Source organism: Rhodococcus sp. AH-ZY2, assembly GCF_030916465.1.
GTDB classification, from domain to species: Bacteria; Actinomycetota; Actinomycetes; order Mycobacteriales; family Mycobacteriaceae; genus Rhodococcus; species Rhodococcus ruber.
Window position 1 is genome coordinate 5476578 of record NZ_CP126458.1, and the last position, 56899, is coordinate 5533476.

A 56899-nucleotide genomic window follows, 5' to 3' on the forward strand; every position below is an offset into this window, starting at 1 on the left:
CCGAGCTGGGTGGCGAAGCCCCGGTCGCGGATCTCCGCGAGGTGGCGGAGCAGGTCGCTGCGCACGACGATCGTGCGACCGGTGAGGGCGTGGAGGTCCCACCGGGGGAGGACGGCGTCGAGGTCGTTCTTCTCGGCGAGCAGGAGCTTGCCGACGGCGCTCGCATGGAGATACCGCGTGAGGACAGTCTCGTCCGTGCGGGGCGGATATTCGGGGTCGGCGTCGGCGAGGCGGAGCGTCGTGTCGGTGTAGTAGTACAGGTGGACGCCGAAGCGGACGGTCAGCCGAAGCTCGGTCAGCAGGGTGCGGGCGGCCGTGCAGACCGTCGGGACGACGGCCGCGTCGACGAGTACGCCGATCTTGCGCCCCAGAGCGAAGCCGGACAGATCGGGCAGCCGGACCACGTAGCCCTCCCCGGCGAGCAGGTTCAGGAGCCGATAGGTCGTCGCCGGCGGCAGGGACAGGTGCGCTGCGATGTCCTTGGCGGTGACGCCGGGGCCCGCCCGGGCCACCTCCTCGAGGACGCGCAGGGCGCTGATCACGGCCTTCGGCTGACGCCCCGACAGGGTTCCGTCGACGGGGCTCACCGCCGCACCTGCCACGGGCGGTGCCGGCCGAGCAGATCGTCGGCCACGGTCTCGTCGTAAACTCCTATCCGATCCGCGACGCCCGGGTCCCGACGCACCTGCACCGCGAGCAGCACGCCCCCGAGGAGCATCAGGACCGCGTACACGGCGGTCATCGCGCCCGCCACGTAGAGCCTCGACGCGGCAGCCCACACGATCAGCGCCACCAGGCAGGCCGCGGTGAGCACGCCGACGATCAGCGGAATACGGGTCAGCTCGCCGATCCGGTGCAGGAATGCGGGCGTAGCGACACAGACGAGGATGTAGGCGAGGACATACCCGTGCGCCGAGAGGGTCAGCAACCCGATCAGGACGTCCCGGGTCGAGCCCGTCGCGATCAGAAACACCACGGGCACGACCACGACGACAGGCATCGCGACGATCAGGGCGACGTGCGGCGTGCGGAACCGGGCGTGGGCCCGGCCGACGATCGCCGGGGCGACACCCTCCCGGCCCATCGCGAACAGTGTGCGCGACAGCGCGGTGGTGGAACCCATGACGCATGCGAACCACGACGCGGTGATCCCGAGTTCCATCACGACCGCCAGCACCGCCGAGCCACTGCCGGCGGTGTCCGGGAGGGTGAGCACGATCCGCAGGGAGCCGACACCTTCCCTCGCGGACTCGGGCGACTGCATCGCTGCGGCGAACACGTAGAGCGCCGCGAGCACGATCGGCGTCCACCGGATCGCGCGCGGCACGCTGATCAGCGGGTTGTGGGCCTCGCGGGCCACCGTTCCGGCGCTCTCGAAACCGACGAACGAGGTGATCGCCAGCAGCAGCGCGAAACCGATCGCGGAATCCGAACCGGTCCCGCTCGGCGCCGAGGGGGACGCGCCGTCCCGGACGGCCACGACGAACGCGATCACCAGGACGGCCGAGGCGGCGACGATGGCGAATGCCTCGACCCCCAGCATGATCCGGGCGGAGAGCTGGACGCCGCGCACCATCAGCAGCAGTGCGACCACCCCGACGATTCCGGCGAGCACCGCGCTCGTCGGCGCTCCGGCGGACAACCCGACCCGTTCGAGCAACGACGCCAGATAGCTCGCCGCACCCACCGTGCTGGCCATGGCGGCGGCCGCGTAGCCGATCAGCAGCGACCATCCCCCGGCGAAGCCGACGCGGGGACCGAGCCCCTTCACCGTGTAGCTGTACAGGCCGCTGACCGCGACCATGCGGGCGGCGAACTGTCCGATGCAGTAGCCGACGGCCGCCATCAGGACCGCCGCCGTGACGAACACCGGGATCGCGGCGCGCCCGGCTTCGGGGATGACGAGAGCCGGCAGGGTGACCATCACCGCCGAGGGGGCGACGGCCGAGACGGACTGGGCCAGTACCTCGACGAACGTCAGGCGTCCGCGCTCGAGGCCCGCCACCGGCGAAGTCCCTCTGATCTGTGGTGTACCGGACACCTTGCACCTGCTTCCACACTCGCCAGGGGACGTCGAGCGTCGGCCGCCGGACGATCCCGTGGGGTGCACGGTAGCGCAGGCACGCAGCGCGCTGCACCCATCGCACATCAATTTTCGGTCACTCGAATGAGAATGCCGGTCCCGCCGGACGTGCGCTCGAGCGGGGCGGGCGGTGCGCGCACGACCGTCACCTGGGGCGCCGACGAGAAGTCGAACGAGAATCGGGAAACGGTCTGGGCCCCAGCCGAATGAGAATCGGACAGCCCGCAATTTCCATCCGGAATCGGGGGTGACTCGCGCCACATCGTGTGGTTATCGTGGGTTCGGGTCATAGCGCCGGAAGCCGGCGAATCGGAATCGAAACCACTGTGCCCGAGTCTTTTTCATCTTTCCTCAGAGTCGGAGACATCATGACTGCAGTTGCGCAATCCGCCACCGCTCTGCTTCCGGAGGTGGCCGAGTTCCTCTCGTCGCCGAAGCAGATGCTGATCGGCGGCCGGTGGGTGGAGTCGGCGTCGGGCCGGCGGTTCGACACGGTCGATCCCGCGACGGGGCAGGTGCTGACCACGGTGCCGCACGGCAGCGCGGAGGACGTCGACCGCGCCGTGGCCGCCGCCCGCCGGGCGTTCGAGGAGGGGCCGTGGCGGCGCCTGACCCCGGCCGAACGTCAGCGCGTCCTGTGGCGGATCGGCGAGGGCATCCTGGCCCGGGCGGACCAGTTCGCCCAGCTCGAGTCCCTGGACAACGGCAAATCGGTGGTCGTCGCGAAGGCGGTCGACGTCACCTGGGCGGCCGAGATCTTCTTCTACTACGCCGGCTGGGCGACCAAGATCGAGGGACGCACCGTCCCGGTGTCGGTTCCGTGGGCCCCGGGTGCTCGTTTCCACGCGTTCACCAGCCGCGAGCCGGTGGGTGTGTGCGCCCAGATCGTGCCGTGGAACTTCCCGCTGGTGATGGCCGCCTTCAAGCTCGCCCCGGCGCTGGCGTGTGCGAACACTCTGGTGCTCAAGCCCGCGGAGCAGACCCCGCTCACCGCGCTGCTGCTCGCCGAGGTCGCCACCGAGGCCGGGGTGCCCGACGGCGTCGTCAACGTGGTCACCGGCTTCGGGGACGCGGGTGCGGCCCTGTCGGCCCACGACGACGTCGACAAGGTCGCCTTCACCGGCTCGACCGAGGTCGGCAAGAAGATCGTGAGTGCCGCCGCCGGGAACCTGAAGAAGGTCTCGCTCGAACTCGGTGGCAAGAGCCCGCAGGTCGTCTTCTCGGACGCCGACCTCGAGGCCGCGATCCCGGGCGTGGCGAGTGGCTTCCTGTTCAACCACGGGCAGGCGTGCACCGCCGGTACGCGGCTGTTGGTGGAGGACCGAATCTTCGACGAATTCACGCAGGGCGTAGCCGAATTCGCGAAGTCGCAGAAGATCGGTCCGGGACTCGATCCGACGAGTGACATCGGGCCGCTGATCTCGGCGGAACAACTCGGCAAGGTCACCGGCTACATCGACGCCGGACTCGAGGACGGAGCGCGTGCCCTGTCCGGAGGAAAGCGTCACGGCGACAGCGGCTTCTACGTCGAGCCGACGCTGCTGGTCGACGTGCGCAGCGACTTCGGCGTGTACCGGGAGGAGATCTTCGGCCCGGTCGCCGTCGCAGTGCCCTTCAACCGGGAGGAGGGGGTTCGCGCCGCCGCCAACGACACGCCCTACGGTCTCGCGGCGAGCGTCTGGACGCGGGACGTCTCCCGGGCGCACGAGGTCGCCGCCGAGATCAAGGCGGGCACGGTCTGGATCAACTGCCACAACGCGTTCGACACCGCACTGCCCTTCGGGGGCTACAAGCAGTCGGGCTGGGGGCGGGAACTCGGTGAGGGAGCCCTGGCGGAGTACACCCAGACCAAGTCGGTCAACATCGCACTCTGACCGGCCGGGGCGGTGCCCGGCGCCGGATGGGCACCGCCGCCCGTACTGCCGGCCGAACGAGAACCCGGCACCGAGGCGTTCTCGTTTGCCGTCGACGAACCGTGACGCCGCGGTGACTGCACCGACAACGGCCGGGCGCACGCTTCTTCCGGCGCTCGGCACCGAACCGCCGGCACACCCCCTCTCCCGAAAGTCGAAGCACCGATGACCCTCAACGCTCGCGCACACGAACCCCCCACCCACCGGTTGTCCGGCAGCCTCGGTCCCGGCGCCGTCGTCTTCATGGTGGTCGCGGCCGCGGCCCCGCTGACCGTGATCGCCGGCACGGTCCCACTCGGAATCTCCGCCGGAAACGGGGCCGCGTTCCCCGCCTCGTACGTCGTCTGCACGGTGGTCCTGCTCTTCTTCGCCGTCGGCTTCACCGCCATGGCGAAGCACGTGCCCGGGGCGGGGGCGTTCTACACCTTCGTCACCCACGGTCTCGGCCGGCACGCCGGTCTCGGTTCGGCGTTCCTGGCGCTGTTGTCCTACACGGCGGTGCAGGGCGCCGTCTACGGATACATCGGCGCGGCCCTCGACGACTTCGTGACCGCGCACGGCGGCCCCGAGTTGCCCTGGTATCTCTGGGCTCTGATCGTGCTGGTGGCGGTCGCGGTGCTCGGCTACCGCCACATCGACCTGTCCGGCAAGGTCCTCGGGGTCCTGTTGCTTTGCGAGGTCGGCATCGTCCTGGTGATCGATGCGGCGGTGGTCGTCCGGGGCGGCGCGGAAGGTCTGTCCACCGCTGCGCTGCGGCCGTCCGAATTCTTCTCGGGCGCACCGGGAATCGCCCTGATCTTCGCCGTTGCCGGCTACATCGGTTTCGAGGCGACCGCGGTCTTCCGCGACGAGGTGCGTGATCCCGCCCGGACCGTTCCGCGGGCCACCTACCTCGCCCTGGTGGTCATCGGCGGCTTCTATGCGCTGTCGAGCTGGGCGCTGGTCAGCGCGTGGGGTGACGAGGGCGCCGTCGCCCTGGCCACCGAGAACCCCGAGGGCATGATCGTCGACACCGCGACCCGCTACGTGGGAGCGGCGGCCGGTGACGTCGTGCAGGTGCTCCTCGTCACCAGCCTGTTCGCGGCACTGCTGTCCTTCCACAACGTGCTCTCCCGCTACATCTTCTCGCTCGGCAACAGCGCGGCACTGCCGGCGCGATGCGGCCGCTCGCACGAACGTCATGCGTCGCCCTACGTGGCCTCGGTCGTGCAGACGGTCTCGGCGCTGGTCCTCGTCGTGGCCTCCGCCGTCGGCGGGCTCGATCCCGTGACCGAGGTCTTCGCCTGGTTCGCCGGGGTCGCGTCCGTCGGTGTGCTCGCCCTCATGGCGCTGACGTCGATCGCCGTCCTCGTCTTCTTCCGGCGTTCCCGGGCCGACACCCGGCCCTGGCCCACGCTGATCGCGCCGGCGCTGGGCCTGGCCGGGCTGGGCGCCCTGCTCACGATGACGATCGCGAACCTGCCGCTGCTCGTCGGCGGATCGAGCACCCTCGCCGCCGTCATCGCCGTTGTTCTCGCCGGGACGTTCGCGGGCGGAGCGGCCGTGGCCGCTCTCCGCCCCGACGCTGCACGAAACACCCATCCCCACGGCGGCCTCGCGCCCGCCGTCACGACCGAACCCCAGATCGACAAGGAGATCGCACGATGAGCACTGCCACCACGCCGTTCACCGAAGCGGCATCGACACCCGCACCGGACCATCCGCTCAGCCCGCTGACCGCCGACGAGATCACCGCAGTCAAGGAAACGGTGTCGGCGGCGGGACTGGTGACCGAGCACGTCCGGTTCGTCTACGTCGGACTCGAGGAACCCCCCAAGTCGACGGTCCTGGCGTTCCGGCCGGGGGAGCACGTCGAGCGCCGGGCCCGCGTCCTGCTCCTCGACCGCGCAACCGGTGCGGGATCCGACCACGTCGTGTCCGTCACCGAACGCAGGATCCTCGGCACCGTCGCCGTCGACGCCGCCACCGACGGGCACGTCCCGATCCTCGACGAGGAGTTCGAGGACATCGAATCGTTCCTGCTCTCCAGCTTCGACTGGATCGCGGCGATGGCCGCGCGCGGCATCGACCCGCAGAAGGTGCGCGCGGTTCCGCTGTCGGCCGGGGTGTTCGGGCACGAGGACGAGGTGGGGCACCGGATCGTCCGCGTGCTCGCGTTCCATCAGGAGGACGAGGCCGACCTGCCGTGGGCGCATCCGATCGACGGTGTGGTCGCGTACGTCGATCTCACCGAGCAGCGGGTGGTGAAGGTGGTCGACGAGATCACCCTTCCCGTGCCGGCCGAACGCGGCGAATGGGACGCCGCGCCGCACGCGACGCCGGTCCGCACCGACCTCAAGCCGATCGAGATCACGCAGCCCGAGGGGCCGAGCTTCTCGGTCGACGGCAACCGGATCACCTGGGCGGACTGGACGTTCCGGTTCGGGTTCGACGTCCGCGAGGGCCTGACCCTGCACCAGCTGTCGTTCTCCGACGACGGCGTGGAGCGACCGGTGATCTACCGTGCCTCCATCGCCGAGATGGTCGTGCCCTACGCCGACCCGTCGCCGGTGCGGTACTGGCAGAACTACTTCGACCAGGGTGAATACCTCTTCGGCCGCTACACCAACTCGCTGGAACTCGGGTGCGACTGTCTCGGTGAGATCCAGTACTTCGACGTCACCATCGCCGACGAGAAGGGCGACCCCCGGGTGATGAAGAACGCGATCTGCCTCCACGAGGAGGACTACGGCGTTCTGTGGAAGCACACGGACATGTTCAACGGCATGACCGAGACCCGTCGCTCGCGCCGGCTCGTGATCTCGTTCTTCCTCACGATCGGCAACTACGACTACGGCTTCTACTGGTACCTCTACCTGGACGGCACCATCGAGCTCGAGGCCAAGGCCACCGGCATCGTGTTCACCTCCGCCTACCGCGGCGAGGACGGGTTCGCCACCGAGATGGCGCCCGGCCTCGGTGCACCGTTCCACCAGCACCTCTTCTCCGCCCGCCTGGACATGGCGGTCGACGGCAACGTCAACACGGTCGAGGAGGTCGACGCCGTACCCGAACCGATGGGACCGGACAACCCCTGGGGCAATGCGTTCCGCTGCCGCAAGACCACCCTCACCACGGAGGCCGAGGGGCAGCGGCTGGCCGACAACACCAAGGCCCGGGTCTGGCACATCACCAACCCGACCAAGCAGAACCGGCTCGGGCGGAACGTGGGTTACGCGCTGCACCCGGAAGGCCAGCCCGTGCTGCTGGCCGACCCGTCGAGTTCCATCGCCGCCCGCGCCGCGTTCGCCACCAGGCACCTGTGGGTCACGCAGTACGACCCGGCGCAGCGGTATCCCGCCGGCGACTTCGTCAACCAGCATCCGGGACAGGGGGGACTGCCGACATTCGTCGCCGGCAACCGGAACATCGAGGGCGAGGACCTGGTGCTGTGGCACACCTTCGGGCTCACCCATTTCCCGCGCCCGGAGGACTGGCCCGTGATGCCCGTCGACTATGCCGGATTCACGCTGAAGCCGGTCGGGTTCTTCGACCGCAATCCGGCGCTCGACGTCCCGGCCGGCCCGTCGAAGCACTGCTGCACGGACTGACGGCCGTGTCCACCACCGATCCGGCCGCCCGTCGCACCACGTTCCCGTGGTGCGGCCGGGCGGCCGCCGCCCTGGCCGTCGCGTCCGCCGTGCTGCACGTCGGCGCACTCGGGGGGCACGCACCCTCCCCGGCGCCGGCGGTCCTGACGCTCGTCATGACCGCCGGGTGCCTCTACTGCGCGCGCCATCTCTGGCGGCGCGGAAACCAGCGGGACTGGATCCTGGTCACCGTCATGAACGTCGTGATGATCATGCTGCACCTGACCACGATGAGTCCCGCAGGTGCGGGAGGCGGCCACCACGGGCACGCTGTGCCGGTGGTCGCCGGCGGCGCAGCGGACGCATCGATGCCTCCGCTCATGGCGGCCGCACTGGCGGTCGCGGCTGCGGAGATCCTCCTCGCCGTGAGCGTGGTGTTCCACCGCACCCGGGGGCTCGACCCGGCGATCGCGGGGTAGAGCGGGGAACCACAGCGACACCCACCCTGCCTATCCGGATCTGACGGACGAGCAGATCAGAGCCGATCTTGCTGCGGCCGAGGCCGCGATCACGGCACTGACGGGTCGCCCGGCCGTGCCGTTGTTCCGGTTTCCGTTCGGTGCTCGCACCGACGTCGACATCCGCGTCGTCAACGATGCCGGGTATGTGCCGGTGCGCTGGACGGTGGACTCGCTCGGCTGGAAAGGCACCAGCGGTGGTCTCGACGTCGGGGCGGTCACCGAACGGGTCGTCTCCGCAGCCGTGCCCGGCCAGCTCGTCCTGATGCACGTGGGCACGAACCCCGACGACGGCACGACTCTCGATGCCGATGCGCTGCCCGCGATCATCGACGGTCTGCGTACTCGGAGTTACAGTTTCGTGGATCCGGTCGATGTCGTCCGCTGAGCCCACCACGGTGCGTCGCACCCGTGTCTTCGATTTGCGGACTTACGATCGCTGTGCTTACTTATGAACGCGGTCGGGAATCGTTGGGTTGGATCCCATGGGCTGAAGGACGGTTTCGATGATCCTTTCCGCTGTCCGGGTGGCGATCGTCGGCGCGCTGACCATCGGTTCGATGTTCGGTGCCGTGTCGATCGCCCATGCCGACCCGTCCCCGGCTGCCTACTGTGCGCCGACCGTGGTGCTCGCCGTCGACGGCACGAAGGGTCCCGAAACGCCGGACTCGATCGACCCCGACAGCCCCCTCAACTCCTACACCGATCAGTACCGTGACAGTTCCGACTTCGCGGTGCGGCACGTGCGGTACCCGGCGGGCATGGTGGCCGGGGTGTTCGGCTGGGACACGTTCATGGACCAGTCGGTGCAGATCGGCGTGCAGAACCTGTGGGCGGAGATCGGCCGGACCGAGGCCGCCTGCGGGCCGCGCACGCGCTACGAGCTGTACGGCTACTCCCAGGGTGCGATCGTCGTGCGCCGGGTGGCGATGGAGATCGACGCGGTGCCGCCCGTGCACGACGACGGCACCGACCTTCAGGACCGCGTCCGGGTGCACCTGATCGCCGATCCGGCACAGGGCCGGCCCGCCCAGTACGCCGGTCCGCTCGTTCCCGGGATCACCCTTCCGCAGCCGGCCGGCGAGCTGCGGCACATCCCGGTCACCACCGAGTGCCTCGAGGGTGACATGATCTGCGATCCGGAGGGCAACGTCAGCGGATACATTCGCGAGCACGCGACGTATCACCCCTGATGTTCGCCCTCGGCGTCGCGCTGTTCGCGCTCGCCCTCGCCGTGTCCGTCGCCCTGCACGAGGCCGGTCACCTGTGGGTGGCGCGGCGTCTCGGAATGAAGGTGCGCCGCTTCGCAGTCGGTCGCGGCCCGACGGTCTTCTCGTTCCGCCGCGGGGAGACCGAGTACGGCCTCGGCCTGTTCCCGGTCGGGGGGTTCTGCGAGATCGCCGGCACCACCGCCCTCGACGAACTGGCCCCCGGCGAGTACGACCGGGCGTTGTATCGGCAGCGGACGTGGAAGCGCGTGGCCGTGATGTCCGGTGGCGTCTGTATGAATTTCCTGCTTGCCGTGGTGCTCGTCCTCGGGCTTGCGGTCGGGTGGGGTCTGCCGGATCTGCACCCGAGGATCGTGGTCGAGTCCGTCGGGTGCGTCCCGCCGTCGCAGGGGCCGGCGCCCGGATACGGACTCGTCGGGTGTGACGGGCCGGGACCGGCCGCGTCGGCCGGGATACGCCCCGGCGACGTCGTCCTCGCCGTGGACGGAAGGGACGTCGCCCGGTTCGGTGATCTCGTCGAAAGGGTGTGGCAGAGTTCGGGAGTCGTCGAACTGGTGATCGATCGGCAGGGACGGGAACTGCGGGTGCCGGTCGCTGTCGAACCGGTGCAGCGCTGGGTGGTCGACCCCCGGTCCGGGGTCGAGCGGTCGACGACCGTCGGGGCGATCGGCCTCTCCGCACAACCGGTCGCCGGTCCGGTCCGCTACGGCCTCGTCGCCGCCGTTCCGGCCGCGTTCGCGTTCACCGGGGACCTCGTCGTGGCGTCGGCGCGGACGCTGGCGAGCGCCCCGTCGAAGGTGGCGTCGCTGTGGCACTCCGTGACGGGCGGCGAGCGCGACGCGGACACCCCGGTCAGTGTCGTGGGCGCCGCGTCCCTGGGCGGGCAGGCTGCGGAACGGGGCATGTGGGAATCGTTCGTGTTGCTGATGGTCGGGCTGAACCTGTTCGTCGGCCTGGTCAATCTGCTGCCGCTGCTGCCCCTCGACGGCGGGCACACGGCCGTCGCCGTCTACGAGGCGTGTCGTAACCGGGTGCGCCGGCTGCGAGGTCTGTCCGACGCGGGGCCGGTCGACTTCGGGAAGTTGCTGCCGGTGACCTACGCGTTCGTCGTCGCCGGGGGTGCCTTCACGGTGCTGACCGTCGTCGCGGACGTCGTCGCCCCGATCCGCCTGGCGTGATCCGATCCCGTCACGTTGCCTCCCATATCGATTATCGATAGGCTATCGATAATCGATATGGGAGGGTGTCATGAGTACGTCTTCGGTGTCCGTTCTCCGGCCCACCGCGAAGGACCGGCGCGACCTGTGGGCGAGCATGGCCGTGTTCGCCGGTACCGCGGCGGTGGTCGTCGCCGACTACGTCGCCACCCTGTCCGGGCAGCTCTCGGCCGCGACGGTGACCGCGCGCATGGAACTCGGCGAGGCGGCCACCCCCGTCCCCACGCCGTCCGGTGTGCAGGCGTCACTCGACGGCGCGGTGACCACCTCGCTGCCGGTCGCCGAGCTGTCGCCGGTGACCGTCGCGCTGCTGCGGACGGGCGACGCGGCGCAGACGCTGAGCTACCTGGCCGTGCTGGGGCTGCTGGCCCTGCTCGTGCGCCGGTTCGTGCAGGGCCGGATGTTCGACCACGGCACCTACCGGCTCACCTACCACCTCGGCTGGGTGGCACTGACCATCGCCCTGGTTCCGATGTTCCCCCGGATCACGGGCACCAACATGGCGATCCGCGATCTCGGTCTCACCCACGTCCCCGGCGTCGAGGGCAGTTGGCTCGGAGCCGAGTTCTGGCTGGTGTACGCCGGGGCGATGGTGCTCTCTGCGGTTGCGATCGCGATCCGGGTGGGCAACCGGATGGCACGCGACCAGGAAGGACTCGTGTGATGCCGCCGGAGGCAGAACACGCCGTCCACTGCCGGCTCGACGACCTGCTCGCCGAGCGCGGCATGACCCTCGCGACGCTGTCCGAACGGGTCGGGGTCAGCGTCGCCAACCTGTCCGTGCTGAAGAACGACCGCGCTCGCGCCATCCGGTTCTCGACACTGACCGCGATCTGTCACGTCCTCGGCTGCACCGTCGGGGACCTGCTGACCGTGCAACCCCCGCGGTGACCGCCCGAAGAACTCCTGCGGTACGGGACGCGCGGCGCACATTGTCCGGTCCTTGCGGCGAATGTCTCCCGGCCGTTGCGGATGCGCGCCCGAACCGCTTCCATTGAGTGATGCCGCGGTGGTGCTGGGACGAGGACGAACCGCTGTTCGGTGACGTCGAGTCGCCGGCCGGTGGTGTGGCCATCGCCGGTTGCTCGGCGCTGATCGCCCTCGTCGCGCTGCTGGTGATCGGCCCCGCCCTGGTGTGAACCACGTCCGGTCCCCCCACCCCCTCCTTTTGGGGTTCCGCGCGCGAAAGTGCCTGTTGCGCTCGTACTTACGCGCGCAACTCGCACCGACGCGCGCAACTTGCCCTGACGCGCGCCACGTGCGTCCGACGCGCGCAACTTGCACCGGCGCCGCGCCGGGAGAATTCCCACCGGGACGGGACGGGTGTCCCTGGCGACCGGGACACCGGGCGCAGCACCCTCTCCGTCAGGCGCAGAGCGCGCCGGGACGAGGGAGGGACACCGATGAGCACAGCGAGCGTGACGGAGGACAGCCGCACGGGCGCACGGCGCGCGTCGTCGAGCGCCTGGGCCTGGGGCGGGGCCGTCGCCGGCCTCGCCGGGGTGGTCGCCATCCAGGCGAGCATGGGCATGGGCGCCGCCTACGACGAATCCACGGCGGGCAACGCGTCCGCCATCGCCGACGCCTTCGCGGGTGAGCGGACCGAACTGCTGGTGATGCACCTGTCGCTGATGGTGTCGACGGTGCTGCTGCTGATCTTCGCCGCGGGTCTGCAGCGCCGCCTGCGGATCGCACTGCCCGACGACAGCCTCCTGCCGGCCGTCGCGGCGTTCGGGCTGCTGCTCACCGCGACGGCCTGCCTGCTCGGCGCCGGCCTCGACACCGAATTGCTGTTCGGGCTGAGCGAGCCGGGACAGATGGTCGCCGAGGTCGCCGTCGTCGGTTCGCACTGGGTCGGCACGATCCCGTGGCTGTGGGTGGGCGCGGGGGTCAGCGGCCTGGCGGTGGCCGCCGCCTCGCTGCGCCACGGCGCGACGCCGCAGTGGCTGGGCTGGGCGAGCGTGGTGCTCGGCGGCCTGACGGCGCTGCTCGGGATCTCCCCGCTGCAGTACATGGCCGGCTTCGTCGGCCCGGTGTGGGTGCTCGTCGCCGGCGTCGGATTCGCCGTCTCCGACAGGGCACGCCGATAGGCTGCCGCGCGACGGGACCGGCCGCGGGGCATACTCACCGCACCATGGCTGTTGCGGACGCATCCGAGACGGCGGCGGGCACCGGTGGCGCACCGGGGCCCGCCGCCGTCGTCGCCGTGCTGTCGTGCGGTCTCGCCGTCGCCGCCCTCGCCGTCTTCGCGGCCGCTCGTCCGGACCTCGACTCGGACCAGCTGTTCTTCCTCGTCGACGTCGTCGGTGCCGCGGTATACGGCACCGTCGCCGGGGTGGTGCTCGCCCGCCGGGTGCATCCGGTGCCGCTGCTGCTCTCGCTCGCCTCGATCGGCGTCGGGCTGTCGGCCCTGAGCTACGCGTGGACGAAGCTCGCGCAGGTGCGGCCCGGACTGCCGTTCGCCGGGGTCCTCGCGCCCCTGCAGAGCACCACGTGGATCCCCGGCACCCTGGCGCTGTTCCTGGTGGTGCCCTGGTTGGTCCGTGACACACCGCTCGACCGGCGCGCCCGCCTCGGTGTGCTCACCGGTGCCGCGGTCACCGGCTGGTTCTTCTGGGCCCGTACCTTCACCGGCACCGCCGTCGGCTGGCTCGTGCTGCCCGTCGTCACCGTCGGTCTGCTCGCCGCGGCGGACATCACCTACCGGTGGCGGCGCGGCCCGGTGTCCGACCGCATCGGCCTGGGCTGGCTCGCGCTCGGCACCGCACTGATGGCCGTGTCCTACATCCCGCTCGCGGTGCCCGGCCTGCCGTGGATGCTCACCCCGCTGCTGCACCTGGCCACCCAGGCGTTCTACCCGATCGCGATCCTCGTGGTGGTGCTGCGGCAACGATTGTGGGGGCTCGACCTCGCCGTCAGCCGCGCAGCCGTCGCCGGCAGCCTCGTCGCGGTACTCGCCACCGGCTACCTCGTCGTGACCGCCACCGTCGCCCTGATCCTGCCCACGGACGGCTCGGTCGTGGCCCAGGCCGTCGCCGCGGTCGCGGTGGCGCTGGCGGTGCAGCCGGTCCGGGCCTGGCTGACGCGGCGCGTGCACATCCTCGTCTACGGCGAGGGCGACGATCCGGCGAGCGCGGTGCGCCGGCTCGGCCGGCACTTCGCCGGGGCACAGACGCCGCGGCAACTGCTCGAGGATCTCGCCGCCGGCATCGGCGTCGCGCTGCGACTCGAGTCCGTGACGGTGCGCCGCGGCGACGAGGTGCTCGCCCGCTGGGGCACCCCCACCGGGCCCGCCGAGGAGGTCGTCCTGCGCGACGGCCGGGTCGCGGTGACGGCGCCACCCGGCGAGACCCTCGGGCCGCGCAGCCTCCGCGCACTCGGCGAACTCGCCTCCGTGGTCGAGGCCGGTCTCGTGGTGCTGCGATCCTCGGAGGAGCTCGACGCGGCCCGTGCCCGGCTCACCGAGGCCCGGCTCGCCGAACGCCGCACCATCCGCCGGGAACTGCACGACGGGCTCGGTCCGTCGCTGGCCGGGATCCGGCTCGGGCTGCAGGGCGCCCGCAACCTCGTCGACACCGACTCCGCCGACGCCGTTCCGCTGATCGACTCCCTGCTGCGCGAACTCGACCACCAGGTCGAGGGGGTGCGCGAGCTCTCCCGGGGGCTGCTCCCGCCCGCGCTCGACGAGCTCGGTCTCGCCGCCGCGCTCGAGGAGATGTCGGCTGTCCACTCGCGCAGTGGGTTTCGCGTCGAGGTGGACGCCGACGTGCCCTCGGGCCGCAGCGGTCCGGTCGTCGCGGCGGCGTACGGCATCGCCGCCGAGGCGGTCACCAATGCGCGGCGGCACAGCGGGGCCGACGGATGCCGCGTGCGCGTGCGGGCCTCGGCGGACCGGCTCACCCTCGAGGTGCGCGACGCGGGCCGGGGGATGGACCGGAACGCGCGACGGGGAGTGGGGACGCACAGCATGCGCGAACGCGCCGAGGACGTCGGCGGCAGCGTCGCGATCACGGGGGCGCAGCCGCACGGCACCGTCGTCACGGCGCACCTGCCGTGGGGACCGTCGTGAGCGCCCCCACGGCGATCGCCGTCGCCGTCGTCGACGATCATCCCGTGTTCCGGCTCGGCCTCGTCGCCCTGCTGGGCACCCTCGACGGCATCGAGGTGGTGGCGCAGGCAAGTTCGGTCGCCGAGGCGCTCGAGGTGATCACCGCGGACGTCGACGTCGTGCTCATGGACCTCGAACTCGGGGACGGCTCGGGCATCGAGGCGACCCGGCTGCTGCTCGGACGGTTCCCCGAGTTGCGGGTGCTGGTGGTGACCATGCACGAGGACGAGGACTCGCTCGTCGCGTCGGTGCGCGCCGGGGCGCGCGGCTATCTCGTCAAGGGTGCGGACCCGTCGGGCGTGGAGCGGGCGATCCGGGCCGTCGCGGACGGCGAGGTCATCGTCGGCGCCGCCGTCGCCGCCAAGGCGATCGGCGCGATGGCGGCCTCCCGCACCCTCGCGCCCACGGTCTTCCCGGAACTGACCGACCGGGAACGCGAGGTGCTGGACCTGATGGCGCGCGGGCACGACAACGCCACCATCGCCCGCCGCCTGGTGCTGAGCCCGAAGACGGTGCGCAACCACGTGTCGAACGTGCTCGGCAAGCTCGGCGCGGCCGACCGGTCGACCGCGATCGTGCAGGCCCGCGAGGCCGGCCTGGGGGTGTGAACGTCCGCTCGGTTCGGTCACGGACTCCGCTCGGTTCGGTCCTTCAGTCCGCGGCGTCCCGGCTCCTAGGGTGGACGACGTCGGGCGTGACGGCTGTCACGAGCTGGCGCCCCTCGCATCCGCAAAGCACGGGAAGGAACCTGCGCACTGTGACCTCCGAGGCATTCATCTACGAAGCCATCCGAACTCCGCGCGGCCGCGGCAAGAAGACCGGGTCGCTGCACTCGGTCAAGCCGATCTCCCTGGTCACCGGCCTGATCGACGAACTGCGCGTGCGGTTCCCGGACCTGGACGAGAACCGCATCTCGGACCTGATCCTCGGCGTCGTCGGGCCGGTGGGCGACCAGGGCGCCGACATCGCCCGCACCGCGGTGACCGCGGCGCGCATGCCCGACACCGTCGGCGGCGTGCAGATCAACCGCTTCTGCGCCTCCGGCCTCGAGGCTGTGAACATGGCCGCGCAGAAGGTCCGTTCCGGCTGGGACGAACTCGTCGTCGCGGGCGGCGTCGAATCGATGTCGCGGGTGCCGATGGGCTCCGACGGCGGCCCGTGGGCGCTGGACCCCGCCACCAACTACGACACCTACTTCGTGCCGCAGGGTGTCAGCGCCGACCTGATCGCCACCATGGAGGGCTTCAGCCGCGAGGACGTCGACGCCTACGCGCTCCGCTCGCAGCAGCTCGCCGCGGCGGCCTGGTCCGGCGGCTACTTCGCCAAGTCCGTGGTGCCGGTCAAGGACCAGAACGGCCTGACCGTCCTCGACCACGACGAGCACATGCGTCCCGACACCACCCTCGCGGGTCTGGCCGGACTGCAGCCGTCGTTCGCGATGGTCGGCGAGATGGGCGGCTTCGACGCCGTCGCGCTGCAGAAGTTCCACTTCGTGGAGAAGATCGACCACGTCCACCACGGCGGCAACAGCTCCGGCATCGTCGACGGCGCCGCGCTGGTGCTCGTCGGTTCCGAGCAGGCCGGCAAGGACATGGGTCTGACCCCGCGGGCGCGCATCGTCGCCACCGCCACCTCGGGTGCGGACTCGACAATCATGCTCACCGGTCCCACCCCGGCCGCGCACAAGGTCCTCGCCGCCGCCGGCCTGACCGTGGACGACATCGATCTGTTCGAGATCAACGAGGCGTTCGCGTCCGTCGTGCTCAAGTTCCAGAAGGACCTGAAGATCCCGGACGAGAAGCTCAACGTCAACGGCGGCGCCATCGCGATGGGGCACCCGCTCGGCGCGACCGGCGCCATGATCATGGGAACGATGGTCGACGAGCTCGAGCGCCGCGGTGCCCGCCGCGCCCTCGTCACCCTCTGCATCGGTGGCGGCATGGGTGTGGCCACGATCATCGAGCGCGTCTGAAACTTCGGAAGGGACTGGGGAATTCACAGTGACTGAGAACAACATGATCGGCTGGGAGCGCGACGCCGACGGCATCGTGGTGCTGACCCTCGACGACCCGAACCAGGGCGCGAACACCATGAACGAGCTGTACAAGGCGTCGATGAAGGCCACCGTCGACCGCCTCGTCGCCGAGAAGGACGACATCACCGGTGTCGTGATCACCTCCGCCAAGAAGACCTTCTTCGCCGGCGGCGACCTGAAGAACATGATCAAGGTCGGGCCGGAGGACGCGCAGCGGATCTTCGACGAGGTCGAGGCGATCAAGGCGGACCTGCGCCGGCTCGAGACCCTCGGCAAGCCCGTCGTCGCCGCGATCAACGGCGCGGCCCTCGGCGGCGGCCTCGAGATCGCGCTCGCCACCCACCACCGCATCGCGGCCGACGTCAAGGGCGTCCAGATCGGCCTGCCCGAGGCCACGCTGGGCCTGCTGCCCGGCGGTGGCGGCGTCACCCGCACCGTGCGGATGCTGGGTCTGCAGACCGCGCTGATGCAGGTGCTGCTGCAGGGGCAGCGCTACAACCCGGCCAAGGCGAAGGAGATCGGCCTGATCGACGAGATCGTCGGCGGCATCGACGAACTCGTCCCCGCCGCCAAGGCGTGGATCAAGGCCAACCCCGAGGGCGGCGTGCAGCCCTGGGACAAGAAGGGCTTCAAGATCCCCGGTGGTACCCCGGCGTCGCCGGCGTTCGCGGCGAACCTGCCGGCGTTCCCGGCGAACCTGCGCAAGCAGCTCAAGGGTGCCCCGATGCCGGCGCCGCGGGCCATCATGGCCGCCGCCGTGGAGGGCTCGCAGGTCGACATCGACAATGCGTCGAAGATCGAGGGCCGGTACTTCACCGAGCTCGTCACCGGCCAGGTCGCCAAGAACATGATCCAGGCGTTCTTCTTCGACATGCAGGCCATCAATTCCGGTGCGTCACGGCCGAACCAGGCCGACGGCACGCCGTTCCCGAAGACCACCTTCCGGAAGGTCGCCGTGCTGGGCGCCGGCATGATGGGCGCGGGCATCGCCTACGTGTGCGCCAAGGCCGGCATGGACGTGATCCTCAAGGACGTCTCGATCGAGTCGGCGCAGAAGGGTAAGGCGTACTCGGAGGGCCTCGAGGCCAAGGCGCTCTCGCGCGGCAAGACGACGGAGGAGAAGTCCGCGGCGCTGCTTGCCCGCATCACTCCCAGCGCGGACGTCGCCGATCTGGCGGGTGCGGACCTCGTCATCGAGGCGGTGTTCGAGAACACCGAACTCAAGCACAAGGTGTTCCAGGAGATCCAGGACGTCGTCGCGCCGGACGCGGTGCTCGGTTCGAACACCTCGACGCTGCCGATCACCGGTCTCGCGGAGGGCGTGATGCGGCAGGAGGACTTCATCGGCCTGCACTTCTTCTCGCCGGTCGACAAGATGCCGCTGCTCGAGATCATCGCCGGGGAGAAGACCTCCGACGCGACGCTGGCCAAGGCGTTCGATCTCGCCCAGCAGATCCGCAAGACCCCCATCGTCGTCAACGACTCGCGGGGCTTCTTCACCTCGCGCGTCATCGGCACGTTCGTCAACGAGGCGATCCGCATGGTCGGCGAGGGCATCGAGCCGGCGACGATCGAGCAGGCCGGTTCGCAGGCCGGCTACCCGGCGCCGCCGCTGCAGCTGTCGGACGAGCTGAACCTGACGCTGATGCAGAAGATCCGCAAGGAGACCGAGGCGGCGACCGAGGCGTCGGGACTGAAGGTGCCGCAGGACGATTCGTCCACCGTCGTCGACTTCCTCGTCGACGAGGGCCGTCCGGGCCGTGCGGGCGGCGGCGGCTTCTACGAGTACGTCGACGGCAAGCGCAGCCGCATCTGGCCGGGCCTGCGGGAGAAGTTCGACAGTGCCCCCACGGACATCCCGATCCAGGACCTGATCGAGCGGATGCTGTTCATCGAGGCCATCGAGACGCAGAAGTGCTTCGACGAGGGCGTGCTGCGCACCACCGCCGACGCCAACATCGGCTCGATCCTCGGCATCGGCTTCCCGGCCTGGACCGGTGGCGTCGCCCAGTACATCGCCGGCTACCCCGGCGGTAAGGAGGGCTTCGTCAAGCGCGCCGAGGAACTCGCCGCCAAGTACGGCGAGCGCTTCACCCCCCCGGCGTCCCTGCGCTGACCCCCGTGCGCGGTTTTGGTAGCCATCGCTACCAAAACCACGCACGAGTTCTCCACAGGTGAGGGCTCCCGGCCACGGTCGGGGGCCCTCGTTCGTCGCGGGGTCCGCCATCATCGACCGCATGGGGGACTTCGAGAAGAGCGACGTGCAGAAGCTGTTCGACGATCGAGCCGGCCTGGTGACCCAGACCGAGCTGACCGACCTGGGGGTGGGGCGGGGAACAGTGCGGCATCTGCTCGACACCGGGCGGTGGCAGCGCGTCCTGCAGGGCGTCTACGCCGTCAGCAGCGGGCCGCTGACACGGACCATGGTGCTCGAGGCGGCGCTGCTCTACGGGGGTGGAGCGGCGATGCTGAGCCATCGCACTGCGGCGGAGCTGTGGGGCATGCTCCCGGTCGACGACACCGCACCGGTGCACATCACCGTTCCCGTGGGCAGGTCGGCCCTACCCCAGCGAGCGACGATGCGGGCACCCGGACGGAAAGCGACGCTCCCGGTGTCGAAGCCGGACGCCGTTCTTCATCCGGGGGTGATCGTGCACCGGTCCCGGGCGCACGCCCACATCGGCGTCGATCGGTACCTGCCGCGCACGACCAAGGTCGACACCGCACTGGATCTGGCCACCGCGCAGCCGTCGCCGCGGGAGGCGTACCTGTCGCTGATCTCCACGGTCACGAACGCCGGGATCCGGCTGCACACCGTGCGACGGCGACTCGAGGAGCGGCCGCCGTACCGGTATCGGACCGCGCTCGACGAGGCCGTGACACTGCTGGCGGAGGGGGTGCAGTCCGTCCTGGAGTACCACTACGCGATCGATGTCGAGCGTGCGCATGCACTGCCCGTGGCGGACCGGCAGAGCCCGGTCGTCGTGGACGGCAGGACCCTGTACGAGGACTGCACGTACGACGGCGCCGGATGCCCGCTCACGGTGCGGTTGGACGGCAGGTGGGTGCATTCGATGCGCGAAGTCGCCTTCCGCGACCGGCGTCGGGACAACGCCGCTGAGCTGGCCGGACGATCGCGGCTGGTCTTCGGATACCGGGAGGTGGCGTCGTCGCCGTGCGACGTCGCGCGCGAGGTGGAGACGGTGCTGACCCGGTTGGGCTGGGTCCGGGACGAGCCGAACCCCTGCTCGTGCCGTGCGCGGTTCTGGTAGTGGGTACTACCAGAACCGCGCACGGGCCGCGGAGCGGCCTATGCGACCCACCACGGGCGCAGCGGGACGTTCGGCTCCTGATCCGGGCCGAGCTTGACGGCCAGGACGTGGTGCAGCTGCACGACGTTGCGTTCGAAGCCGAGGCGGGAACCGGCCATGTACAGGCCCCACACGCGGGCGGTGCCCTCGCCGACCTCAGCGACGCACGCGTCCCAGTTGGCGACGAGGTTCTCGCACCAGCCCTTCAGGGTCAGCGCGTAGTGCTGGCGCAGGTTCTCCTCGTGCAGCACCTCGAGGCCGATGTCCTGGATCTCGGTGATGATGCGCCCCGAGCCGGTGAGTTCCCCGTCGGGGAAGACGTACCGGTCGATGAAGCCCCCGGCCTTGACGGGGCCGCGGTTGACCGGACGGGTGATGCAGTGATTGAGCAGCAAGCCGCCCTCGCGCAGCTTGTCGTGCAACCGCCGGAAGTACGTGGGGTAGTTCTGCACGCCGATGTGCTCGGTCAGCCCGATCGAGGAGATCGCGTCGAAGCCCGTCTCCGGCACGTCGCGGTAGTCGGAGAAGCGGACCTCGGCGAGGTCGGTGAGTCCCTCGTCGGCGATGGCCTTCTGCGCCCACTCCGCCTGCTCCCGCGACAGGGTGACGCCGAGTGCCTTGACGCCGCGCCGTGCCGCGTACCGCACCATCCCGCCCCAGCCGCAGCCGATGTCGAGGAGACGGTCCCCGGGCTGCAGCCGCAGCTTCTCGAAGACGAGGCGGTACTTGTTCTCCTGTGCGTCCTCGAGACTCTGCGCCTCGGAGTCGAACAGCGCGCACGTGTACGTCATGGACGGGCCCAGGACGTGCTCGTAGAACGCGTTGGAGACGTCGTAGTGATGGTGGATCACCTCGGCGTCACGGCTGCGCGAATGCCGGAGCCCCTCCGCGAACCGGCGCCAGCGCGGCAGGTGCTCCTGCGGGGGCGGCGCGATGGGCTTGAGCGTCTCCAACCCCAGCGAGCGGGCGATCTGCGCGAGCGTCAGTGCCGGTGGACGCTGGAAGTGCAAGTCGCCCAGGGCCTTCAGGAGCTCGTACGGGTTGCCGGGATGGACGCCTTCGGCTTCGAGGTCACCCGAGACGTAGGCGCGGGCCATGCCGAGGTCGCCGGGTGCCGTCGCCAGATAGGTCGTGCCGCGCGTGGAGGTCAACCGCAGGCCGTACGGGGCGTCCGCCGGGCCGGCGCTGGAGCCGTCGTACGCGGTGAACCGCACCGGCAGCTCGCCGCCGGTCACGGTCTCGAGAATCTGGGCGAGCGTGAGCCGGCCGTCGGGAATGCCTGGTTCTCGCAACGTGGTCATCTGTTGTGCACCGCCTTCGAGAAGAGGTCAAGCAAACGGGATTCGGGGTCGTAACGCTTCTTCAGGGCGGGATAGTCCCCGCCGCCGTAGTAGAGCTCTTCGAACTCCGCGCGCGTGTAGTACGAGTCGGAGTACAGCGATTTGTGGCCGTCGAGCTCGGCGACCTTGTGTTCGATGCGACGGTTCGCGGCGCCCTCGATCTCGCCGGCAACGGCCGGGACCGACGACCAGAAGCCGACGTTGACATAGGTGCGTTTCGGTTCGAGCGGGTACAGGGGCCACGGCCGCTGGGCGTCGCGCGCCACCGGGCCGCCCTCCCGTAACCGCAAGGGGCACAGCCAGACCGGCTCGATCGGAATCTCGTCGAGGAACCAGCGCAGGAACTCGGCGGTCCGTTCGATCGGCACCTCGATGTCCTGCACGACGCGTTCGCGCGGCAGGTTGCCCTTGCGCCGCTCGATACGGTCGGCGACGCCGTAGCGGTGGTCGAGGGCGATCAGCTTCCAGTAGAAGCTGCTGCGGAGCAGGCGCTTCGGCCACAGCCGCCGGATCCGGGGGTCCTGGGCGCCGAAGGCGCGCGAGCACCAGAACCAGTCGGTGTCCCACCGCCACAGGTAGTCCCGGACGGTGAGGCGGTCGGTCCGCGGATGGTTGACGGATGCGTGCTGGATCGAGCGGTAGTAGATGTTTTCGCCGGTGTAGTCGCTGACCGGGCCGGGGGCGTCGGTCTGCGTCCCGAGGGTCAGGTAGGACTCCGCGGCGGAGAACATCACCCCGTCGAGGTAGTCGACCGGCACCCCGGCGTGCACCCGCTCGGTGGCGATGCGGTCGAGGGCCGACTGCATCTCGTCGAGCGAGTCGAACCGCAGATGCCGCAGCGCCACGTACGGTTTCACCGGTTCGAGTTCGATGCGCAGGCGCGTGGCGTAGCCGAGGGTGCCGTAGGAGTTGGGGAAACCGTGGAACAGGTCGGCGTGCTCACCGTCGGGGGTGGCGGTGACGATCTCGCCCGCGCCGGTGAGGATGTCCATCTCGAGGACCGACTCGTGCGGCAGGCCGTTGCGGAAGGAGGTCGACTCGATGCCGAGCCCGGTGACCGCGCCGCCGAGCGTGATCGTCTTCAGCTGCGGCACCACCAGGGGTGCGAGGCCGTGGGGCAGGGTCGCGTCGACCAGGTCCTCGTAGGTGCACATGCCGGCGACGTCGGCGGTGCGCGCGACGGGGTCGACGGAGACGACGCCGCCGAGGCCGGACACGTCGAGGCCGGGCGCGTTCACCCGGGCCCGGGCCCGGAAGAGGTTGGAGGTCTTCTTCGCCAGGCGCACGGGGGCGTCGGCAGGGATGGCGCGGTAGGAACGCAACAGGCGCTCGACACCCGCCCGATGTGCGGATTCTCCGCTCGGGACTACGACTGACTTCGGCTTCTGCATACGACTCCCTGGGGCGACGCACGGTGGCGACCTTCACAATAGCCCCGCGGGCCCGCCCGGGCGCGACGATGCAGCAGGCAGGATGGGAACCGGTGACGGCCGCGCTCCGAGCGGCCCACGGGCAACAGGAGGAACAGTGGGACAGGTAAGCGCCAGCAGTTCGATTCAGCTCGCCGCGGCGCCGGAGCGGGTGCTCGAGGCCCTCGCGGACTACGAGTCGGTGCGTCCGCGCATCCTCCCGGAGCAGTACCGCGACTACCGGGTGCTCTCGGGTGGTCGCGGCGACGGCACGGTCGTGCACTGGATCCTGCAGGCGACGAAGAAGCGGGCTCGCGACGTCGAGGCGCGAGTGGCGGTCTCGGGCAGCACGATCACCGAGCGGGACGCGAACTCGTCCCTGGTGACCACGTGGAGCGTGGTGCCCAACGGCACCGGTTCGACCGTGGTGACGTTGACCGAGTGGAAGGGTGCGGGCGGCATCGGCGGCTTCTTCGAGAAGACCTTCGCGCCGCTCGGGCTGCGCAAGATCCAGGAGCAGGTGCTGGCGAACCTGAAGCGCGAACTGGACTAGAGGGCGTCGGCGGGGTCGCCGGCGAACGCGACGATCCCGGCGACGACGGCGGTGGCGTAACGCTGCCGCCCGTCGGGATCGGTCATCGTCGCGGCGTCCGTCGCGTTGCGCATGTTGCCGAGCTCGACCAGCACCGACGGCCGTCGGGCCAGATTGAGTCCGGCCAGGTCGTCGCGACCGAGCAGGCCGTCGGTGCCGAGGTAGGTGGACGGGGTCAGTCCGGCGTCGACGAGGGCGTCGCGCACGGCGACGGCGAGGGCGACGGACGGGCCGGCCTGCACCTCGTCGAGCGGGGGCGCCGAGTAGTTGACGTGGAAGCCGCGCCCGTCGGCGGGGCCGCCGTCGGCGTGCAGGCTGACCACGACGTCCGCGCCGGAGGCGTTGGCCTCTTCCGCGCGCCGGTCCACGCAGGCCGCGACGGACGCGTCGTCGGGGCGGCTGAGCAGCACGTGCGCGCCGAGCTCCCCGAGTTCGGCGCGCACGAGCATCGCGACGTCCCAGTTGAAGGTGTGTTCCGCGTAGCCCGAGTCGGTGCTGGTGCCGGTGGTCTGGCAGTTCTTGGTGCCGCCGCGGCCGGTGGGCACCTGGGCGGTGATGCTCGCGTCGTTGGTGCCGTTGTGGCCGGGGTCGAGGAAGACGGTGCGGCCGGTCAGCGGCAGGTCCGGGGTCGCGGTCGCGGGGACTCCCGGCAGGGACAGGGCCAGCACGCAGGTGGCGGCGACGGTGATCCGGCGGGACAGTCCACGCACGCGCATTCCGTCACGGTACCGGGGACGGACTACCCTGAGTTGCGAAATCCCGCGAAAGGACATGCCTGTGGAACCCGGTGGAATGCCCGACATGCAGCAGCTCCTGGCGCAGGCGCAGCAGATGCAGCAGCAGCTGATGGCCGCCCAGGCGGAGATGGCGCAGGCGGAGGTGACCGGCCAGGCCGGTGGCGGCCTGGTGACGGCGACGGTGAAGGGGACCGGTGAGGTCGTCGGCCTTCGGATCGACCCCGAGGTCGTCGACCCCGAGGACGTGGAGACGCTGCAGGACCTGGTGATCGGCGCGATCGCCGACGCGTCGGCGAAGGCGCAGGAGATCGCCTCCGAGAAGCTCGGCCCCCTGGCCGGTGGGCTCGGCGGCGGCATTCCCGGTCTGCCCGGCTTCTAGAGGAGTCACGTGTACGAGGGACCGGTCCAGGACCTGATCGACGAGCTCGGCAAGCTGCCGGGCATCGGTCCGAAGAGCGCCCAGCGCATCGCGTTCCACCTGTTGTCGGTCGAGCCGCCGGAGCTCGACCGGCTGCAGGCGGCCCTGCAGCAGGTGCGCGACGGCGTCCGGTTCTGCGAGGTGTGCGGCACGGTGGCGGATCAGGAGCGGTGCCGGATCTGTTCCGATCCGCGCCGGGACCGGACCCAGATCTGTGTGGTCGAGGAGCCGAAGGACGTGCAGGCCATCGAGCGCACCCGCGAGTTCCGTGGGCGCTACCACGTGCTCGGCGGCGCCCTCGATCCGCTCAGCGGCATCGGTCCGGACCAGTTGCGGATCCGTGAGCTGCTCACCCGCATCGGCAATCAGGAGGACGGCGTCGACGTCACCGAGGTGATCATCGCGACGGACCCCAACACGGAGGGCGAGGCCACGGCGACGTACCTCGTGCGGATGCTGCGGGACTTCCCCGGCCTGACCGTGACGCGGCTGGCGTCCGGTCTGCCCATGGGGGGCGACCTCGAGTTCGCCGACGAGCTGACCCTCGGGCGGGCGCTCTCGGGCCGACGCACACTGTGACCGCCCCGAGACGCACCGGGGAGCAGACGCGCCGCCGGATCCTCGACGCGGCCGGCATGGCGTTCGCGACGCGTCCGTACCGCGAGATCACCCTCAAGGACATCGCCGAGGACGCCGGCGTCAGCCCGGCGCTGATCATCAAGTACTTCGGTTCCAAGGAGCAGTTGTTCGACGCGCTGGTCGACTTCCAGAGCGCGGCGGACGTGTTGTTCGACGGTCCCCTCGAACAGCTGGGGGAGCGGATGGTGTCGATGCTGGCGCGGCCGCTCGAACCGTACAAGCCGCTCTCGATGAACATCCTGTTCATGAGCGGGGCGAGCGAGGAGAGCAACAGCAAGCTCCGGGAGAACTATTCGAAGCAGATGATCGACGCGCTCGCGGCACGCCTGCCCGGCCCGGATGCACGGTTGCGGGCGGAGCTGGCGATGTCGATGGTGATGGGTCTGGCGATCATGCGGCGGCGCATGCTCGCGGAGCGCGCCACCGGTTCGGTGCCGGACGTGGTGGCGCGGTACGCGCCGCTGGTGCAGGAGCTGCTCGACGGGGCGGAGTGACCGACGGCCCGGAGTGAGATGCGGGTCACCTCTGTTGCGGGGTAAACGGCTATTCACTTAGCCTGGTAAACAATTATTCACCCCGCGCGGAGGAGGGCCGATGGCGTACGTGTCCACCCACCCCCTCCGGCTGCGCGGATCCCGGCCGGACCGGTCGCTCGCCGGGCCGCCCGCCCGCGGGGCGGCGACGGCGGTCGCGCCCCGGCCGTCGCGTTTCGTCTTCCCGATCCTCGCGGTCGGGGCGATCTTCCAGGCGATCATGCAGACGGTCATGGTGCCGCTGCTGCCGAGCATGCCGGCGCTGACCGGCGCCGGCACCACGGCCGTGTCGTGGCTGGTGACCGCCACCCTGCTGGTCGGGGCCGTGATGACCCCGATCTTCGGCCGGCTCGCCGACATGGTCGGCAAGAAGCGCATGCTGCTCGTCGCGCTCGTCCTGATGACCGTCGGATCGCTGCTGTGCGCGATCAGCTCGAACATCGCGGTCCTCATCACCGCCCGCGGTCTGCAGGGCGCGGGCGCGGCGGTCATTCCGATCGGCATGTCGATCCTGCGGGAGGAACTGCCCAGGGACCGCGTCGGACGCGCCGTCGCCCTGCTCAGCTCCACCCTCGGCCTGGGCACCGCGCTGGGCATCCCGTTCGCCGCCGCCATCGTCCAGTTCGCGGATTGGCACGTGCTGTTCTGGGTCACCACCGCGATCGGCGCGGCGGTGGCGACCGCGGCCGCGGTGTTCATCCGCGAGTCCCGCACCCGCACCGGCGGCCGGTTCGACGGCGTCGGCGCGGTCGGCCTGAGCGCCGCGCTGGTGAGCCTGCTCGTCCCCCTCACCCAGGGCAGCACCTGGGGCTGGACCAGCCCCGCCGTGCTGTCGATGTTCGCCGCCGCCGTCGTGCTGTTCGGACTGTGGGGATTCCAGCAGCTGCGCAACCGCAATCCGCTCGTCGATCTGCGGGCCTCGGCGCGGCGCACGGTCCTGATGCCGCACCTGGCCGCCCTGCTGGTGGGGTTCGCGTTCTACGGCAACACCCTCATCACCACGCAGTTGCTGCAGGCCGACCCCGACCACGGCGCCGGGTACGGGCTGCCGATCCTGCTCGCGGCCCTGTGCCAGCTGCCGGCGAGCTTCGCGATGATGTCGTTCGCCCTCGTCGCGGCGCGGTTGTCCGACCGGTGGGGCACGAAGGTCCCCATGCTGGCCGGCGCGTTGTTCCTGCTGGGCGGCTACTCGCTGCATGCGGTGCCCGACAAGCCGCTGTGGTCGGTGGTGGTGGCGCTCGGTGTCGCCGCCATCGGCACCACACTCGTGTACTGCACACTGCCGGTGCTGATCATGGGTGCGGTCCCGCTCGAGCAGACCGCCGCGGCGAACGGCGTCAACGTGCTGCTGCGCACCACGGGCAGCACGGTGTGCAGCGCCGTGGTCGCGACCGTCCTTGCGGCGCATCTGGTGAGCGGCGGCATCGCCGCGGCGGGCTTCTCGATCGCCTACCTGGCGTGCGCTGCCTGCGCGGTGGTGGTGTTCGTGGCCGCGCTCGCGCTGCCGGCGGCGAACCGGCGGCCCGTCGAGCACGTCACCTCCGAGGTGCCTTCCGTATGAGTAACGCCGGTCCGCCGCCCGCGTGCCGGCGGCGAACCGGCCTCCTCCCTCCCCGGGTCTAGTACTCCACGCCGAGGTCCCGCGGGCGGTAGCCCTCCGGGTACCCCGGATAGGTGCGGTTGCTCGGATTGCTCGCGGCCATCGAGGTCCGTCGTTTCGGCAGCCGGCGTACCACCGCCGAACGGGCCCGCAGCGCGGCCTCCGCGACGGCCCGGACCCGCGGGGACCCCTGCGGGAACCCGAATGCCGCCGCCATCCGCTCGTCGATGAGCGAGTACACGGCCGTGGCGACGGCGGGTGCGAGCACCTTCGGGTACCACGACTGGAACAGCCGCAGGGTGTAGGTGCCGATGCGGTGGTTGTCGTCGCTGTAGGTGAAGTGCTCGTCCTCGTAGTCCAGCTTGAACCGCTGGAAGTCCTGGTACGACTCCGGAATGTTCTTGATCCCCATCCGGATTCCGACCTGCCGGTAGAAGTGGAACGAGGCGAGACGCTCGTGCGGGTGCAGCCGCCGCCAGCCGTAGCGGTCGATCCAGTCGATCGGGTCGTAGACGAACGTCGAGAGGACGTAGAGCATGTCGTCGTTGTCGATCGAATACCTGCCGTGCATCCGGTTGACGTTGCGCAGCGACTCGCGACCCCGGTCGGAGTCGTACCCGTGCTCGACGAGTTCGGACATCAGGATCGCGGTGTCGTCGTAGCGCTTCTGCGGGCGGTGCTCGAACTCGCCGGTGCGGGCCAGCAGCGCGGAGATGCTCGGCACACAGTAGGTACGGAACAGCGCGAACTCGAGCGACCGCTGGTAGTCCCAAGGGAACTCGTACCCGGCGGTGATCCGCAGGATGTCCTGATGGTGGGTGACCGGGTCCAGGCCCTCGATCACCTTCAGCCAGCCGAATCGCCCGAATCCGGCGTGCGGGTCCTGGTTCGGCGCGGGGAAGGTGGCGGCCTTCTCGGTCCGGGCGTCGGGGCGGGCGACGACGGACGCCCCGCGCGTGCGTTCCCGGGTGCGGTCGGGGGAGGTCGACGTCATCCGCGTCACCGCCCGTGCCGGGTGCGGAGCATCCACGCGGCGATCTTCATGTCCCGCGCGGTGCGTTCGAGGGTGAGCAGGTTCAGCGGGGCCCGGAACCTCTCGACGGTCACCGACTTGGGGCGGCTGAATTCGCGCAGGCCGTCGGCGCCGTGGATGCGGCCGAATCCGGATTCGCCGATGCCACCGAACGGCAGCGACGGGATGCCCGCGAAACCGAGCACCGAGTTCACCGACACCATGCCGGTGCGCAGCCGGTCGGCGATCTTCCGTCCACGCGCGCGGTCCTTGGTGAACACCGACGCGCCGAGACCGTAGTCGGTGGCGTTGGCGCGCTCGACGGCCTCGTCGAGATCGCGCACCTTGTTGACCACCACCGTCGGGCCGAACGTCTCCTCGCACACCGCCGAGGACCGCTCCGGGACGTCGGTGAGGATCACCGGGTCGACGTAACGGTCGTGCACGGACTCGCGGCCGCCGACGACGGCGCGGGCGCCGTGCTCGAGCGCGTCGTCGATCTGGCCGCGCACGATGTCGATCTGCCGGGGCAGGGTCATCGGACCGTAGCTCGCGTCGTCGCTGCCGCCGGGGCGCACCCGCTCCATGGTCGCGGTGAGCTTGTCGAGGAACTGCCGGTAGACCGGCTCGACGACGTAGATGCGTTCGACGCCGGCGCAGGTCTGGCCCGCGTTCCCGAACGCTCCGAACGCGGCCATCTCCACGGCCTTGTCGAGGTCGGCGTCCTCCGCGACGATCATCGCGTCCTTGCCCCCGCACTCGGCGACGAGCGGGGTGAGGGTCTCGGCGCACACGGCCATGACCTTGCGGGCGGTGGCGCCGGAGCCGGTGAAGGCGACCTTGTCGACGCCGGAGCGGGCGAGTGCCGCCCCGGTCTCGCCGAGGCCGGTGATCACCTGGAACACCGGCTGCGTCGGGGCGAGCCCGTTCCACTTCTCCTCGAGCCACTTGCCCACGCCGGGGGTCAGCTCGGACGGTTTGAACACGACGGCGTTGCCGGCGGCGAGGGCGTAGGAGATCGAGCCCATCGGGGTGTAGACCGGGTAGTTCCACGGTCCGATGACGCCGATCACGCCGAGCGGCTGGTACTCGAGGGTGGCCCGCTGGTTGGCGCTGGCGAGACCGGACGGCACCGTGCGCGGGCGCAGCACCTTCCTGGCGTTGCGGGCGGCCCAGTCGAGGTGCTCGATCGCGAGCATCACCTCGAGGAAGGCGTCACCGCGGGGCTTGCCGGTCTCGGCGGAGACGAGGGCCGCGAGGGACTCGGCGTCGGCGGCGACGGCCTGCTTGAACTCGAGCAGCCAGTCGCGGCGGCCCCGGAAGCCCTGGTCGGCCCACCATCGGGCCGCCGAACGCGCGCGGTCGACGGCGGCGGCGACGTCGGCGGCACCGGCGATCGGATACTCGGCGAGGACGGATCCGTTGCGCGGGTCGAGACTCGCGAAGGTATCCCCCGGAGGGGCCGGGGACTGGGTATCGGCGGGCGTGAGTTCCTGGGTCATGGGCGACGCTTCCTTCGCTGGGTCACATCAAATATATTTGATGTGATTCACTGTCGTGGATATCACACTAGGCGGCGCGCCCGGTGTCGACAACCCCCCACTAATTGTCCAGGCCAGGAGGCCGATCCCATGCACACGAACCTGACGGAATTCACTCCCGAGCAGCAGGACTTCGCCGCAGCCGTCGCCGATTTCTGCCGACGGGAGGTCGGCACCCGCGAACAGCGAGACGCCCTCACCGACCACGGCAAGCACAGCCACAACCAGGAGCTCTACCGGAAGATGGCCGAGCTCGGCTGGCTCGGCGTGACGGTGCCCGAGGAGTTCGGCGGCTCCGCCGGCAGCACGGTCGACCTGTGCATCCTGCTCGAGCAGAGCACACGGGGCATGGCACCCATCGGGGGCATCGGCCCCACCCTCATCACGGGCGCCGCCTACGAGAAGTTCGGCACCCGGGCGCAGAAGGAGACCGTGCTCGGCGGCATCGTCGAGGGCCGATCCCAGTCCATCTCCATGTCCGAACCCGAGGCGGGATCCGACGTCGGCGCCCTGACCTGCCGCGCCGAGAAGGTCGACGACGGCTGGCTGATCAACGGCCAGAAGACCTGGTGCTCCAACGCGCACTTCGCCGACAACATTCTGCTCGTCGCCCGCACCGACCGCAGCGGCGCCAAGCATCAGGGCCTGACGATGTTCCACCTGCCGGCCGGCACCGCGGGGCTGAAGATCAGCGGCATCGAGACCATGGGCGGCAAGGAGGTCAACGACCTCTACCTCACCGACGTGCATCTGCCGGCGGACGCCGTCGTCGGCGAGGTCGGCAACGGCTGGACCCAGCTGATGGCCGGGCTGAACACCGAGCGGCTCATCCTGGCCGCGATGATGCTCGGCACCGCGCAGCGCGCCTTCGACGACGCCCTGCAGTTCGTCACCGAACGCAAGCAGTTCGGCCGGCCGGTCGGCACGTTCCAGGCCATCCGTCATCGCGTCGCCGACCTGGCCACCGAGATCGAGGCCACGCGCCTGCTCGTGTACCGCGTCGCGCGGCTCGTCGACGACAACCCGGGCACGTTGTTTCCGCGCGAGGCGTCCATGGTCAAGCTCAAGGCCACCGAGGTCGCGAAGAAGACGGCCCTCGAAGGCATGCAGATGATGGGCGGATACGGGTACGCCACCGAGTTCGACATGGAGCACCATGTCCGCCGGACGATCGTGTCGACGATCTTCGGCGGCACCAACGAGATCCAGCGCGACATCATCGGCAAGAGCTACGGGTTGTAGACGATGGCGGCACCGGCCCGTTCCCTGCGGCGACGGCCTCAGCTCTCGGAGGAGGTCGCGATCCACCTGCGGGGCCTCATCATCTCCGGCGCGCTGCGCTCCGGCGACTTCGTGCGGCTCGACGAGACCGCAGCCGAACTCGGGGTCAGCGTCACCCCGGTCCGGGAGGCGCTGCTGACCCTGCGGGGGGAAGGTCTCGTGGAGTCGGTGCCCAACCGCGGTTACGTCGTCTCGCCGCTCGGGCGGGGCGACGTCGCCGACATCTTCTGGCTGCAGAAACAGATCGCGGTGGAACTGGCGGTGCGCGTGCTGCGGGTCGCGGACGCTGCGGACCTCGATCGGCTCACCGCGCTGAACGATGCGCTGCGGTGCGCGGTCTCGTCGTCGGACGCCGACCGGATCGCCGCTGCGGAGTTCGAATTCCATCGCGAGGTCAACCGGATCGCGGACAGCCCGAAGCTCGCCTGGTTCCTCTACAGCGCGGCCCGCTACACCCCGTACCGGCTCTACACCGCGGACCCGGAGTGGGGCCGGTCGGCCGTCGACTCGCACGCCCGCTTGATCGACGCGTTCCGCAGGGGGGACCGCGACGAGGTGATCGCGCAGACCGCGGGGCAGTTCGACGATGCGGTCCGCCGGCTGCTCGAGCACCTGGACCGGCGCCCCGAGTGACCGAATGTGACATCCGGTCGATCACACGGGCTGTTGCGAAATCGCCGAGGGTCCGCGACCGCGAACCAAAGCGCCGGTCCCGGGGCGGGGTCTCCCGCCCCGGGACCACCGCCTCACACAGCGGCCGGCAACCCGCCCCCACCCACCGCAGCGAGGATCTTGCCGATGTTGTGCACCGCGGCATGAAAACTCCACTCACCACGGGCACGGACCAGTCCCCGGCCGGTGAACCGCCGAAAATTCAGATTGTGTTTGGCATGCCCGAACGGAGTCTCGGCAATGTGAGAACGCTTGCGGTAGGTGGCGATTCCCTCCTCGGTGCGCAACCGGTGGGCCATCACCTCGACCGGTGAAGCCTCGACCGGCGCCGGCCCAGACACCGGTGTGTGCCGGGCCGCGTGTTCGAGGTGGCGGGCCTTGCCGCGGGCGATCAACCGGTCCGGTCCCGGCGCGGTGATGTTGGCTTCGGAGAAGTACCCGGCATCGGCGAGCAGCATCCCGATCCCCTCGCCGTCGGTGCCGTCGGTGCCGTCCGTATCGGCGGTGCCGGTGGGGCGGGCAGCGATGATCGACCCGGCAGCGGCCACCGCCGCCTGCATCATCGGCACGAACGTCGGCGCATCGGTGGGATTGGCCGCCACCGACACCGCCATGATCAGCCCGTCACCGCTGGTCACGGCCTGACAGTTGAACCCCTGCACCCAGCCGCCACCACGCAACGGTTGCAACCCGGACTCCGGGTCGGTGGTGTTGACCACCCGCTCGGGCCGGCCCTCGGTGTCGGCATCGGCTCGTGCCGCCGCGACCGCAGTCGCCGCCGCCGCTGCGGCGGTGGCACGAGCCAGACGTGCCCGGGCCTTGATCACCTTCGGGTCCTGCCCGGCCGGCCGGATCACCCAGCCACCGTATCGGTGGCCTTTCGCTGCCGCTTCGGCCCGCCGCTGCTCGTACCGCCGAACTTTCGCGGCATGGGCAGCCAGGGTCTTCTCCAACGCCAGTTCCGCTGCCGCGACCGCCGCCGAGGCGGGCGGGGCACCCATCGGCATCTGCCCGCCGCGGGCCTGCTCGAGATACAGACGGGCCGAGGTGTCCTTGTCGGCCCGGGCCTGCTCGTCGGCGGCGCGGGCAGCGTCGAGTGCGGCGATCGCCTCGCTGATCCGCGCTGCCCGTGACCGGGGGTCGGTCAACGCCGGTGGGACCGAACCGGGACCGCGGTCGCCGTGATCGTGGGGTTCGTCTTCGGCGGCATCGGTGGCCGCATGCGCGGCCACCGCTGCCGCCGCCACTGCTCGGGCGTGGGCGGCGGCTTCGGCCCGCACCGACGATTCGGTGCGGTTGGCGCCGGCCGAGGCGTTGGAGGCGATCTTGACCGAGTCCAACGCGATGGTCTCCAGCCGGCCCAGTCCCAGGGCTGCAGCCAGCAGCAGGACCTGGGTGAACAGGTCTTCGCAGGCGGTGGCGTGGGTTTTGCGGAACCGGGCGATCGTCACGTGATCGGGGATGTCCTGGGCGCAGATCACCCGGTAGGCCACGTCCTCGGTGCACAGCCGTTCGATGCGGCGGGAGGAGCGTTCCCCGCGGGACCAGGCCCACACCAGCAAGGTGAGCAGCATGTCCGGGTGGTAGCCGGCACGGCCGGCGCCACCGGTCTTGGCGGTCCGATGGAATGCGGTGGTGTCGATCCGGTCGATGATGTCGATGACCGTCCACACGGGATGGTCGGTGCCGAGCCAGTCGCGCATGTCCGGGGGGATCAGGAACTGCTGGTCACGATCGACGGGTCGATATCCTTTGGCCACCAACGGATTCTACACGAAACCGCAGGTCAGCCCCGCCGTGACATGACGGGGCCGACCCACGATTCTGCAACAACCCCCACATCGACCGGATGTCACATTCGGTCCTGTGGAGCGTGGGGGTGTCCGGCGGAAGGCTTGCGGTGCAGGGGATTACAGCGCGATGTCGCGTTCGAGACCGAACCAGTAGTGCTCGCCCGCGTCGAACACGAGCCCGCCCTTGCCGTTCATGACGCCGACGAGCGTGTCGTCGTCGGCCTTCTTGAAGTGGTCGAACACCGGCATACCGTCGTAGACCATGGTGGCGGTCACCTCGCCGCGGAACCGGACCTCCCACAGTGACGCCTCGCCGCGCCCGGTTTCGACGTCGGAGTAGAGCTCACCGCTCGCGTCCCGGCACATCAGCGGCTGCACGTCGTGGGCGGCGGCGAACTGCTTGCCGTACCACCGGGCCTTGCCCAGCAGCGTGTGGGTGCGGTGGCCGGTGTCGAAACTGAATCCGCGCCAGCGGTATCCGACGAGATCGTCGATGCGGGCGGGCTCGAGGCGCGCCCACAGGTCGTCGAGTTCGCGCGGCGAGATCGTGTCGGTGCGGCGGCGCAGTGCGGCCAGCTCGTCGGCCACGGTCATGGTCACTCCTGACGGTCGAAGGTGAGTACTGCCTCGACGGCATCGCTGCGGGTCCGCGCCGTACTCCCGCACCACCGCGGCGAGTGCCGTGCGCGTCACGCGTCCGCCGCCGGGTCGCCGAGAAGGGTCGCCAGCATGAGCTGTTGCACGCGGGTCTCGTTGGCGGGGGTGGCGTCGAAGTGCAACAGACGTCCGACGTCGAGCACGAGGTTGAGCGCGGCGTGCACCAGGAATCGGCACTCGACGGCGGACAGGGCCGGACGTACCTCGCCGAGCAGGCGGGCCCACTCCTCGACGTTGAGCCGCTGGATGTTGCGCAGGTCGGTGCGGTGTGCATCGGGCAGGTTTCCGATCTCGGTGAAGTACACGACCATCAGCTCGCTGCGGGCGAACGACAACTGGACGTACACGCGGGTCAGGGAGCACAGTGCCTCGGCCGGGGTTGTGGAGTCGGCCAGCGTGCCGTTCACGGCGACGGCGAGCCGGTCCGCGGCCCGGTGGAAGGCCGCGGCGAGCAGGTCGGCCTTGCTCGCGAAGTGCCGGTAGACGCCGGAGGCGTTGATGCCGGCCGCCGCGCCGATCTCCTCGATGCTCACGTCGTGGTACCCGCGGGCATAGAAGAGCAGGATCGCTTCGTGCAGCAGCACCTCGCGCTTGTTGGCGACGGCGAGGCCCGGGACACGGGCCGGCTCGTCGTGTGACCGGTCGGTCGTCGCCGGACGGACACGCGCGACCGACCGGCAGGCCTCGAGCAGCAGCCGCTCGATCCGGCGGTTGGCCAGCGGGGCGCGGTGTGCGGTGATGCTGCCGACGACGCTGAGCATGGCCGCGCTGAGGATGACGTTGTCCGGTTCCGGGAGCCCGGGTCGCAGGGCCGCCAGCGCGGCCCCGATCCGGCGGTTGACCCCCCAGATCTCTCGCCGGACCGCGTCGCGGTCCGGCGCGGTGAGATAGCGGCTTTCCCATCGGTAGAGCCCGGCGGTGCGGCGGCATTCGACGGTGGTGCGGATCGCGGCGAGCAGCAGGCCGTCGAGGCGTTCGCCGGGGTCGGCGCTCGAGGGGCTCGCGGCGTCCGCTTCGGCGACCGCCGTCCCGAGCGTCGTGCCCAGGCTCAGGGCGGCGTCGCGGAACAACGCGTACTTGTTGGGAAAGTGCCGATAGAGGGCGGGGCCGGAAATGCCGACCGCGGCAGCGATCTCGTCGATCCCGACACCGTGGTACCCGCGTTCGCTGAACGCCTCGGCGGCGACCGCCGCGATCTGTGCCTTGCGGTTCTTCGGCCGTCGTCGCGGAGCCGGTGCTCCCTCGGTCGCCGTGCGGGCGGTCGACCGTGTCCGCGTCGCCCGCGAACCGGCCCGGGTCTGCTCCGCCACCGTACCTCCATTCATGCCGGGCGTGATGCCGGCAGCCTATCGCACACGTTAGCGGCCAACACCATATCCGCGTCGGCGAATCGGAGGGCCACGCCCCACGGAAAGGCCAGCGGAGAACCCTTGACAAACGCGGTTGCGCACCGCGAAAGTTAACGAGCATTCCCGATGTCACCACGGTGTCCGGCCGCTGCGCCGGACGTGTCCGTCCGATGCGCGTCGCGGCGCAGGTCCAGGATCCGAGGAGGTCCAGTGAGAACCCGATTCACCGAGGCATTCGGGGTCGAGCACCCCATCGTCCAGGGCGGGATGATGTGGGTCGGCCGCGCCGAACTCGTCGCCGCCGTGGCCGAATCCGGCGCTCTGGGCTTCCTGACCGCGCTCACCCAGCCGACGCCCGAGGACCTCGTGAAGGAGATCGCCCGGACCCGCGAGCTCACCGACAAGCCCTTCGGTGTCAATCTCACGATCCTGCCGTCGATCAACCCGCCGCCGTACGCCGAGTACCGGCAGGCCATCGTCGAGTCGGGTATCAAGATCGTCGAGACCGCCGGGTCCAACCCCGTCGACCACCTGCCCCACCTGAAGGACGCCGGCGTCAAGGTCGTCCACAAGTGCACGAGCGTGCGGCACGCGCTCAAGGCCGAACGCGTCGGAGTGGACGCCGTCAGCATCGACGGATTCGAGTGCGCCGGTCATCCCGGCGAGGACGACGTGCCCGGACTCGTCCTGATCCCCGCCGCCACCCGGCAGCTGCAGATCCCGGTGATCGCCTCGGGTGGCATCGCGGACGCCCGCGGCCTCGTCGCCGCGCTAGCCCTCGGGGCGGACGGGGTCAACATGGGGACCCGGTTCATGTGCACCGTCGAGTCGCCCGTCGCGCATGCGGTCAAGGAACAGATCGTCGCCAACACCGAACGCGACACCCGGCTCATCTTCCGCACCCTGCACAACACCGCCCGCGTGGCGGCGAATTCGGTCAGCGCGGAGGTCGTCGAGATCGAATCGCGCGGAGCGGAGTTCGGCGACATCGCGCACCTCGTCGCCGGCGCCCGGGGCAGGAAGGTGTTCGAGGACGGCGATCTCGAGGCGGGCATCTGGACGGCCGGACAGAGCCAGGGCCTGATCGACGACATCCCGACCGTGGCCGAACTCGTCGAGCGCATGGTGTCCGAGGCGGAGTCGATCATCGAGGACCGGCTCCGCGGATTCGTGGCACAGGGGGTCGGGGCGTGAGCACACCGACCGGGGAGGGGCTGCGCTCGGAACTCGCCGACGGCATCCTGCGGCTGACCATCGACCGGCCGAAGCGGATGAACGCCGTGGACCTGCCGACCATGCGGGCGCTCGGCGCCGCGCTGGACGAGGCCGGCCCCGATCCCCGGGTCCGCACCGTCGTCCTCACCGGTGCGGGAACGGCGTTCTGCACCGGCGCCGATCTCGCTGCGGCAGCGACGAACCCGGCCGATCCGACCGAGGTCATGGACGTCGCGAACGCGGTGATCCGATCCATCGCGACGGTTCCGGTGCCGGTGATCGCCGCCGTCAACGGCCCCGCCGCGGGCGTGGGCGTGTCGATGGCTGTTGCGGCGGACCTCACCTATGCCGCCGAGAGCGCCTATTTCCTGCTGTCGTTCGTGAACATGGGGCTGATGCCCGACGGCGGAGCGAGCCTGCTCGTCCCGGCGGCGGTCGGGCGTGCGCGGGCCGCGGAGATGGCGCTGCTCGGCGAGCGGGTGTCGGCCGCGGATGCCGACCGGTTCGGCCTCGTCGCGCGCACCCTGCCCGACGCGCAGTTCGCCGCGCATGTCGCGGACGTGGCGGCTCGGACGGCGACGAAACCACGGCGCGCTTTCGAACTGACCAAGCGGGCACTTCATGCCACCACGCTCGGCCTGCTCGACGACGCGCTGGCCCGGGAGAAGAGCGGCCAGACCGAGCTGCTCGCCTCGGCGGACTTCGCCGAGGCGGCCATGGCCATGCTCGAGAAGCGATCCCCGCGTTTCCCCTGACGACAGGCCGTGCACTTACCGGCGCGGGAACCCCGGTCGCCGCCCGGCTGCGTCCCGGTCGGACTGCCCTGTTAAGACGTTGGGCGACAATATCATTCGATGCGAGACGCGCTCCGTGCTGCGGGCGCCCGCGCCCTCCTCAACCGGTTGTCTCCCTGAGAATCACCATTAACAAAATGCTGGCCGAACAGGGGCGCTGCCTGTAATGTGCCTCACATCGAGAACCCGGATCGCGTCCCGTCGGCACCTCCGCCACGCCCCGAGAGGAATCCTCATGGTCACCGCCTCCACCCTCGCCGAGACCCAGCGCCTGCGTCGCAACAACTGGAACAACCACCTCGAGCGGCACGCCCTGATGATCCCGAACCGCACCGCGCTGCGGTTCCAGGGCCGGTCGATCACGTGGGCGGAGCTGCACGACCGGGTCGAGCGGCTCGCCGGTGCCCTCGCGCGGCGCGGCGTCGGCTTCGGTGACCGGGTCGTCGTGCTCATGCTCAACCGCCCCGAATACCTCGAAACCGTGCTGGCCGCGAACGCTCTCGGCGCGATCGCCGTGCCGGTCAACTTCCGTCTCACCGCGCCCGAGGTGGCGTACCTGTCGAACGACAGCGGGGCCTCGGCGATCGTGGTCGAGGCACCCCTCGCTCCGCTGGCCGCCGCGGTCCGCGCGGAGAGCGACGGGCTCGGCCTGTCCATCACCGTCGGCGGGGCCCCGGACGGCGACAGCCTCGCCTACGAGGACCTGGTCGCCGAGACCGGCGAGCCGCACCCGGCGGTCGACGTTCCGGACGACACCCCGGCCCTGATCATGTACACCTCCGGGACCACGGGACGGCCCAAGGGCGCGGTGCTCTCCCACAGCAACATGTCCGCGCAGGCCCTCACGTGCATCCGTGCGTTCCACCTGTTCGACGAGTCCGGCGTCGGGTTCTGCGCCTCGCCGATGTTCCACATCGCGGCTCTCGGTGCGATGGCACCCAACCTGATGCTGGGCGTCGCCACCGTGATCCATCCGGTGGGGGCGTTCGACCCGAACGAGCTGCTCGACGTCCTCGAGGCCGAGCAGGTCACCAACCTGTTCCTGGTGCCGGTGCAGTGGCAGGCGGTGTGCGCGGCACAGCAGGCGAACCCGCGGAAGCTGGCCCTGCGCAACATCTCCTGGGGCGCTGCGCCGTCGTCCGACACGATCCTGCGCGCGATGGCCGAGACGTTCCCCGACGCGTCGAACGTCGCGGTGTTCGGCCAGACCGAGATGTCACCCATCACCTGCGTGCTCGACGGCGAGGACGCGCTGCGCAAGCTCGGCTCCGTCGGCCGGGTCATTCCCACCATCCAGGCGCGGGTCGTCGACGACGAGATGAACGACGTGGCCCCCGGTGAGGTCGGCGAGATCGTCTACCGCGGACCCACCATGATGAGCGAGTACTGGAACAACCCGGCCGCGACGGCAGATGCGTTCCACGGCGGCTGGTTCCACTCCGGCGACCTCGTGCGCGTCGACGACGAGGGCTTCGTCTACGTCGTCGACCGCAAGAAGGACATGATCATCTCCGGCGGCGAGAACATCTACTGCGCCGAGGTCGAGAACGTGCTGTTCTCGCATCCGAAGATCCTCGAGGCCGCCGTGATCGGACGTCCGGATCCGAAGTGGGGCGAGGTGCCGGTCGCGGTGATCGCGTTACGGCCCGGCCACGACGATCTTCCCCTGGACGAGCTGCAGCCGTTCTTCGACGAGCGGCTCGCCCGCTACAAGCATCCGAAGGACGTCGTGATCGTCGAGGCCCTGCCGCGCAACGCCAGCGGCAAGGTCGTCAAGCACCAGCTGCGCGGCGGCCTGTCGGCGGTCGTCCAGGGCTGAGACGCCGAGGAGCCGTCGGGGGACGGGAGGCCGCGATGACGCGTACGGGGGTATGGGAGTGACGTTCGAGCTGCCCGAGGCGAGGGGGCCGGTGCACGACCTGGCGATCCAGGTCGGTGCGCTGGTCGGGTTCTCCGTGGAGACCCTCGCCACCACCGTGCGCGTCGTCGCCGGCCGTCGACTCTCGCTCCGCGAGACGATCACACAGGCGCTGTTCGTCGCGAAGGTGTGCAGCGGCCCGGCGCTGCTGTTGATGCTGCCCGTCGGCGTGCTCATCGCGGTCTCCGTCGGCTCCCTCGCCGGCCGGCTCGGCGCCGGCGGGTACTCCGGCGCGATCGTCGCGTTCGTCGTGGTGGGTCAGGCCGCGGCGCTGGTGTGCGCACTCATGCTCGCCGGCGTCGGCGGCTCCGCGATCTGCGCCGACCTGGGTTCCCGCACCATCCGCGAGGAGATCGAGGCGATGGAGGTGATGGGGCTGAACGTGGTCGAGCGGCTCGTCGTGCCGCGGCTGCTCGCCTCGATCCTCGTGTCGGTGATGCTCTGCGCGCTCGTCACGCTCGTGGGTGTCGGCGGCTGCTATCTGTACGAGATCTACGTCGACGACGCCTCGGGCGGTGGCTTCCTGCGCACGCTGACCGAGTACGGCCGGCTGTCGGATTTCGTGATGGCGATGGTGAAGTCGGCGTTCTTCGGGATCACCTCCGCCCTCATCGCCGCGTTCAAGGGCCTGCACGCCAAGGGCGGCCCGAGCGGCGTGGCCGACGCCGTCAACGAGGCCGTCGTGCTCGCCTTCGTGATGGTGTTCGTCGTCAATACCGTGCTGTCCCAGATGTACACCGTGATGGTGCCGGCCGTGGGGACCTACTGATGCTGTCCCATTCCACCGTCACCCGGGTCCGCGGCGTCCACCGGTCGGTGACCGGCGTCGTCGACGGGTTCGCCACCGTCGGCCGCCACGTGCTGTTCGGGATACACACGGTCGCAGGCATTCCCACAGCGCTGCGCCGGTACCACAAGCACGTGACGTACCACGTGGGGGAGGTCGGCTTCGGCTATGCCTCGCTGCTCGCCGGGGGCGGCACCATCGGCATCGTCTTCGCGATGTCCGCGGTCGCCGCGATGATGGTCGGCGTCGAGACCCAGCGCGGCCTCGAGCTGATCGGCATGACGTCGCTGTCGGGAATGCTGTCCGCGATCGCCAACACCCGTGAACTCGCCCCGGTCGTCGCGTCCGTCGCGCTGGCGGCGAAGGTCGGCACCGGCTTCACCGCCCAGCTCGGCGCCATGCGGATCTCCGACGAGATCGACGCGCTGGACGCGATGGCCGTGCGGTCGGTGCCCTTCCTCGCCAGCACACGGCTGATCGCGTCCGCCGTCTGCGTGGTCCCGATCTACATGGTCGGCCTGCTGTCGGCGTACGTCGCCACCCGGCTCGTCGTCGTCACCTTCCAGGGCAACTCCGCGGGCACCTACGACTACTACTTCCACCTCGCGCTCGGCCCGTCCGACCTGTGGTACTCGCTGACCAAGGCCGTGGTGTTCGCGATGATCGTGGCACTCGTGCACTGCTCCTACGGATACCACGCCACCGGCGGACCGGAGGGGGTCGGTCGCGCGGCCGGGCGCGCGTTGCGCACCAGCATCCTGGCCATCGGTGTCACCGACGTGGTCCTGACGTTCGCGTTGTGGGGGCTCGTGCCGACCGTGCCGGGGATGGGGCTGTCGTGACGACCCAGCAGGCGACGGCGTCGGGTCCTGCCGTCACGGCGCCGCCCCCACCGCGGCGCGAGAGCCGTCGCCGGCGCCGAGACGGAACCGGCAGGGCGGGAGCGGCTCTCGTCGGGGTCGTCGCCGTCGTGGTCGTCGCCGTCGCGGGGGCCCTGCTCGTCGCCTCGGGGTCGGGCGGACTCTCGCGCGAGCCGGAAGTCACCGCGGTGGTCCCGGCGGGCGCGGGAGTGATCCACGGTGCCGCCGGGGTGCAGTACCGGGGCGTGCACGTCGGCCGGCTCGTGCACCTCGAGGCGGGCCTCGCGAGTTCACGGATCACGATGCGACTCGACGCCCGCGCGCTCCGAAACATTCCCGCCTCGGTGCAGCTCCGCATCGTGCCGCGCACCCTGTTCGGCGACGTCTTCCTCCAACTCGTCCCGGCCGCGGACCCTGCAACCGGGCCCCGCCTGCGGGCCGGCACACAGATCCCGGTGGACACCTCCGCCGAGGCGGTGCAGCTGGCGAACCTGTACTACACCACCACCGATCTCCTGCGGGAACTGCGGCCGGACCTGCTCGCCGTCACCCTCGACGCGATGAGCCAGGCCCTGGCGGGACGGGGCGAATCCCTCGGCCGCACCCTCGACCGCAGCGTCGCGCTCACCGAGCAGCTCGGCCCGCTGATCGACGAGGGACTGGCCTCCGCACCGCAACTCGCCGCGGTGACCGAGTCGACGGCCGCGGCCACCGACGACATGGTCGCGACCCTGCAGAACGCGGCGGAGCTCTCGGAGATCGCCCTCGAACGCCGCGACGGTGTGGCACGCCTGCTGCGCGGCGGAGCCGCCCTGGCCGCCGACGGTTCCACCCTGATCGCGCAGAACACCGAGCGGATGATCGCCGTCGTCCGCGACGGTGCGCCGGTGCTCGAGACGTTCGCGGCCGACACCGTCGGGCTCGACGACACCCTGCGGCATCTCACGACCTTCGGCGACGCCGGCGCACGAGTCTTCGCGACCGGGCGGTTCGACATCACCGCCGTCGCGGACTTCTCGGATCCGATGCCGTACACCGCCGCCGACTGCCCCCGGTATCCCGGCATGGACGGCGCGAACTGCGACGATCCCGTCCGGACGAGCCCGATCGACCGGCAGCCCGTCCTCTCGGCCGCCGCGGAGCGGGAGCCGCTGGGATACCTGGAGCAGATCGCAGGTGGTGCCGACCCGTCCGATCCCGCGGCCACGGGGACGAATCCGTCCACCGCCGCGTCGATCCTGCTCGCGCCGCTCGTCCGTGGCACGGAGGTGGAAGTCTCGTGAACTCGCTGCTCGGACCGGGAGTGCGCCTCACGGCGTTCTGCGCCGTGGGAGTACTGGCGGCGGTCGTCGTCGGCAACACCCTCGACAGGACGATCGCCGGGTCCACCCGCGCATACTCCGCGGAGTTCACGGACGTCGAGGGGCTCGGCCCCGGCAGCGACGTCACGCTCGCCGGTGTGCGGGTGGGGCGCGTGTCCGACGTGACACTCGCGCCGCAGGACGACGGAACATCAAGAGCAGTAGTCGATTTCGAGGTGGAATCGGAGTTCGAGCTCACCACGGACGTCACTGCCGACGTGCACTACGGCGACATGATCGGCGTCCGGTACGTCGCGCTGACGCTGCCCGAGGACGGAACCGGCACCGTACTGCCCGACGGTGGCACGATCCCGGTCGGGCAGACGTCGCCGCCGGTCGACCTGACCGCGCTCGTCAACGGGTTCGAGCCGCTGTTCGAGGCGATCGATCCCGCCCAGGTGAACACGCTCGCCACCGCCGTCGTCGAGGCGTTCCAGGGGGAGGGCAGCACACTGGATTCGCTGCTGCTGCACATCGCGTCGGTGAGCAGCGACCTCGTCGAGCACGAGCAGATCTTCGACAGCCTCGCCGCCAACCTCGAGACGCTCGTCGCCGTCGCGGACCGGCGCAGTACGGACGTCGGTCGCCTGATCTCGGGACTGGCCGTCGTCAGCGACGCCCTGGCCGGGGACGGCGATCAGCTCGCTGTGCTCGTCGAGCGCGGCTCCACCTCCGTCCGTGCCGCCGCCGCACTCGTCGCCGGCGCGACGGCCCCGCTCGCGAGCACGGTGACCGACCTGCGGGCGATGACCGACGCGTGGATCCCCCGGACCGGACAGTTCGATCAGGTGATGAGCGGCCTTCCGGAGCTGGCCGGCAACATCAACCGCATCGGCGACTACGGCGGCTGGCTGAACCTCTACATGTGCAACTTCACGGTGAAGAGCCACGACGCCGAGGTCAACCTCTTCGGCCCGGCCTACTCGGAGGTGTGCCGATGAGCGCCGTGCGACGGATCCGCGACGCCGCACTCGCGATGCTCGCGGGCCGGCACGATCGGACCGCCGACCCGCTCGTGGTGGGGGCCGTCGGCATCGTCCTCGTCGCGGCGGTGATGGCCGTCGCCCTCGCCGCACCGCGGGTCACCTACCTCCTCCGCACCGACGAGTACACGGCGGAACTGGCGAACGCGGCGGGGCTGCAACCCGACGACCCGGTCTACGTGGCCGGGGTGCCCGCCGGGCGGGTCGAGGACCTGCGGCTGGGAACGGACCGGGTCGTCGTGACGTTCCGGGTGGACGGCGGCCAACCGCTCGGCGATCGCACTGCGGCCGAGGTGAAGCTGAAGACGATCCTCGGCAAGCTCTACCTGTCGGTGACTCCGGCCGGGGCCGGGGAACTCCCCGAGGGCCGGATCCCGCTGGCACGCACCTCCGTTCCGTACAGCCTCGACCAGATCGCGGCGGACGCCGGGCAGGTGGCCCGCGATCTCGACGTGCCCGGACTCGAAGCGATGATGCGGACGCTCGCCGACACCGTCCCGTCCGACTCGGCCCAGCTCGCCGACGCCCTCGCCGGCGCCACCGCCGCAGCAGAGATGCTGTCGCGCAACGACGCCCGCATACACTCACTGCTCGAGGCGTCGCGCTCGCTCGCCGCGATCGTCGCCGGGCAGAGCGAGGACGTCGCGGCGCTGGTGCAGAACGCGACCACCGTCGTGTCGGTGCTCGCCGCCCGCAGGGACGCGCTCGGGCAGCTCGTGGCGGACCTGCGCCTGCTGACCGAGCGCACCGCCGCCTTCCTCGAGGACAACTCCGCGGAGATCGACGCATTGCTGGTCAACCTGCGTTCGGTGACCGACACGCTGAACCGCAACGCCGAGAACATCGATGTGCTGATGACCCGTCTGCCGCCGGCGCTGCGTGCCGCCGCCGACGCGTCGGGCAACGGCAACTGGGTCGACGTGCACGCCCCCGCCGGCCCCATCCCCGACAACCTGCTGTGCGCGCTCGGCGTGATGGAGGGATGCCGGTGACCACCACCCGGACGGCAGTGACCACCCGGACAACCTGGGCGCTCCGCGGGTTCGCGATCGGCGTCGTCGCGGTGGTGTGCGCGGCGGCGGCCTGGTACGTCTTCGTCGGCACCGATCGTGCCCGGACCGTGACCGCCGAATTCGCGTCCGTGAGCGGTGTCTATCCCGGCAGCAAGGTCGCCGTCCTGGGGCTGCCCGTCGGCACGGTCGAATCGGTCGAGCCGGCCGGCACCGTCGTGACCGTGACGATGCGGATCCCCGACGACATCGTCCTGCCCGCCGACGTCTCGGCCTTCGTGATGAGTCCGTCGATCATCAGCGACCGGTTCGTCGAACTGAGCCCGGCCTATGCGGGCGGGGCCCGGTTCGAGGACGGTGACGTCATCCCGCCCGAACGCAGCCACGCACCGATCAACTGGGACGAACTGCTCGAGAGCGTCGACACCATCGCGGCGGCGCTCGGGCCGGACGCCGGCGCGCTGGGGGCGACCCTCGACCTGGCCGCCGGTGCCACCGCGGGGCTCGGACCCGAGATCAACCGGGCGCTGCGTGCGGTGGGTGCCGCGAGTTCCGTCGTCGGCGCCCGATCCGAGGACATCGGGGCGCTCGTCGACGACCTCGGGATCGCGGTCGAGGCCGTGAACGCCCGTCAGGGCTCGCTGTCCGAACTGGCCACCGGGTTGTCCGACCTGGGCGCCGAGCTGCAACGGCAGAACCTCGACGTCGCCGGGCCGATCGGCCGGCTGACGACGATCCTGGACCGGCTCGACACCCTGCTCGGTGCCCGCGGGCAGGACATCGACGCCGTCGTCGCCGACGCGCAGGTGCTCACCGGGCTGTTCGCCGAGCACCGTGCCGATCTCGCGGAGCTGCTGGACGTGCTGCCGCTGACGATGCAGAACATCGACAACACCATCGGTGAGAACACCACCGCCCGCATCCGGCTGAACATCTCCACCCGGATCGGTCAGTTCCCGCGGGCGAGGGAGCTGTGCGAGCGGGAACAGCTGCCGTTGTGCACCGGAGCGGGATTCACCAACCCGATCACCGTCCCGATCGACCTGTCCGATCCCTTCCGGGATCTCGTGCCCCAGTCGCTGGACCGGGCCCTGGGAGGCGGCCGATGAACCGGCGCACGGCCGGGCTCGCCGCCGTCCTGGCCGCGGCGGCGGTCGCGGCCACGGGGTGCGGCGTGGGCCTGCAGCAGCTGCCGATCGGGCGCAGCGGCGAGGGCGAAACCTACCAGGTGACAGCGGTGTTCGACGGGGCGGACCGCGTCGATCCCGGCACCGAGGTGCGCGTCGGGCAGGCCGTGGTGGGCCGCGTGCGGTCGATCTCCACGGACGGCCGCCGTGCCTTCCTCGAACTGAGCATGAGCGAGTGGGCCGAACTGCCCGCGAACGTCGCCGCGTCGGTGCGGCTGCCGTCCGCGCTCGGCAGCCCGTTCGTCCAGATCGACCTGCCCGGGCAGCCGTCACCGGAGCCGCTCGCCGACGGGGACGTCATCGAGCGGACGGAGCGGGGCCCCGAGCTCGAGGCCACGTTCGCGATGCTGGGACAGATCGTCAGCGGCAGCGGCCTCGACGAACTCCGCACGATCACCACCGAGCTCACGACCGCGTTCGGCGGTCGCGGCGACAAGATCCGCACCCTACTCGAACGGATGGACCGGACGATGGCGCTCGCGGCCGGCAACGGCGATCACCTCGCCCGGACGCTGCGCGCCGCCGACGACGTCACGGCCCGGCTGGCGCAGCAACAGCAGCTGATCGACGACGGCATCGCGAGCAGCGCGGAGATCGTCGACCTGCTCGCGGCGCAGGAAGCGGACCTACGGTCCCTGGTGTCGAGCACGTCCACGATGCTGACGTCGCTGGACGCGATCATGGCCGACTCCGGCCGGATGGGCGGATCCGTCGACGACATCGCCGAGATCCTCGCCGGAATCCGGGACTTCAACCGGACGGTCGGCTCTGCGCTGACCAACATGGATGCCTTCGTCGACGGGTTCAACCGGTCCGTGCACGGCGACTATCTGCTGTTCGACGGCGCGTTCGACGTGCCGGGAGCGATCGACATGCTGCTCACGGGCGGCGTCCCGATGCCCGCCGCCTCGCCGCCGGTCACCGTCCCGTCGGGGCTGCCGGACCTGCTCCAGGGAGGACTCCGATGAAACGGCCGGTGCTGGTGCAGGTTTCGCTGTTCGTCGTGCTCGGTCTGCTGGCCACCGCGTTCGGTGTCCGCTACGTCCTCGGCCCGCAGAGCATCGGCGGTGGCCTCGAGGTGCGAGCGCACCTGGTCGACGCGCGCGGTATCGGTCCCGGGACGACGGTGACCTACCGTGGGGTCGCGGTGGGGGAGATCGACTCGGTGACGATCGACGACGGCGGTCGCGGGTCGACGGCGGTGCTCACGCTGGATCCGGACACCCGGATCCCCGTGGGCAGCACGGGCCGCGTCGCGACGGCCACCGCGATCGGCATCATCACCCTCGACATCGAACCGCAGACCGCCGAGGGTCCCTATCTCACCGACGGCGACACCCTCGAGGTGCCGGCGGACGCGCAGGGACTGCGGCTCGACCAGATGCTCGTCCGGATGAGCGCACTCGTCGAGAGCATCGATCCCGGATCGGTCGCGACGCTCGGCGAGACCTGGGGCACCGCACTCGCGGGTACGGGGCCCGACCTGCAGGCCCTGCTCGAGAACGCCGATGCACTCTCGACGATGGCGTCGGAACGGGCGCCGACCCTCGCGGCACTGCTGGAGCAGGGGGTCGACCTGGTGAACACGCTCGCCGAGAACTCCGGCACCTTCCCGGGCGCGATGCGGGCCGTGCGGGACGTCTCCGACCAACTCGCCGGTAGCCGGGACGCGCTCGTGTACCTGCTGGACCGGTCGCCGGAGGCCCTCGCGAAGACGGAGCGGTTGTTCGCCGACACCCGTGACGACTACGGGCTGCTGCTGACGAACCTGGTGACCGTGGGCGACGTGCTCGCCCCGCGCACCCCGGCCCTGGCAGCCGGCCTCGACTCGATCCCCGCGGCGCTCGGCGACCTGACCTCGGTGGTCGAAGGCGACCGTGGCGACTTCTCGCTCGTCGCCACGCAGGGGCCGGTCTGCTACTACGACACGCAGCGCCGCACTGTCGGCGACGAGAGCCCCCGCACCCCGAACCTGTCCCTGTACTGCCCGCCGGGCGAGGATCTCGCCCAGCGCGGCGCCCGCGTCGCGCCACGACCCGACGACCTCGGCCTGCAACACCAGACCACCCCCGCAATGGTGACCGGACCGGACATGGCGGAGGATCCGCTGCTCGTCCCCACCGGCGTCGAGGTACTGCAGTACTGGCAGAAGCTGTTGGAAGGACTGGGAAACTGATGCCGACCACCGAATCCACCACCGAATCCGCCGTCGACGACACCGCCACGCCCGCGCCGCCGGAGACGGCGCCCCCGGGCTCCCGGCCGCGGCGACGGCTGCTGCTCGTCCTGATCGTGCTGCTCACCGCGGCCGCCGGCTTCTGCGGCTTCCGGTGGTGGCAGGCCGAGCAGGCCGAGGACCTACGGGCCGGTGCGCTCGAACGGGCGCGGGAGTACGCGATCGCGCTCGGCACCTACGACTACCGGCACTTCGACGATGCGCTCGCCGCGGTCACCGACGTCTCCACCCCCGAGTTCGCGGACAAGTACCGCGCGGTGGCGGGAGACCTGCGCGGGCTCGTGGAGAACGGGCAGGGCGTCTCCGTCGCGACCGTGTCGCACGCCGCGGTCGAGACACTCGACGCGGATCGCGCGACGGTGCTCGTGTTCCTCGACCAGGACGTGAAGAACGTCGCGGTGCCGGACGGGCGGGTCGACGCGACACGGTTCCTGATCACCCTCGACCGGGTGGACGACCGGTGGCTGCTGCAGGGAGCGGACGCGAAGTGACGATCTGCGAGGTGGCGACGTGGCGGACCTGACCGGGTCCGGCGACGGAGCATCGGGCCGGAGGCTCACGCAGGCCGCGCTCAACGCGGACGCCACGATCGCCCGGGTGGAAGCGGGTGCCTACCGGGATGTTGCCGATCCTGCCCGGACCGTGGCACCGGGCCCGCGTCGTGCTTCGCGGGCCGGGCCGTCCGGGGATGAGAAGACCCGTCCGGAAGGGAGTCTTCCGGACGGGCGGTCTCGCGTCAGTACCTGGGCGGGCGGACCAGGTCGTCGGACACGTGCGGATGCGCGGAATCCGATCGCACCAGGTAGGCCTCGAGGGCTGCGGTGCCGCCCAGTGCGGCACCGAGCAGCAGCAGTAGCTCGACCACGTTCGCGTTCATATCGGTTTCTCCTCTCGACGTGCGGCCCGATCGTCAGTCGGCCGTCGGGCGCTCCTGCTGGTCGCGGTCCGCGAACATGGCCTCGATGCGGGCCTTGATCTCCTCGGTGCTCATGGAGCGACGGGGCGCGGCGACAGCGGAGGTGTGCATGTGTGGTGGTGTTCCTGTCTGTGATGTCGGGATGATCGGGGCTCGGTCGACCGGGACGGTCAGTTCGTCCGGAGGAAGGACACGAGACCCGTGACGGTGGTGGTCGCACCGACCGCGGTCAGGCCGGTGACCATGAGGGCTGCGGCGCCGACGGAGACGGCGGCGCCGAGCGTGTGCCCGAGAGCGGCGCGCCACCCCGGCGTCGACGAGCCGGTGTGGGACACGAGCACCATCGGGGCGCTCCGGACGTCCTCGTAGCGTGAGGTGTGGTGGCGCGTTGCCGTGCCTGTCATATTCGGTTTATCCCCCTGCAAGCAATTCGTGACTTGGTTCACAAAACCAATGCCGATGTGTTGTACCCCATCACAGCGGCGTGCGCTACTCGAGCGGATGTCCAACTGTGCTCAGGGGTCCGCGCGATCGCCCGCGATCCGCACGTAGGAGGCGGCTCCGCGCTCCCCGCGACGCGCCGGCCGTTCCGGCGTGTCTGGTTGAATGGCGATCCGAGCCCCGCGTCGAAAGCGCGGCGACGAGGTCGAGGAGCGCACATGCAGAACGGTCAGTCCACGGCCGATCCGGCGACGGTGTTCACCGCACTCGCCGAGATCGTCTACCGCGGCGCGGGCCCTGCGGAGACGTACACGGCGATCTGCGTGGCCGCCACGATGCTGGTGCCCGGCTGCGACCATGCCAGTCTCATGCTGCGGGAAGGTAAGGCGTACGTCACCGTCGGTGCCTCCGACGACGTCGCGCGGCACGTCGACGACCTCGAGCGCGCGACCGGCGAGGGACCGTGCCTGGACGCGATCGAGGAGGACGCCGCTCAGATCGAGCCGGACCTGAACGTCTCCGAGCAGTGGCCGCATCTGGCTCCCGGCATCGTGACGCAGACGCCCGTGCGTGGAGCGATGGGGTTCCGCCTGCGAGTCGACGACCGCAAGGTCGGGTCGCTGAACCTGTTCTCCGATACGGCGGGGGCCTTCGACCTCGCGGCCGCCACCCACGCCAGCGTCCTGGCCGCCTTCGCGGCCGTTGCCGTCGCCGCCACGTCCCGGGGCGAGGACATTGCCTCACTGCGCAACGGCATCGAGAGCAACCGGGAGATCGGCAAAGCGGTCGGTCTTCTCATGGCACTGAACAAGATCTCCGACGATCAGGCGTTCGAGCTGCTCCGCCGGACGTCGCAGCAGGTCAACGTCAAGGTGGCGGAACTGGCCCGCACCGTCGTCGACCAGCATCGCCGCGAGACGCGCGAGATGAAGGGACGCCGTTGAGTTCCCGCCCTTGCATTCGGGGTGTGATGCAGATAACATCGGTAGTGCGAATCGAGCAGACGTCCGAGGACGACAGAGGCTCGTGAAGCAGAGATCCGGCCCGGTGAACGCGAAAGCGATTTCCCGGGCCGAACCCCTGTCCGGGGTGTTCGCGGACGCGGGGTGTTCACGGACGGCGGGTCAGGCCAGCCGCTCACGCCGCAACTGCTCGACCTCCGGCAGATCCAGCGGCGGCAGCGAGTCCACGCCGAGCGCGCGTGCCAGCAGCAGATCCGCCAGTTCGGGGTTGCGGGCCAGGACCGGTCCGTGCATGTAGGTGCCGATCACCGAACCCTGCACGGCGCCCTCGACGCCGTCGCCCACGCCGTTGCCGACACCCCGGGTGACCCGGCCCAGGGCACGAGCCTCCGGCCCCAGAGTCGTTCCGCCGCGGTGGTTCTCGAAGCCGGTCAACGGCAGGTGCAGCCCCTCGACGAGGGGAGTGGTCACGACCTCGCCGATGGCACGGGTCTGCTGCGGAGCGGTGGTCACGTCGAGCAGGCCGACGCCGTCGACGCGCTCGCCCGCCGACGTCTGGTACCAGTTGCCGAGCACCTGGATCGCCGCGCAGATCGCCAGGACCGGAGCCCCCCGTCCGGCCGCCCGTTGCAGTCCCGGATGTCGCTGCAGGTGTCGCGTGGCGAGGCGTTGCGCCGAGTCCTCGGCCCCGCCGAGGGTGTAGAGATCCAGGGAGTCGGGCACCGGGTCGGTCAGGTTGATCGACACGACCTCGGCATCGTGGCCGCGCATCCGCAGGCGCTGCCGCAGGACCAGCGCATTGCCGCCGTCGCCGTAGGTGCCCATCACGTCGGGCAGCACGAGCCCGATCCGCACGGTGGACTCAGACATGCGCGGCTCCCTTCGCCAGGGCGGTGTTCAGATCCCGGAACGCGGTGTAGTTGGCCAGGACCTCGACCCGTCCGGGCGGGCACGACGCGATGGCCCGGACCGGATCCGCCACCAGCGTGTGCTCGACCCCGGCGTAGGTCAGCCGCACGGCCAGGTCGGTACCGCGTTCGCCGGAGGCCACCACCTGCACGCCCTCGAAGTGCTCGAACCGCACGTCCCACAGCCACGACAGGTCCTCCCCGTCGGGCACCTGCCCGTTGACCGCGATGACCAGACCGTCGACCGTCGGGTCGATCATCGACAGGGCTTCCTGCCATCCGGCCGGATTCTTCGCCAGCAGCATGTGCACCGAATGCGGACCCACCTGCACGGTCTTGTACCGGCCGGCGACCTCCTCGACGACACCCGCGGCGGCGACGGCCGCGGCCGGATCCGCGCCGAGGGCGACCGCCGCGGCCACCGCCTGCGCGGCGTTGCCGCGGTTGGCGCGCCCCGGCAGGGTCAGCGTCATCGGCAGCACCAGCCCGTCCGGGCCGTAGAGATTGTCGTCGTCGACCCACCAATCCGGTTCGGGCCGTGCGAAATCCGATCCCGTGCTGCGCCAGTGCCCGTCCTCCCACAGGATCGGCTCGCCGGTGCGGGGGCAGCTGACCGAGTCGCCCGACCAGCCGGCGCCCGCCGCCACCCACACCACGTTCGGATGGTCGTAGGCGACGGAGGTGACGAGCACGTCGTCGCAGTTCGCGACGACCACCGCGTCCGGGTGCCGTTCGAGACCGGCCCGCAGCTTGCGTTCGATCATGTTGATCTCGCCCACCCGGTCCAGCTGGTCGCGGCTCAGATTGAGCAGCACGATCGCTTCGGGGTCGAGGGCGTCGGCGACGTGCGGGGTGTGCAACTCGTCGACCTCGATCGCCGCGAGCGGCGCCTCCTGATTGGCGACCAGCGCGGCGACGATGCCGGCGTCCATGTTCGCCCCGTCGGCCTGGGTGGCGACGGAGTCCATCGTCTCCAGCGCCGCCGCCGTCATCCGGGTGGTGGTGGACTTGCCGTTGGTGCCGGTCACCAGGACGGTGCGTCGTCCGCGCCCGAGCTGCTCCATCAGCCGCGGATCGATCTTCAGCGCGACGAGACCGCCGATCATCGAGCCCTTGCCGCGCCCGGCCTTCTGCGAGGCCCACGAGGCGGCCTTCGCCGCGCGCAGCGCCAGCCGCCCGCGCCCGGTGATTCGAGTGCTTGTACCCACGTCGCGAGTTTTCCACAGCGGCGCCGGCGTCGCCGCAGCGCCGCCGTGTCCGCGCCGTCACACGCCGCTGCGCCGGGGCGAATCGCTCACAGCATCCGCGGTGCCGGATGCATCCGCGCAGGTGGCGTGGTCCCCTGGGGCGGGGAGGTGGTCGCCGTGGCGGATGCGGACACAACCAGCGGGAACACCGGGACGTACGTCGTGGTGGGCGACACCACGGTCGCGCGCCGGGTCTGCGCCTCGCTCGTCGTCCTGGGCTGCACCGTGCGGCATGCGCCCCGGCCCGACGACGACGAGCTGCGGGCCCTACTGGACCGGCCGCCGGTCGCCGGGATCGCGGTGCTCCTGCAGGACGACGTGGTGGCGCTGCGGTACGCGCTCGCCGCGGCGCACCTGCAGCCGGACGCCCCGATGGTCGCGACGATCTTCGACCGCACGATCGGCGATCAGCTCGCCCGGTTCCTGCCGCAGTGCGACGTGACGTCGCCGGCGGACCTGGCCGTGGCGTCCCTGGCCGGGCCGTGCGTGGCACCCGACCTGCTGGCGGTGACCTCCACCCGCGGACCGCGCGGCATCCGCGCGGCCGGTGACGTGCTCGACGAGGTGCCCGTCGCGGTGCCGCGCCGCATGGCGTGGCAGCGGTGGGCCGGGCAACTCACCGCGGTGCTGCGCACCCACGAGACCGGCACCCGCATCCTGCTCGCCGGGCTGCTCGGGCTGGCTGCGGTGCTGTTCGGCGACTGGGCCTGGCTGACCTTCGGGGAGGGCAAGGGAACGATCGACGCGTTCCACGAGGCGGTCCGCGTGGTCACCACGGTCGGACCGGCGGCCGACCCGCACGGCAACGAGGCATACGCCGCGATCGCGTCCACCGCGATGCTGGCGACGATCGTGTTCACTGCCATGTTCACCGCCGGGGTGGTGGACCGGCTGCTGGGTCCGCGCCTGACCGCGCTGCTCGGCCCGCGATCGCTGCCCCGCTCCGGGCACGTGATCGTCGTGGGCCTCGGGCAGGTGGGTCTGCGGCTGTGCCGGGAGCTGCGGGACCTCGGCATCCCGGTGGTGGGTGTCGAGCGGGACACGAATGCGCGCAACCTGCGACTGGTGCGCGACCTGAATATCCCCGCCGTGGTCGGCGACGGCGGCGACCGCCGGCTGCTCGAGCGGGTCGGGGTCCATCGGGCGGTCGCGCTCGCCGCGGTGGGGTCCGACGACCGGGACAACGTCGCGGTCTCGCTCGCCGTCCAGGGCATCGCACCGGGCCTGCGGCTGGTCTTGCGCGCCGGGGAACGCGAGGTGCTCGCCGAGACGGGCTCGCTGCTGCCGCTGGGCGTGATCCGCGACGTGACGAGCCTGAGCGCGACGTACGTGCTCGCGCGTCTGCTCGGTCGCGAGCCGCTGGGGGTGGTCGCCGGTGCGGTGCATGTGCACCTGCGCCTTCCGGACGGCCGGTTCGAGGAACTGCCGATCGCGTCGCCGGGGGGCTGCCGGCACGCGCCGGTCGCGGGCGCGGGCATGCGGTAGCCGCCGGTGGGTATGCCGGAGGGGCAGGTATGCCGGAGGGAACCCGACCCGAGGGAGGAATCGTCGCGATGCTGCTCTCCGTGGGGCACGGACGGCTCGACCGGACGCAACTGGCCGAGCTGCTGCATTCCGCCGGCGTCGAGTCGCTGGTCGACGTCCGGCGTTTCCCGGGCAGCCGGCGCAACCCGGACCTGTCGAGCGACGCGATGACGCAATGGCTGGCCGATGCCGGCATCGGCTACCGGCTCGAGCGGCGACTCGGCGGCCGGCGACGGCTCCCCGCCGGGACGACGCCCGAGGACTCGTGGTGGCGGGTCGAGCAGTTCGCCGCCTACGCCGCCCACACCCGCACCGAGGAGTTCGCCGACGCGCTCGACGGGCTGCTCGAGGAGTCCGCGCGGCGCCGGACCGCGATGATGTGCAGCGAGAGCGTGTGGTGGCGATGCCACCGCCGCCTCGTCGCCGACGTCGTCGTGCTGCGGTTCGGCCACGACGTCGAGCACCTCATGCACGACGGCCGTCTACTGGCGCACGAGGCGGCGCCGGGTGCCCGCATGCGGGCGGACGGGCACGTGGTGTGGGACGGCGGGGATGTGGACGGCTAGGTGCCGGGCTCACCGAAACTGCCGTGCCGCCCGGCACCGCCGGCGAACCGGGACGCGCCCTCGAGCGTGTCGTGCGCCAGGGAGACCGCGCCGTGCCGGAACTCGTTGAGCAACGCCTGGTCCTCGTCGAGCCCGTGCTGCTCGAGCAGCGAGAGGCGGTCCCGGCGCAGACAGGTCTGCGGGAAGGCGGCGATCTCGGCGGCGAGGGCGCGGGCCGCGGTGAGTGCCTGACCGGCGGGAACGAGCCGGTTGACCAGCCCGATGCTCAGCGCCTCGCCGGCGTCGACGGGACGGCCGGTCAGGACGAGATCCATCGCGCGGCTCTCGCCGATGAGCCGCGGCAGCCGCACCATGCCGCCGTCGATCAGCGGCACGCCCCAGCGGCGGCAGAACACGCCCAGGACCGCCCCCTCCTCGGCGACGCGCAGATCGGCCCACAGGGCCAGTTCGAGCCCGCCGGCGACGGCGTGCCCCGAGATCGCGGCGACGACGGGTTTGGACAGCCGCATCCGCGACACGCCCATCGGCCCGTCCCCGTCCGGGGCGACCCGGTTCGGGTGTCCCTCGCTGATCGCCTTCAGGTCGGCGCCGGCGCAGAAGGTGCCGCCGGTGCCGTGCAGCACGGCGACCGCCGCGCCGTCGTCGGCGTCGAAGGCGCGGAAGGCGGCGGCCAGCGCCTCGGCCGTCGCCCGATCGACGGCGTTGCGGACCCCCGGACGGTTGATCCCGATCGTCGTGACCGGGCCGTCGCGGTCGACCAGCACCGGATCCGGTGTCATCTGATGTGCGGCGCGGATACTCCCTCGTTCACGAGGGAGAGGAAGCGCCGTCCTCCCTCCGGGTGGTGGTGCGGTTGCGGTCTGAGCCGGGAATCTCCTGCCTTCAGGAAGGAGAGGCGTTAACGTTCTCGTTCCGGCAGGCAGCAGATGGTCAGGACAGCGCCTTGGCCTTGAGAGCCTGGTACTCGGCTTCGGTGATGGTGCCCGCGTCGAGCAGCGCCTTGGCGTCGGCGATGTGCTCGGCGGGGGACTTGCCGGCGACCTCGCGGATGTAGCTGTCCTGGGCCTGCTTGACCTGGGCGTATTCCCGTGCGGACCGCTCGGCCATGCCCTTGCCGTTGACGATCAGGTAGATCAGGGCGGTGAGGAACGGCAGGAAGATCAGGAAGACGATCCAGATCGCCTTGATCCAGCCGGACTGCTGGTGGTTGCGGAACAGGTCGCCGATGATCGAGAAGAGCACCATCAGGTACGCGATGAACGCGAAGCTGATGATGATGAACCAGATGATGTCCCAGAAATCCATGTGACGCTCCCTTTCGTGGGGCACGCGCGAGGTGGGAAAACGCGGAATGCGGCGGCACTCCCCGGGGAAGAGTACCGCCGCATTCGTCCGAATTCCTGCCGAATCGACCGGCGTTCGCGGGACCCGGAGGGCTCAGTGCGCCCGGTTCACCGCCGACACCACCGCGCGCAGCGAGGCCGTCGTGATGGACGGTGCGATGCCGGCGCCCCAGACCAGGGCCGTGACGCCGTCGGGCCGGGTCACGTCCGCTTCGACGTACGCGGCGGCGAGGGCGTCGTCGCCGGCCGACATGGCATGCTCGGCGTAGCCGCGGACGGCCACCTGGTAGCCCAGGGATTCCAGGGCGTCGACGAAGGCCGCGAGCGGACCGTTGCCGGACCCGGTGATCTCCTGTTCCTTGCCGTGGTACTTCACGACCGCGGTGACGGTGTCGGTGCCGTCGTCGGTCTCGGCCGCCGTGACCTTCTGCCGCATCCGCTCGAGCGGAGTGGTCGGAGCCAGGTACTCCTCGTGGAAGATGTCCCACATCTCCTTGGGGCTGACCTCGCCGCCCTCACCGTCGGTGACGCGCTGTACCGCCTGCGAGAACTCGATCTGCAGCCGTCGCGGCAGGTTCAGGCCGTGGTCGTGCTTCATGATGTACGCCACGCCGCCCTTGCCGGACTGCGAGTTGACCCGGATCACGGCCTCGTAGCTGCGGCCCACGTCCTTCGGGTCGATGGGCAGATACGGCACCGCCCAGGTCAGGTCGTCGACGTCGGTGCCCGCGGCATCGGCGTCGGCCTTCATCATGTCCATGCCCTTGTTGATGGCGTCCTGGTGGCTGCCGGAGAAGGCGGTGTAGACCAGGTCACCGCCGTAGGGGTGCCGCTCGGGCACGGGCAGCTGGTTGCAGTACTCGACGGTGCGGCGGATCTCGTCGATGTCGGAGAAGTCGATCTGCGGATCCACGCCCCGGCTGAACATGTTCAGGCCCAGGGTCACCAGGCACACGTTGCCGGTGCGCTCGCCGTTGCCGAACAGGCAGCCCTCGATGCGGTCGGCGCCGGCCTGGTAGCCCAGTTCGGCCGCCGCGACACCGGTGCCGCGGTCGTTGTGCGGATGCAGCGACAGGATGATCGAG

55 protein-coding genes (2 of these 55 only partly in view) are annotated in these 56899 nt (G+C 70.6%); 38 read left to right on the plus strand and 17 right to left on the minus strand.

Annotation, left to right across the window (positions count from 1 at the left end):
* Both QNA09_RS26210 and QNA09_RS26215 read right to left on the minus strand, forming a co-directional pair.
* Window positions 1-587, minus strand: partial view of an IclR family transcriptional regulator gene (locus QNA09_RS26210; protein WP_026137951.1) — the 5' portion only. Its footprint begins 169 nt before the window's first position; only the first 587 of its 756 coding nucleotides appear in the window; its start codon is at window positions 585-587; its stop codon lies beyond the left edge, outside the window.
* Window positions 584-2005: an APC family permease gene (locus tag QNA09_RS26215; RefSeq protein WP_248957443.1), complete on the minus strand. Its 1422-nt coding sequence runs from the start codon at window positions 2003-2005 to the stop codon at window positions 584-586. Before QNA09_RS26215 ends, QNA09_RS26210 begins: the two co-directional genes overlap by 4 nt.
* Before the next feature lie 446 nt (window positions 2006-2451).
* On the opposite strand from QNA09_RS26215, the gene QNA09_RS26220 reads away from it, so the two are divergent.
* From QNA09_RS26220 to QNA09_RS26295, 16 genes are all read left to right on the plus strand, one after another.
* Window positions 2452-3957 carry an aldehyde dehydrogenase family protein gene (locus QNA09_RS26220; protein ID WP_010594907.1) on the plus strand — a complete coding sequence of 502 codons (1506 nt, stop codon included), beginning with the start codon at window positions 2452-2454 and terminating at the stop codon, window positions 3955-3957.
* Between the two features lie 204 nt (window positions 3958-4161).
* Window positions 4162-5643: an APC family permease gene (locus QNA09_RS26225; RefSeq protein ID WP_017681499.1), complete on the plus strand. Its 1482-nt coding sequence runs from the start codon at window positions 4162-4164 to the stop codon at window positions 5641-5643.
* Window positions 5640-7586, plus strand: coding sequence for a primary-amine oxidase (locus QNA09_RS26230; RefSeq protein WP_040273588.1), 1947 nt, complete (start codon window positions 5640-5642; stop codon window positions 7584-7586). Before QNA09_RS26225 ends, QNA09_RS26230 begins: the two co-directional genes overlap by 4 nt.
* A 5-nt stretch (window positions 7587-7591) precedes the next feature.
* Window positions 7592-8044: a hypothetical protein gene (locus QNA09_RS26235; RefSeq protein WP_140188229.1), complete on the plus strand. Its 453-nt coding sequence runs from the start codon at window positions 7592-7594 to the stop codon at window positions 8042-8044.
* 55 nt (window positions 8045-8099) lie between these two features.
* The gene (locus tag QNA09_RS26240; RefSeq protein ID WP_237658207.1) at window positions 8100-8471 is read left to right on the plus strand and encodes a polysaccharide deacetylase family protein; all 372 of its coding nucleotides are present in this window, start codon (window positions 8100-8102) and stop codon (window positions 8469-8471) included.
* 118 nt (window positions 8472-8589) lie between these two features.
* Window positions 8590-9276 (plus strand): cutinase family protein, encoded by a 687-nt coding sequence (locus tag QNA09_RS26245; protein ID WP_010594913.1) that lies wholly within the window; start codon window positions 8590-8592, stop codon window positions 9274-9276.
* Window positions 9276-10490 (plus strand): RIP metalloprotease, encoded by a 1215-nt coding sequence (locus QNA09_RS26250; protein ID WP_283108482.1) that lies wholly within the window; start codon window positions 9276-9278, stop codon window positions 10488-10490. The genes QNA09_RS26245 and QNA09_RS26250 overlap by 1 nt, the downstream gene beginning before the upstream one ends.
* A gap of 70 nt (window positions 10491-10560) precedes the next feature.
* A complete protein-coding gene (locus tag QNA09_RS26255) occupies window positions 10561-11193 on the plus strand; it encodes a hypothetical protein (RefSeq protein WP_225223152.1) in 633 nt (210 codons plus the stop codon).
* Complete coding sequence (locus QNA09_RS26260) at window positions 11193-11420, plus strand: helix-turn-helix transcriptional regulator (protein WP_017681506.1); 228 nt, start codon at window positions 11193-11195, stop codon at window positions 11418-11420. The genes QNA09_RS26255 and QNA09_RS26260 overlap by 1 nt, the downstream gene beginning before the upstream one ends.
* 110 nt (window positions 11421-11530) lie before the next feature.
* Entirely contained in the window at window positions 11531-11668 is a 138-nt protein-coding gene (locus QNA09_RS26265; protein ID WP_017681507.1) for a hypothetical protein, read from the plus strand.
* Window positions 11669-11932: 264 nt separating this feature from the next.
* Window positions 11933-12619: a hypothetical protein gene (locus QNA09_RS26270; protein WP_048773627.1), complete on the plus strand. Its 687-nt coding sequence runs from the start codon at window positions 11933-11935 to the stop codon at window positions 12617-12619.
* Between the two features lie 44 nt (window positions 12620-12663).
* Window positions 12664-14598 (plus strand): histidine kinase, encoded by a 1935-nt coding sequence (locus QNA09_RS26275; protein ID WP_048773629.1) that lies wholly within the window; start codon window positions 12664-12666, stop codon window positions 14596-14598.
* The gene (locus QNA09_RS26280; RefSeq protein WP_010594919.1) at window positions 14583-15245 is read left to right on the plus strand and encodes a response regulator transcription factor; all 663 of its coding nucleotides are present in this window, start codon (window positions 14583-14585) and stop codon (window positions 15243-15245) included. Before QNA09_RS26275 ends, QNA09_RS26280 begins: the two co-directional genes overlap by 16 nt.
* 149 nt (window positions 15246-15394) lie before the next feature.
* On the plus strand, window positions 15395-16609 hold the full coding sequence (locus QNA09_RS26285; RefSeq protein ID WP_010594920.1) for an acetyl-CoA C-acetyltransferase: 1215 nt from the start codon (window positions 15395-15397) through the stop codon (window positions 16607-16609).
* 28 nt (window positions 16610-16637) lie between these two features.
* Entirely contained in the window at window positions 16638-18788 is a 2151-nt protein-coding gene (locus QNA09_RS26290) for a 3-hydroxyacyl-CoA dehydrogenase NAD-binding domain-containing protein (protein WP_026137955.1), read from the plus strand.
* A gap of 121 nt (window positions 18789-18909) precedes the next feature.
* Complete coding sequence (locus QNA09_RS26295; RefSeq protein WP_048773631.1) at window positions 18910-19944, plus strand: type IV toxin-antitoxin system AbiEi family antitoxin domain-containing protein; 1035 nt, start codon at window positions 18910-18912, stop codon at window positions 19942-19944.
* 38 nt (window positions 19945-19982) lie between these two features.
* Here the strand turns inward: QNA09_RS26295 and QNA09_RS26300 are convergent, their stop codons facing one another.
* Together QNA09_RS26300 and QNA09_RS26305 are read right to left on the minus strand one after the other, a co-directional pair.
* A complete protein-coding gene (locus QNA09_RS26300; protein ID WP_010594923.1) occupies window positions 19983-21284 on the minus strand; it encodes a class I SAM-dependent methyltransferase in 1302 nt (433 codons plus the stop codon).
* A complete protein-coding gene (locus QNA09_RS26305) occupies window positions 21281-22714 on the minus strand; it encodes an FAD-binding oxidoreductase (protein ID WP_010594924.1) in 1434 nt (477 codons plus the stop codon). Before QNA09_RS26305 ends, QNA09_RS26300 begins: the two co-directional genes overlap by 4 nt.
* A 136-nt stretch (window positions 22715-22850) precedes the next feature.
* On the opposite strand from QNA09_RS26305, the gene QNA09_RS26310 reads away from it, so the two are divergent.
* Window positions 22851-23285 carry an SRPBCC family protein gene (locus tag QNA09_RS26310; protein ID WP_010594925.1) on the plus strand — a complete coding sequence of 145 codons (435 nt, stop codon included), beginning with the start codon at window positions 22851-22853 and terminating at the stop codon, window positions 23283-23285.
* Here the strand turns inward: QNA09_RS26310 and QNA09_RS26315 are convergent.
* A complete protein-coding gene (locus QNA09_RS26315; protein ID WP_119699341.1) occupies window positions 23282-24040 on the minus strand; it encodes an Rv3717 family N-acetylmuramoyl-L-alanine amidase in 759 nt (252 codons plus the stop codon). The two genes, QNA09_RS26310 and QNA09_RS26315, sit on opposite strands and share 4 nt — an antisense overlap.
* A 76-nt stretch (window positions 24041-24116) precedes the next feature.
* On the opposite strand from QNA09_RS26315, the gene QNA09_RS26320 reads away from it, so the two are divergent.
* The 4 genes from QNA09_RS26320 (at window position 24117) to QNA09_RS26335 (ending at window position 27212) form a co-directional block, all read left to right on the plus strand.
* Entirely contained in the window at window positions 24117-24440 is a 324-nt protein-coding gene (locus QNA09_RS26320; RefSeq protein WP_010594927.1) for a YbaB/EbfC family nucleoid-associated protein, read from the plus strand.
* A gap of 9 nt (window positions 24441-24449) precedes the next feature.
* Window positions 24450-25058 carry a recombination mediator RecR gene (gene recR, locus QNA09_RS26325; protein WP_010594928.1) on the plus strand — a complete coding sequence of 203 codons (609 nt, stop codon included), beginning with the start codon at window positions 24450-24452 and terminating at the stop codon, window positions 25056-25058.
* The gene (locus QNA09_RS26330) at window positions 25055-25612 is read left to right on the plus strand and encodes a TetR/AcrR family transcriptional regulator (protein WP_010594929.1); all 558 of its coding nucleotides are present in this window, start codon (window positions 25055-25057) and stop codon (window positions 25610-25612) included. The genes recR and QNA09_RS26330 overlap by 4 nt, the downstream gene beginning before the upstream one ends.
* Before the next feature lie 100 nt (window positions 25613-25712).
* Window positions 25713-27212: an MFS transporter gene (locus tag QNA09_RS26335; RefSeq protein WP_010594930.1), complete on the plus strand. Its 1500-nt coding sequence runs from the start codon at window positions 25713-25715 to the stop codon at window positions 27210-27212.
* Window positions 27213-27270: 58 nt separating this feature from the next.
* On the opposite strand, the gene QNA09_RS26340 is transcribed toward QNA09_RS26335, so the two are convergent.
* Entirely contained in the window at window positions 27271-28245 is a 975-nt protein-coding gene (locus tag QNA09_RS26340) for an oxygenase MpaB family protein (protein WP_043822944.1), read from the minus strand.
* A gap of 5 nt (window positions 28246-28250) precedes the next feature.
* Window positions 28251-29765, minus strand: coding sequence for an aldehyde dehydrogenase family protein (locus tag QNA09_RS26345; protein WP_017681519.1), 1515 nt, complete (start codon window positions 29763-29765; stop codon window positions 28251-28253).
* Between the two features lie 129 nt (window positions 29766-29894).
* Here QNA09_RS26345 and QNA09_RS26350 point away from each other — a divergent pair, with 129 nt between their 5' ends.
* Entirely contained in the window at window positions 29895-31046 is a 1152-nt protein-coding gene (locus QNA09_RS26350) for an acyl-CoA dehydrogenase family protein (protein ID WP_010594933.1), read from the plus strand.
* A 3-nt stretch (window positions 31047-31049) separates the two neighbouring features.
* Entirely contained in the window at window positions 31050-31718 is a 669-nt protein-coding gene (locus QNA09_RS26355) for a GntR family transcriptional regulator (protein WP_017681520.1), read from the plus strand.
* A 113-nt stretch (window positions 31719-31831) separates the two neighbouring features.
* On the opposite strand, the gene QNA09_RS26360 is transcribed toward QNA09_RS26355, so the two are convergent.
* The 3 genes from QNA09_RS26360 to QNA09_RS26370 all read right to left on the minus strand — a co-directional run bounded on the left by QNA09_RS26360 (window position 31832) and on the right by QNA09_RS26370 (window position 35517).
* The gene (locus QNA09_RS26360) at window positions 31832-33460 is read right to left on the minus strand and encodes a transposase (RefSeq protein ID WP_228287210.1); all 1629 of its coding nucleotides are present in this window, start codon (window positions 33458-33460) and stop codon (window positions 31832-31834) included.
* A 207-nt stretch (window positions 33461-33667) separates the two neighbouring features.
* Window positions 33668-34144, minus strand: coding sequence for a DUF4334 domain-containing protein (locus tag QNA09_RS26365; RefSeq protein WP_017681521.1), 477 nt, complete (start codon window positions 34142-34144; stop codon window positions 33668-33670).
* 95 nt (window positions 34145-34239) lie between these two features.
* Window positions 34240-35517 (minus strand): TetR/AcrR family transcriptional regulator, encoded by a 1278-nt coding sequence (locus tag QNA09_RS26370; RefSeq protein ID WP_048773635.1) that lies wholly within the window; start codon window positions 35515-35517, stop codon window positions 34240-34242.
* Window positions 35518-35766: 249 nt separating this feature from the next.
* Here QNA09_RS26370 and QNA09_RS26375 point away from each other — a divergent pair, with 249 nt between their 5' ends.
* The 12 genes from QNA09_RS26375 (at window position 35767) to QNA09_RS26430 (ending at window position 48398) form a co-directional block, all read left to right on the plus strand.
* Entirely contained in the window at window positions 35767-36750 is a 984-nt protein-coding gene (locus QNA09_RS26375; RefSeq protein ID WP_072786555.1) for a nitronate monooxygenase family protein, read from the plus strand.
* Entirely contained in the window at window positions 36747-37526 is a 780-nt protein-coding gene (locus QNA09_RS26380; RefSeq protein ID WP_040273605.1) for an enoyl-CoA hydratase, read from the plus strand. Before QNA09_RS26375 ends, QNA09_RS26380 begins: the two co-directional genes overlap by 4 nt.
* A gap of 274 nt (window positions 37527-37800) precedes the next feature.
* Complete coding sequence (gene fadD5 / locus QNA09_RS26385; RefSeq protein ID WP_048773639.1) at window positions 37801-39384, plus strand: fatty-acid--CoA ligase FadD5; 1584 nt, start codon at window positions 37801-37803, stop codon at window positions 39382-39384.
* A 58-nt stretch (window positions 39385-39442) separates the two neighbouring features.
* Window positions 39443-40252, plus strand: coding sequence for an ABC transporter permease (locus QNA09_RS26390; protein WP_026137959.1), 810 nt, complete (start codon window positions 39443-39445; stop codon window positions 40250-40252).
* Entirely contained in the window at window positions 40252-41112 is an 861-nt protein-coding gene (locus QNA09_RS26395; protein WP_010594942.1) for an ABC transporter permease, read from the plus strand. Before QNA09_RS26390 ends, QNA09_RS26395 begins: the two co-directional genes overlap by 1 nt.
* Window positions 41109-42413: an MCE family protein gene (locus QNA09_RS26400; protein ID WP_248957445.1), complete on the plus strand. Its 1305-nt coding sequence runs from the start codon at window positions 41109-41111 to the stop codon at window positions 42411-42413. The genes QNA09_RS26395 and QNA09_RS26400 overlap by 4 nt, the downstream gene beginning before the upstream one ends.
* Window positions 42410-43432 carry an MCE family protein gene (locus QNA09_RS26405; RefSeq protein WP_102031897.1) on the plus strand — a complete coding sequence of 341 codons (1023 nt, stop codon included), beginning with the start codon at window positions 42410-42412 and terminating at the stop codon, window positions 43430-43432. Before QNA09_RS26400 ends, QNA09_RS26405 begins: the two co-directional genes overlap by 4 nt.
* The gene (locus tag QNA09_RS26410) at window positions 43429-44466 is read left to right on the plus strand and encodes an MCE family protein (RefSeq protein ID WP_248957446.1); all 1038 of its coding nucleotides are present in this window, start codon (window positions 43429-43431) and stop codon (window positions 44464-44466) included. The genes QNA09_RS26405 and QNA09_RS26410 overlap by 4 nt, the downstream gene beginning before the upstream one ends.
* On the plus strand, window positions 44457-45593 hold the full coding sequence (locus QNA09_RS26415; protein ID WP_248957448.1) for an MCE family protein: 1137 nt from the start codon (window positions 44457-44459) through the stop codon (window positions 45591-45593). The genes QNA09_RS26410 and QNA09_RS26415 overlap by 10 nt, the downstream gene beginning before the upstream one ends.
* Window positions 45590-46639: an MCE family protein gene (locus QNA09_RS26420; protein WP_010594947.1), complete on the plus strand. Its 1050-nt coding sequence runs from the start codon at window positions 45590-45592 to the stop codon at window positions 46637-46639. The genes QNA09_RS26415 and QNA09_RS26420 overlap by 4 nt, the downstream gene beginning before the upstream one ends.
* A complete protein-coding gene (locus tag QNA09_RS26425; RefSeq protein ID WP_017681530.1) occupies window positions 46636-47847 on the plus strand; it encodes an MlaD family protein in 1212 nt (403 codons plus the stop codon). Before QNA09_RS26420 ends, QNA09_RS26425 begins: the two co-directional genes overlap by 4 nt.
* Window positions 47847-48398 carry a hypothetical protein gene (locus QNA09_RS26430; RefSeq protein WP_064065591.1) on the plus strand — a complete coding sequence of 184 codons (552 nt, stop codon included), beginning with the start codon at window positions 47847-47849 and terminating at the stop codon, window positions 48396-48398. The genes QNA09_RS26425 and QNA09_RS26430 overlap by 1 nt, the downstream gene beginning before the upstream one ends.
* 245 nt (window positions 48399-48643) lie before the next feature.
* On the opposite strand, the gene QNA09_RS26435 is transcribed toward QNA09_RS26430, so the two are convergent.
* Window positions 48644-48784, minus strand: a complete 141-nt coding sequence (locus QNA09_RS26435; protein ID WP_017681531.1) for a hypothetical protein — start codon at window positions 48782-48784, stop codon at window positions 48644-48646.
* Window positions 48785-48993: 209 nt separating this feature from the next.
* Entirely contained in the window at window positions 48994-49227 is a 234-nt protein-coding gene (locus QNA09_RS26440) for a hypothetical protein (RefSeq protein ID WP_099528127.1), read from the minus strand.
* Between the two features lie 255 nt (window positions 49228-49482).
* Here QNA09_RS26440 and QNA09_RS26445 point away from each other — a divergent pair, with 255 nt between their 5' ends.
* Complete coding sequence (locus QNA09_RS26445; protein ID WP_010594950.1) at window positions 49483-50208, plus strand: ANTAR domain-containing protein; 726 nt, start codon at window positions 49483-49485, stop codon at window positions 50206-50208.
* 180 nt (window positions 50209-50388) lie between these two features.
* Here QNA09_RS26445 and QNA09_RS26450 read toward each other — a convergent pair whose 3' ends face one another.
* Window positions 50389-51096, minus strand: a complete 708-nt coding sequence (locus tag QNA09_RS26450; protein ID WP_010594951.1) for a type 1 glutamine amidotransferase — start codon at window positions 51094-51096, stop codon at window positions 50389-50391.
* Window positions 51089-52342, minus strand: a complete 1254-nt coding sequence (locus QNA09_RS26455) for a Mur ligase family protein (protein WP_010594952.1) — start codon at window positions 52340-52342, stop codon at window positions 51089-51091. Before QNA09_RS26455 ends, QNA09_RS26450 begins: the two co-directional genes overlap by 8 nt.
* A gap of 156 nt (window positions 52343-52498) precedes the next feature.
* Between QNA09_RS26455 and QNA09_RS26460 the strand changes: the two genes are divergently transcribed.
* Both QNA09_RS26460 and QNA09_RS26465 read left to right on the plus strand, forming a co-directional pair.
* Window positions 52499-53866 carry a TrkA family potassium uptake protein gene (locus tag QNA09_RS26460; protein WP_048773682.1) on the plus strand — a complete coding sequence of 456 codons (1368 nt, stop codon included), beginning with the start codon at window positions 52499-52501 and terminating at the stop codon, window positions 53864-53866.
* Between the two features lie 68 nt (window positions 53867-53934).
* Window positions 53935-54471 carry a DUF488 family protein gene (locus QNA09_RS26465; protein ID WP_026138029.1) on the plus strand — a complete coding sequence of 179 codons (537 nt, stop codon included), beginning with the start codon at window positions 53935-53937 and terminating at the stop codon, window positions 54469-54471.
* On the opposite strand, the gene QNA09_RS26470 is transcribed toward QNA09_RS26465, so the two are convergent.
* From QNA09_RS26470 to leuA, 3 genes are all read right to left on the minus strand, one after another.
* Window positions 54468-55250 carry a crotonase/enoyl-CoA hydratase family protein gene (locus tag QNA09_RS26470; RefSeq protein WP_308072164.1) on the minus strand — a complete coding sequence of 261 codons (783 nt, stop codon included), beginning with the start codon at window positions 55248-55250 and terminating at the stop codon, window positions 54468-54470. The genes QNA09_RS26465 and QNA09_RS26470 overlap by 4 nt on opposite strands.
* A 151-nt stretch (window positions 55251-55401) precedes the next feature.
* Complete coding sequence (locus tag QNA09_RS26475; protein ID WP_010594957.1) at window positions 55402-55776, minus strand: SHOCT domain-containing protein; 375 nt, start codon at window positions 55774-55776, stop codon at window positions 55402-55404.
* 132 nt (window positions 55777-55908) lie between these two features.
* Window positions 55909-56899, minus strand: the 3' portion of a protein-coding gene (gene leuA, locus QNA09_RS26480) for a 2-isopropylmalate synthase (RefSeq protein ID WP_040273612.1). 818 nt of this gene lie beyond the right edge of the window; the window shows 991 of its 1809 coding nt (coding positions 819-1809); the start codon falls outside the window, past its right edge; the stop codon is at window positions 55909-55911.

Coding starts and splice junctions, on each gene's coding strand:
- QNA09_RS26220 (WP_010594907.1), top strand. CDS start 2,452: ATGACTGCAGTTGCGCAATCCGCCACCGCTCTGCTTCCGGAGGTGGCC.
- QNA09_RS26225 (WP_017681499.1), top strand. CDS start 4,162: ATGACCCTCAACGCTCGCGCACACGAACCCCCCACCCACCGGTTGTCC.
- QNA09_RS26230 (WP_040273588.1), top strand. CDS start 5,640: ATGAGCACTGCCACCACGCCGTTCACCGAAGCGGCATCGACACCCGCA.
- QNA09_RS26245 (WP_010594913.1), top strand. CDS start 8,590: ATGATCCTTTCCGCTGTCCGGGTGGCGATCGTCGGCGCGCTGACCATC.
- QNA09_RS26250 (WP_283108482.1), top strand. CDS start 9,276: ATGTTCGCCCTCGGCGTCGCGCTGTTCGCGCTCGCCCTCGCCGTGTCC.
- QNA09_RS26255 (WP_225223152.1), top strand. CDS start 10,561: ATGAGTACGTCTTCGGTGTCCGTTCTCCGGCCCACCGCGAAGGACCGG.
- QNA09_RS26260 (WP_017681506.1), top strand. CDS start 11,193: ATGCCGCCGGAGGCAGAACACGCCGTCCACTGCCGGCTCGACGACCTG.
- QNA09_RS26265 (WP_017681507.1), top strand. CDS start 11,531: ATGCCGCGGTGGTGCTGGGACGAGGACGAACCGCTGTTCGGTGACGTC.
- QNA09_RS26270 (WP_048773627.1), top strand. CDS start 11,933: ATGAGCACAGCGAGCGTGACGGAGGACAGCCGCACGGGCGCACGGCGC.
- QNA09_RS26275 (WP_048773629.1), top strand. CDS start 12,664: ATGGCTGTTGCGGACGCATCCGAGACGGCGGCGGGCACCGGTGGCGCA.
- QNA09_RS26295 (WP_048773631.1), top strand. CDS start 18,910: ATGGGGGACTTCGAGAAGAGCGACGTGCAGAAGCTGTTCGACGATCGA.
- QNA09_RS26300 (WP_010594923.1), bottom strand. CDS start 21,284: ATGACCACGTTGCGAGAACCAGGCATTCCCGACGGCCGGCTCACGCTC.
- QNA09_RS26305 (WP_010594924.1), bottom strand. CDS start 22,714: ATGCAGAAGCCGAAGTCAGTCGTAGTCCCGAGCGGAGAATCCGCACAT.
- QNA09_RS26315 (WP_119699341.1), bottom strand. CDS start 24,040: ATGCGCGTGCGTGGACTGTCCCGCCGGATCACCGTCGCCGCCACCTGC.
- QNA09_RS26320 (WP_010594927.1), top strand. CDS start 24,117: ATGCCCGACATGCAGCAGCTCCTGGCGCAGGCGCAGCAGATGCAGCAG.
- QNA09_RS26335 (WP_010594930.1), top strand. CDS start 25,713: ATGGCGTACGTGTCCACCCACCCCCTCCGGCTGCGCGGATCCCGGCCG.
- QNA09_RS26340 (WP_043822944.1), bottom strand. CDS start 28,245: ATGACGTCGACCTCCCCCGACCGCACCCGGGAACGCACGCGCGGGGCG.
- QNA09_RS26345 (WP_017681519.1), bottom strand. CDS start 29,765: ATGACCCAGGAACTCACGCCCGCCGATACCCAGTCCCCGGCCCCTCCG.
- QNA09_RS26350 (WP_010594933.1), top strand. CDS start 29,895: ATGCACACGAACCTGACGGAATTCACTCCCGAGCAGCAGGACTTCGCC.
- QNA09_RS26355 (WP_017681520.1), top strand. CDS start 31,050: ATGGCGGCACCGGCCCGTTCCCTGCGGCGACGGCCTCAGCTCTCGGAG.
- QNA09_RS26360 (WP_228287210.1), bottom strand. CDS start 33,460: ATGCGCGACTGGCTCGGCACCGACCATCCCGTGTGGACGGTCATCGAC.
- QNA09_RS26365 (WP_017681521.1), bottom strand. CDS start 34,144: ATGACCGTGGCCGACGAGCTGGCCGCACTGCGCCGCCGCACCGACACG.
- fadD5 (WP_048773639.1), top strand. CDS start 37,801: ATGGTCACCGCCTCCACCCTCGCCGAGACCCAGCGCCTGCGTCGCAAC.
- QNA09_RS26395 (WP_010594942.1), top strand. CDS start 40,252: ATGCTGTCCCATTCCACCGTCACCCGGGTCCGCGGCGTCCACCGGTCG.
- QNA09_RS26410 (WP_248957446.1), top strand. CDS start 43,429: ATGAGCGCCGTGCGACGGATCCGCGACGCCGCACTCGCGATGCTCGCG.
- QNA09_RS26415 (WP_248957448.1), top strand. CDS start 44,457: ATGCCGGTGACCACCACCCGGACGGCAGTGACCACCCGGACAACCTGG.
- QNA09_RS26420 (WP_010594947.1), top strand. CDS start 45,590: ATGAACCGGCGCACGGCCGGGCTCGCCGCCGTCCTGGCCGCGGCGGCG.
- QNA09_RS26425 (WP_017681530.1), top strand. CDS start 46,636: ATGAAACGGCCGGTGCTGGTGCAGGTTTCGCTGTTCGTCGTGCTCGGT.
- QNA09_RS26430 (WP_064065591.1), top strand. CDS start 47,847: ATGCCGACCACCGAATCCACCACCGAATCCGCCGTCGACGACACCGCC.
- QNA09_RS26435 (WP_017681531.1), bottom strand. CDS start 48,784: ATGAACGCGAACGTGGTCGAGCTACTGCTGCTGCTCGGTGCCGCACTG.
- QNA09_RS26440 (WP_099528127.1), bottom strand. CDS start 49,227: ATGACAGGCACGGCAACGCGCCACCACACCTCACGCTACGAGGACGTC.
- QNA09_RS26445 (WP_010594950.1), top strand. CDS start 49,483: ATGCAGAACGGTCAGTCCACGGCCGATCCGGCGACGGTGTTCACCGCA.
- QNA09_RS26450 (WP_010594951.1), bottom strand. CDS start 51,096: ATGTCTGAGTCCACCGTGCGGATCGGGCTCGTGCTGCCCGACGTGATG.
- QNA09_RS26465 (WP_026138029.1), top strand. CDS start 53,935: ATGCTGCTCTCCGTGGGGCACGGACGGCTCGACCGGACGCAACTGGCC.
- QNA09_RS26470 (WP_308072164.1), bottom strand. CDS start 55,250: ATGACACCGGATCCGGTGCTGGTCGACCGCGACGGCCCGGTCACGACG.
- QNA09_RS26475 (WP_010594957.1), bottom strand. CDS start 55,776: ATGGATTTCTGGGACATCATCTGGTTCATCATCATCAGCTTCGCGTTC.